At 56.3% G+C, this 54809-nt stretch carries 61 protein-coding genes (2 of these 61 cut by a window edge); 32 read left to right on the top strand and 29 right to left on the bottom strand.

Going from position 1 to position 54809, the window contains the following annotated elements; genetic code table 11:
• The 4 genes from trkA to def form a co-directional block, all read right to left on the bottom strand.
• On the bottom strand, nucleotides 1-150 hold the 5' end (the start) of the coding sequence (gene trkA, locus HNR64_RS01910) for a Trk system potassium transporter TrkA (protein ID WP_204994908.1). Its footprint begins 1224 nt before the window's first position; 150 of the gene's 1374 nt are visible here — the first part of the coding sequence; the start codon lies at nucleotides 148-150; the stop codon falls past the left edge of the window.
• 66 nt (nucleotides 151-216) lie between these two features.
• Complete coding sequence (gene rsmB, locus HNR64_RS01905; RefSeq protein WP_204994907.1) at nucleotides 217-1521, bottom strand: 16S rRNA (cytosine(967)-C(5))-methyltransferase RsmB; 1305 nt, start codon at nucleotides 1519-1521, stop codon at nucleotides 217-219.
• Nucleotides 1518-2471, bottom strand: a complete 954-nt coding sequence (gene fmt, locus HNR64_RS01900; RefSeq protein ID WP_204994906.1) for a methionyl-tRNA formyltransferase — start codon at nucleotides 2469-2471, stop codon at nucleotides 1518-1520. The genes rsmB and fmt overlap by 4 nt, the downstream gene beginning before the upstream one ends.
• 9 nt (nucleotides 2472-2480) lie before the next feature.
• Nucleotides 2481-2987, bottom strand: coding sequence for a peptide deformylase (gene def, locus HNR64_RS01895; protein WP_204994905.1), 507 nt, complete (start codon nucleotides 2985-2987; stop codon nucleotides 2481-2483).
• Nucleotides 2988-3224: 237 nt separating this feature from the next.
• Between def and HNR64_RS01890 the strand changes: the two genes are divergently transcribed.
• The 6 genes from HNR64_RS01890 to HNR64_RS01865 all read left to right on the top strand — a co-directional run bounded on the left by HNR64_RS01890 (nucleotide 3225) and on the right by HNR64_RS01865 (nucleotide 8824).
• On the top strand, nucleotides 3225-4250 hold the full coding sequence (locus HNR64_RS01890) for a LysM peptidoglycan-binding domain-containing protein (protein ID WP_204994904.1): 1026 nt from the start codon (nucleotides 3225-3227) through the stop codon (nucleotides 4248-4250).
• 56 nt (nucleotides 4251-4306) lie between these two features.
• Nucleotides 4307-5419, top strand: a complete 1113-nt coding sequence (gene dprA / locus HNR64_RS01885) for a DNA-processing protein DprA (RefSeq protein ID WP_204994903.1) — start codon at nucleotides 4307-4309, stop codon at nucleotides 5417-5419.
• A 93-nt stretch (nucleotides 5420-5512) separates the two neighbouring features.
• Nucleotides 5513-6079: an L-threonylcarbamoyladenylate synthase gene (locus HNR64_RS01880; RefSeq protein WP_204994902.1), complete on the top strand. Its 567-nt coding sequence runs from the start codon at nucleotides 5513-5515 to the stop codon at nucleotides 6077-6079.
• Nucleotides 6080-6088: 9 nt separating this feature from the next.
• On the top strand, nucleotides 6089-6988 hold the full coding sequence (gene hemF, locus HNR64_RS01875; protein ID WP_204994901.1) for an oxygen-dependent coproporphyrinogen oxidase: 900 nt from the start codon (nucleotides 6089-6091) through the stop codon (nucleotides 6986-6988).
• 2 nt (nucleotides 6989-6990) lie between these two features.
• Entirely contained in the window at nucleotides 6991-7824 is an 834-nt protein-coding gene (aroE, locus tag HNR64_RS01870; protein ID WP_204995031.1) for a shikimate dehydrogenase, read from the top strand.
• A 25-nt stretch (nucleotides 7825-7849) separates the two neighbouring features.
• Nucleotides 7850-8824 carry a calcium/sodium antiporter gene (locus HNR64_RS01865; protein ID WP_204994900.1) on the top strand — a complete coding sequence of 325 codons (975 nt, stop codon included), beginning with the start codon at nucleotides 7850-7852 and terminating at the stop codon, nucleotides 8822-8824.
• Here HNR64_RS01865 and HNR64_RS01860 read toward each other — a convergent pair.
• Entirely contained in the window at nucleotides 8792-9370 is a 579-nt protein-coding gene (locus HNR64_RS01860; protein WP_204994899.1) for a gamma carbonic anhydrase family protein, read from the bottom strand. The genes HNR64_RS01865 and HNR64_RS01860 overlap by 33 nt on opposite strands.
• A 141-nt stretch (nucleotides 9371-9511) precedes the next feature.
• On the opposite strand from HNR64_RS01860, the gene HNR64_RS01855 reads away from it, so the two are divergent.
• From HNR64_RS01855 to HNR64_RS01845, 3 genes are all read left to right on the top strand, one after another.
• A complete protein-coding gene (locus HNR64_RS01855) occupies nucleotides 9512-11566 on the top strand; it encodes a M3 family metallopeptidase (RefSeq protein ID WP_204994898.1) in 2055 nt (684 codons plus the stop codon).
• Entirely contained in the window at nucleotides 11550-11837 is a 288-nt protein-coding gene (locus tag HNR64_RS01850) for a YheV family putative zinc ribbon protein (protein WP_027873422.1), read from the top strand. Before HNR64_RS01855 ends, HNR64_RS01850 begins: the two co-directional genes overlap by 17 nt.
• 100 nt (nucleotides 11838-11937) lie before the next feature.
• Nucleotides 11938-12324 carry a SpoIIAA family protein gene (locus tag HNR64_RS01845; RefSeq protein ID WP_161624243.1) on the top strand — a complete coding sequence of 129 codons (387 nt, stop codon included), beginning with the start codon at nucleotides 11938-11940 and terminating at the stop codon, nucleotides 12322-12324.
• A 12-nt stretch (nucleotides 12325-12336) separates the two neighbouring features.
• Here the strand turns inward: HNR64_RS01845 and HNR64_RS01840 are convergent, their stop codons facing one another.
• The 6 genes from HNR64_RS01840 to HNR64_RS01815 all read right to left on the bottom strand — a co-directional run bounded on the left by HNR64_RS01840 (nucleotide 12337) and on the right by HNR64_RS01815 (nucleotide 16342).
• Nucleotides 12337-12756, bottom strand: a complete 420-nt coding sequence (locus HNR64_RS01840; protein ID WP_204994897.1) for a CBS domain-containing protein — start codon at nucleotides 12754-12756, stop codon at nucleotides 12337-12339.
• 26 nt (nucleotides 12757-12782) lie between these two features.
• Nucleotides 12783-14006: a saccharopine dehydrogenase NADP-binding domain-containing protein gene (locus HNR64_RS01835; protein WP_204994896.1), complete on the bottom strand. Its 1224-nt coding sequence runs from the start codon at nucleotides 14004-14006 to the stop codon at nucleotides 12783-12785.
• Between the two features lie 182 nt (nucleotides 14007-14188).
• On the bottom strand, nucleotides 14189-14359 hold the full coding sequence (locus HNR64_RS01830; RefSeq protein ID WP_204994895.1) for a hypothetical protein: 171 nt from the start codon (nucleotides 14357-14359) through the stop codon (nucleotides 14189-14191).
• Complete coding sequence (locus HNR64_RS01825) at nucleotides 14356-14769, bottom strand: CBS domain-containing protein (protein ID WP_036255781.1); 414 nt, start codon at nucleotides 14767-14769, stop codon at nucleotides 14356-14358. Before HNR64_RS01825 ends, HNR64_RS01830 begins: the two co-directional genes overlap by 4 nt.
• A gap of 91 nt (nucleotides 14770-14860) precedes the next feature.
• The gene (locus HNR64_RS01820; protein WP_204994894.1) at nucleotides 14861-15718 is read right to left on the bottom strand and encodes a pirin family protein; all 858 of its coding nucleotides are present in this window, start codon (nucleotides 15716-15718) and stop codon (nucleotides 14861-14863) included.
• A 21-nt stretch (nucleotides 15719-15739) separates the two neighbouring features.
• On the bottom strand, nucleotides 15740-16342 hold the full coding sequence (locus tag HNR64_RS01815) for an FMN-dependent NADH-azoreductase (RefSeq protein WP_204994893.1): 603 nt from the start codon (nucleotides 16340-16342) through the stop codon (nucleotides 15740-15742).
• Nucleotides 16343-16454: 112 nt separating this feature from the next.
• Here HNR64_RS01815 and HNR64_RS01810 point away from each other — a divergent pair, with 112 nt between their 5' ends.
• Nucleotides 16455-17363 carry a LysR family transcriptional regulator gene (locus HNR64_RS01810; RefSeq protein ID WP_204994892.1) on the top strand — a complete coding sequence of 303 codons (909 nt, stop codon included), beginning with the start codon at nucleotides 16455-16457 and terminating at the stop codon, nucleotides 17361-17363.
• Between the two features lie 7 nt (nucleotides 17364-17370).
• Here the strand turns inward: HNR64_RS01810 and HNR64_RS01805 are convergent, their stop codons facing one another.
• Both HNR64_RS01805 and HNR64_RS01800 read right to left on the bottom strand, forming a co-directional pair.
• Nucleotides 17371-17685, bottom strand: coding sequence for a hypothetical protein (locus HNR64_RS01805; RefSeq protein WP_204994891.1), 315 nt, complete (start codon nucleotides 17683-17685; stop codon nucleotides 17371-17373).
• 156 nt (nucleotides 17686-17841) lie between these two features.
• Entirely contained in the window at nucleotides 17842-19188 is a 1347-nt protein-coding gene (locus HNR64_RS01800) for an MATE family efflux transporter (protein ID WP_239547421.1), read from the bottom strand.
• Between the two features lie 466 nt (nucleotides 19189-19654).
• On the opposite strand from HNR64_RS01800, the gene coxB reads away from it, so the two are divergent.
• Genes coxB through HNR64_RS01780 form a run of 4 tightly spaced genes read left to right on the top strand, consistent with a single transcriptional unit; the run spans nucleotide 19655 to nucleotide 23987 of the window.
• The gene (gene coxB / locus HNR64_RS01795; RefSeq protein WP_204994890.1) at nucleotides 19655-20818 is read left to right on the top strand and encodes a cytochrome c oxidase subunit II; all 1164 of its coding nucleotides are present in this window, start codon (nucleotides 19655-19657) and stop codon (nucleotides 20816-20818) included.
• 11 nt (nucleotides 20819-20829) lie between these two features.
• Nucleotides 20830-22386, top strand: coding sequence for a cytochrome c oxidase subunit I (gene ctaD, locus HNR64_RS01790; RefSeq protein WP_027873389.1), 1557 nt, complete (start codon nucleotides 20830-20832; stop codon nucleotides 22384-22386).
• Between the two features lie 14 nt (nucleotides 22387-22400).
• A complete protein-coding gene (locus HNR64_RS01785; RefSeq protein WP_027873388.1) occupies nucleotides 22401-22967 on the top strand; it encodes a cytochrome c oxidase assembly protein in 567 nt (188 codons plus the stop codon).
• A 39-nt stretch (nucleotides 22968-23006) separates the two neighbouring features.
• The gene (locus tag HNR64_RS01780; RefSeq protein WP_204994889.1) at nucleotides 23007-23987 is read left to right on the top strand and encodes a cytochrome c oxidase subunit 3; all 981 of its coding nucleotides are present in this window, start codon (nucleotides 23007-23009) and stop codon (nucleotides 23985-23987) included.
• A gap of 84 nt (nucleotides 23988-24071) precedes the next feature.
• On the opposite strand, the gene HNR64_RS01775 is transcribed toward HNR64_RS01780, so the two are convergent.
• Nucleotides 24072-24314: a DUF2909 domain-containing protein gene (locus HNR64_RS01775; protein ID WP_027873386.1), complete on the bottom strand. Its 243-nt coding sequence runs from the start codon at nucleotides 24312-24314 to the stop codon at nucleotides 24072-24074.
• 50 nt (nucleotides 24315-24364) lie between these two features.
• Between HNR64_RS01775 and HNR64_RS01770 the strand changes: the two genes are divergently transcribed.
• Genes HNR64_RS01770 through HNR64_RS01750 form a run of 5 tightly spaced genes read left to right on the top strand, consistent with a single transcriptional unit; the run spans nucleotide 24365 to nucleotide 28403 of the window.
• Nucleotides 24365-25108: an SURF1 family protein gene (locus tag HNR64_RS01770; protein ID WP_204994888.1), complete on the top strand. Its 744-nt coding sequence runs from the start codon at nucleotides 24365-24367 to the stop codon at nucleotides 25106-25108.
• Complete coding sequence (locus HNR64_RS01765; RefSeq protein WP_204994887.1) at nucleotides 25105-25722, top strand: hypothetical protein; 618 nt, start codon at nucleotides 25105-25107, stop codon at nucleotides 25720-25722. Before HNR64_RS01770 ends, HNR64_RS01765 begins: the two co-directional genes overlap by 4 nt.
• A 41-nt stretch (nucleotides 25723-25763) precedes the next feature.
• Nucleotides 25764-26813, top strand: coding sequence for a COX15/CtaA family protein (locus HNR64_RS01760; RefSeq protein ID WP_204994886.1), 1050 nt, complete (start codon nucleotides 25764-25766; stop codon nucleotides 26811-26813).
• Nucleotides 26810-27748 (top strand): heme o synthase, encoded by a 939-nt coding sequence (gene cyoE / locus HNR64_RS01755; RefSeq protein WP_027873383.1) that lies wholly within the window; start codon nucleotides 26810-26812, stop codon nucleotides 27746-27748. The genes HNR64_RS01760 and cyoE overlap by 4 nt, the downstream gene beginning before the upstream one ends.
• Entirely contained in the window at nucleotides 27741-28403 is a 663-nt protein-coding gene (locus HNR64_RS01750) for an SCO family protein (RefSeq protein WP_204994885.1), read from the top strand. Before cyoE ends, HNR64_RS01750 begins: the two co-directional genes overlap by 8 nt.
• Nucleotides 28404-28446: 43 nt before the next feature.
• Here HNR64_RS01750 and HNR64_RS01745 read toward each other — a convergent pair whose 3' ends face one another.
• Genes HNR64_RS01745 through HNR64_RS01735 form a run of 3 tightly spaced genes read right to left on the bottom strand, consistent with a single transcriptional unit; the run spans nucleotide 28447 to nucleotide 30482 of the window.
• Complete coding sequence (locus HNR64_RS01745) at nucleotides 28447-29238, bottom strand: metal ABC transporter permease (RefSeq protein WP_027873381.1); 792 nt, start codon at nucleotides 29236-29238, stop codon at nucleotides 28447-28449.
• The gene (znuC, locus tag HNR64_RS01740; RefSeq protein WP_204994884.1) at nucleotides 29231-29998 is read right to left on the bottom strand and encodes a zinc ABC transporter ATP-binding protein ZnuC; all 768 of its coding nucleotides are present in this window, start codon (nucleotides 29996-29998) and stop codon (nucleotides 29231-29233) included. Before znuC ends, HNR64_RS01745 begins: the two co-directional genes overlap by 8 nt.
• Nucleotides 29991-30482, bottom strand: a complete 492-nt coding sequence (locus HNR64_RS01735; RefSeq protein ID WP_204994883.1) for a Fur family transcriptional regulator — start codon at nucleotides 30480-30482, stop codon at nucleotides 29991-29993. The genes znuC and HNR64_RS01735 overlap by 8 nt, the downstream gene beginning before the upstream one ends.
• A gap of 86 nt (nucleotides 30483-30568) precedes the next feature.
• Between HNR64_RS01735 and HNR64_RS01730 the strand changes: the two genes are divergently transcribed.
• Nucleotides 30569-31405: a metal ABC transporter solute-binding protein, Zn/Mn family gene (locus HNR64_RS01730; protein ID WP_204994882.1), complete on the top strand. Its 837-nt coding sequence runs from the start codon at nucleotides 30569-30571 to the stop codon at nucleotides 31403-31405.
• Between the two features lie 3 nt (nucleotides 31406-31408).
• Here the strand turns inward: HNR64_RS01730 and HNR64_RS01725 are convergent, their stop codons facing one another.
• Nucleotides 31409-31678, bottom strand: coding sequence for a hypothetical protein (locus HNR64_RS01725; RefSeq protein WP_204994881.1), 270 nt, complete (start codon nucleotides 31676-31678; stop codon nucleotides 31409-31411).
• A 259-nt stretch (nucleotides 31679-31937) separates the two neighbouring features.
• Between HNR64_RS01725 and polA the strand changes: the two genes are divergently transcribed.
• Nucleotides 31938-34673 (top strand): DNA polymerase I, encoded by a 2736-nt coding sequence (polA, locus tag HNR64_RS01720; protein WP_204994880.1) that lies wholly within the window; start codon nucleotides 31938-31940, stop codon nucleotides 34671-34673.
• 9 nt (nucleotides 34674-34682) lie between these two features.
• On the opposite strand, the gene yihA is transcribed toward polA, so the two are convergent.
• Complete coding sequence (yihA, locus tag HNR64_RS01715) at nucleotides 34683-35333, bottom strand: ribosome biogenesis GTP-binding protein YihA/YsxC (protein ID WP_204994879.1); 651 nt, start codon at nucleotides 35331-35333, stop codon at nucleotides 34683-34685.
• 162 nt (nucleotides 35334-35495) lie between these two features.
• Here yihA and HNR64_RS01710 point away from each other — a divergent pair, with 162 nt between their 5' ends.
• The 4 genes from HNR64_RS01710 to HNR64_RS01695 all read left to right on the top strand — a co-directional run bounded on the left by HNR64_RS01710 (nucleotide 35496) and on the right by HNR64_RS01695 (nucleotide 38361).
• Nucleotides 35496-35792: a c-type cytochrome gene (locus HNR64_RS01710; protein ID WP_204994878.1), complete on the top strand. Its 297-nt coding sequence runs from the start codon at nucleotides 35496-35498 to the stop codon at nucleotides 35790-35792.
• A 38-nt stretch (nucleotides 35793-35830) separates the two neighbouring features.
• Nucleotides 35831-36457 (top strand): c-type cytochrome, encoded by a 627-nt coding sequence (locus HNR64_RS01705; RefSeq protein WP_027873374.1) that lies wholly within the window; start codon nucleotides 35831-35833, stop codon nucleotides 36455-36457.
• A 146-nt stretch (nucleotides 36458-36603) separates the two neighbouring features.
• Nucleotides 36604-37311, top strand: coding sequence for a thiol:disulfide interchange protein DsbA/DsbL (locus tag HNR64_RS01700; protein ID WP_239547420.1), 708 nt, complete (start codon nucleotides 36604-36606; stop codon nucleotides 37309-37311).
• Between the two features lie 144 nt (nucleotides 37312-37455).
• Complete coding sequence (locus HNR64_RS01695; RefSeq protein ID WP_204994877.1) at nucleotides 37456-38361, top strand: DMT family transporter; 906 nt, start codon at nucleotides 37456-37458, stop codon at nucleotides 38359-38361.
• Between the two features lie 9 nt (nucleotides 38362-38370).
• Here the strand turns inward: HNR64_RS01695 and HNR64_RS01690 are convergent, their stop codons facing one another.
• On the bottom strand, nucleotides 38371-39258 hold the full coding sequence (locus tag HNR64_RS01690) for an AraC family transcriptional regulator (RefSeq protein ID WP_204994876.1): 888 nt from the start codon (nucleotides 39256-39258) through the stop codon (nucleotides 38371-38373).
• A gap of 155 nt (nucleotides 39259-39413) precedes the next feature.
• Here HNR64_RS01690 and HNR64_RS01685 point away from each other — a divergent pair, with 155 nt between their 5' ends.
• Nucleotides 39414-40562, top strand: a complete 1149-nt coding sequence (locus HNR64_RS01685; RefSeq protein ID WP_204994875.1) for an iron-containing alcohol dehydrogenase — start codon at nucleotides 39414-39416, stop codon at nucleotides 40560-40562.
• A 13-nt stretch (nucleotides 40563-40575) separates the two neighbouring features.
• Here HNR64_RS01685 and HNR64_RS01680 read toward each other — a convergent pair whose 3' ends face one another.
• From HNR64_RS01680 to HNR64_RS01650, 7 genes are all read right to left on the bottom strand, one after another.
• Entirely contained in the window at nucleotides 40576-41715 is a 1140-nt protein-coding gene (locus HNR64_RS01680) for an alpha-L-glutamate ligase-like protein (RefSeq protein WP_204994874.1), read from the bottom strand.
• Nucleotides 41712-43247, bottom strand: a complete 1536-nt coding sequence (locus HNR64_RS01675) for an inactive transglutaminase family protein (protein ID WP_204994873.1) — start codon at nucleotides 43245-43247, stop codon at nucleotides 41712-41714. The genes HNR64_RS01680 and HNR64_RS01675 overlap by 4 nt, the downstream gene beginning before the upstream one ends.
• A complete protein-coding gene (locus HNR64_RS01670) occupies nucleotides 43244-43822 on the bottom strand; it encodes an ATP-dependent zinc protease family protein (protein WP_204994872.1) in 579 nt (192 codons plus the stop codon). The genes HNR64_RS01675 and HNR64_RS01670 overlap by 4 nt, the downstream gene beginning before the upstream one ends.
• A 104-nt stretch (nucleotides 43823-43926) precedes the next feature.
• The gene (phrB, locus tag HNR64_RS01665; protein ID WP_204994871.1) at nucleotides 43927-45297 is read right to left on the bottom strand and encodes a deoxyribodipyrimidine photo-lyase; all 1371 of its coding nucleotides are present in this window, start codon (nucleotides 45295-45297) and stop codon (nucleotides 43927-43929) included.
• Nucleotides 45294-46253: a YbgA family protein gene (locus HNR64_RS01660; protein ID WP_204994870.1), complete on the bottom strand. Its 960-nt coding sequence runs from the start codon at nucleotides 46251-46253 to the stop codon at nucleotides 45294-45296. The genes phrB and HNR64_RS01660 overlap by 4 nt, the downstream gene beginning before the upstream one ends.
• Nucleotides 46254-46333: 80 nt before the next feature.
• Nucleotides 46334-46690, bottom strand: a complete 357-nt coding sequence (locus HNR64_RS01655) for a c-type cytochrome (protein ID WP_239547418.1) — start codon at nucleotides 46688-46690, stop codon at nucleotides 46334-46336.
• Nucleotides 46680-47201, bottom strand: coding sequence for a MarR family winged helix-turn-helix transcriptional regulator (locus tag HNR64_RS01650; protein WP_036255765.1), 522 nt, complete (start codon nucleotides 47199-47201; stop codon nucleotides 46680-46682). The genes HNR64_RS01655 and HNR64_RS01650 overlap by 11 nt, the downstream gene beginning before the upstream one ends.
• Nucleotides 47202-47432: 231 nt before the next feature.
• Here HNR64_RS01650 and ectA point away from each other — a divergent pair, with 231 nt between their 5' ends.
• From ectA to HNR64_RS01620, 6 genes are all read left to right on the top strand, one after another.
• A complete protein-coding gene (gene ectA, locus HNR64_RS01645; protein WP_204994869.1) occupies nucleotides 47433-47969 on the top strand; it encodes a diaminobutyrate acetyltransferase in 537 nt (178 codons plus the stop codon).
• Nucleotides 47970-48007: 38 nt separating this feature from the next.
• Complete coding sequence (gene ectB / locus HNR64_RS01640; RefSeq protein ID WP_204994868.1) at nucleotides 48008-49279, top strand: diaminobutyrate--2-oxoglutarate transaminase; 1272 nt, start codon at nucleotides 48008-48010, stop codon at nucleotides 49277-49279.
• A gap of 91 nt (nucleotides 49280-49370) precedes the next feature.
• Entirely contained in the window at nucleotides 49371-49754 is a 384-nt protein-coding gene (locus HNR64_RS01635) for an ectoine synthase (RefSeq protein WP_204994867.1), read from the top strand.
• A 53-nt stretch (nucleotides 49755-49807) separates the two neighbouring features.
• Nucleotides 49808-51247 carry an aspartate kinase gene (locus HNR64_RS01630; protein WP_204994866.1) on the top strand — a complete coding sequence of 480 codons (1440 nt, stop codon included), beginning with the start codon at nucleotides 49808-49810 and terminating at the stop codon, nucleotides 51245-51247.
• Nucleotides 51235-52125 (top strand): TPR end-of-group domain-containing protein, encoded by an 891-nt coding sequence (locus tag HNR64_RS01625; RefSeq protein WP_204994865.1) that lies wholly within the window; start codon nucleotides 51235-51237, stop codon nucleotides 52123-52125. The genes HNR64_RS01630 and HNR64_RS01625 overlap by 13 nt, the downstream gene beginning before the upstream one ends.
• A gap of 36 nt (nucleotides 52126-52161) precedes the next feature.
• Nucleotides 52162-53586, top strand: coding sequence for a sodium/proline symporter (locus HNR64_RS01620; protein WP_204994864.1), 1425 nt, complete (start codon nucleotides 52162-52164; stop codon nucleotides 53584-53586).
• Nucleotides 53587-53605: 19 nt separating this feature from the next.
• Here HNR64_RS01620 and HNR64_RS01615 read toward each other — a convergent pair whose 3' ends face one another.
• A complete protein-coding gene (locus HNR64_RS01615; protein WP_204994863.1) occupies nucleotides 53606-54379 on the bottom strand; it encodes a sulfite exporter TauE/SafE family protein in 774 nt (257 codons plus the stop codon).
• 82 nt (nucleotides 54380-54461) lie between these two features.
• A protein-coding gene (locus HNR64_RS01610) for a putative bifunctional diguanylate cyclase/phosphodiesterase (RefSeq protein ID WP_204994862.1) crosses the window boundary here: on the bottom strand, nucleotides 54462-54809 show its final stretch. 1470 nt of this gene lie beyond the right edge of the window; the window shows 348 of its 1818 coding nt (coding positions 1471-1818); its start codon lies beyond the right edge, outside the window; it ends in the stop codon at nucleotides 54462-54464.

Here is a 54809-nt window from a genome sequence, read left to right as displayed (position 1 = left end):
GCCACACACCGTGCCGATATCCAGCCGGTCTTGCAGCTCTCGCAAACGATCCTGATCTTGGTCGACAACGGTAATATCGTTGTGCTCACTGGCCAGGTTGGCAGCCAGTGTGCCGCCGACTTGGCCGGCACCGAGAATAATGATTTTCATGTCTGTTTTGTCGCCGCCGCAGAATATGCGCCAATTGTGCGTTGTTTAGCCGCTCGGGCTCAAGGGTTAATGCCCTGTTGCCGCTGCTTTTACTAGCTTAGCGTAGAAGAAGCCATCGGCACCCTCATTTGAAGGGAGTAGCTGGCGACCGACTTTTCTATCTATGCCCCACGCCACATCCAATGCTGCACTGTGGGCGTCGTCGTGGCGCTGCAAAAAGTCCGCGATCTGTTGCTCGTTTTCTTCTGGCAGTACCGAGCAGGTGGCGTAAACCAATATGCCACCCGGTGCCAGGCACTGCCACATGGCATCCAGAATGCGGCGCTGCAAGCTAACCAACTCGGGAATATCACTGGCGCGACGGTGCAAGCGAATATCGGGGTTGCGGCGCAACACACCGGTGGCGCTGCAGGGGGCATCAAGCAAAATGCGATCGAAGGCTTGGCCATCCCACCAGGCTTGGGGGTCTGCGGCATCCGCCACGTGGTAGTGGGCGCGAAGGCCCAGGCGCTGCAGATTGTCGGCCACGCGCTCTAAGCGCCCCTCATCAATATCCAGGGCTACCAGTTCCTGTAGCGCCGGTTCCGCTTCCAAAATGGCGCCGCTTTTACCGCCGGGGGCGGCGCAGGCATCGAGTACCCGTTGGCCCGGTTGCAGCTCTAGTAAGCGGGTACACAGCTGGGCGGCCTCATCTTGTACCGACACCGCGCCTGCAAAAAATTCGGGTAGGGCTTCCACACCACAGGGGCTGCTGAGGCGCAGGCCCATAGGCGCGTATTGGCAGGTGGTGGCGTCAATATCAGCGGCGCTTAGTTTCGCCAAATAGGCGTCACGGCTATGTTGCTGTTGGTTGACGCGCAGGCACATTGGCGGGTGGGTGTTATTAGCCTCGAACACGGCGTTGGCCTGCTCGGGCCAGGCGCGCGTTATCGCGTTATACAACCAGGTGGGGTGAGCGCTCGCCGCGTCGGCGGGGAGGTCTTTAAACAGTGCTTCGCCGTCGCGTTGGCAGCGGCGCAAAATGGCATTACACAGCCCGGCCGCCCATTTCTTTTTCAGTGCTTTACAGGCTTCCACGGCGCTGCTGATGGCGGCGTGTGGGGGAATGCGAGTAAAAAATAACTGATAGGCGCCGATGTAAATCAGCATTCGTATATCGCTGTCTTTGCGCTTTAAGCCCTTGCTAAAGCAGGGCTTCAGAGCGGCATCGAGCTGCCAGTAGCGCCGCAGCGTGCCGTAGCAAAGCTCGCGATAAAGTGGTCGCTGTTTTTCCGGCAGCGACTTTTCCTGCAGGGGAATTTGGCGGCTCAGTGACTGGCCATCGACGACGGCGACGAGGCAGCGCGCCGCGGCAACGCGAGGGCAGCTCATGCCGCACCCAAGACGGTGCCTACCGAGAAGCGTGCCGCGTGACCATTGAGCACATCGGCGACAGCCATTTGGCGCGCATTGGGCAGTTGCAGTGAGAGAAGTCGCAGGGCGCCCTCGCCACAGGCGACGACGATGCCATGCTTGTCACAGCTGAGTATTTCCCCCGGCGAACCCTCGCCACGGGTAGGCTCCGCCTGCCATACACGCAAACGGTCTTCACCGACGCTGGTGTAGCAAACGGGAAAGGGAATAAATGCGCGAATCTGACGATCTATATCAGCGGCACTGCACTGCCAGTTGATCTCGCCCTCTTGCTTGTCGATCTTGGCGGCGTAATTACTCAGTGCGTCATCCTGCACTTCAGGCTGAGCGGTGCCGCTGGCCAGCTGGTTAATGGCGTCTATCAGGGCCGGACCACCCATCTCAGCCAAGCGGTTGTGGAGGCTGGCGCTGGTGTCGTGGGGGCCAATCTCGCAGTGCACTTTGCGCAGCATGTCGCCGGTATCCAAGCCAGCTGCCATTTGCATAATGGTAACGCCGGTCTCGCTGTCGCCAGCTTCAATGGCCCGCTGGATGGGGGCGGCACCGCGCCAGCGTGGCAGCAGGGAGGCGTGAACATTTACGCAGCCCAGTCGCGGTATATCCAATACCGCTTGCGGTAGGATCAGGCCATAGGCGACCACTATCATTAGGTCGGCGCCGAGGGCGGCCAGTGCGTCGCGGTCGGCCTGGTCTTTAAAGTTGAGCGGCTGGTAAACGCTGATTCCGGCTTGCTCGGCAAGTTGTTTAACGGGGCTGGGGCGGGGCTTTTTACCGCGGCCCGCTGGGCGGTCAGGTTGGGTGTATACCGCAACGATGTCGTGGTGGCCGTCGTCCAGCAGTGCCTTCAAATGTTGCGCTGCAAATTCCGGGGTGCCGGCAAATACCAGCTTTTGTGAAGTGGCGGCCACTGCCGTCTCCTATGCCTTGCGTTTGTGTTGTTTTTCCAGTTTTCCGCGAATGCGGTTGCGCTTAAGCGGCGACAGGTAGTCGACAAATAACTTGCCCAACAGGTGGTCGTTCTCATGCTGAATACATACCGCCAGCAGTCCCTCGGGCTCAATTTCGAAAACGTCGCCGTTGCGATCCAGGGCCTTCACGCGAACGTGGCGGGGGCGCTCGACGGTCTCATAGAAGCCGGGTACAGACAGGCAGCCCTCGTCGTACTGGAAGATTTCTTCATCGAGAACGGTAATTTCGGGGTTGATGAACACCAGCGGTTCGCTGCGGTCTTCGCTCACGTCAATGACGACGATCTGCTCGTGTATGTCCACCTGGCTGGCAGCCAGACCGATGCCCGGCGCCTCGTACATGGTGTCGAACATATCGTCGATAATCTTGCGAATGCGGTCGTCGACGTTTTCCACGGGTTTGGCGACGGTGCGCAGGCGCGGATCGGGAAATTCGAGAATCTCTAGTACAGCCATAAATGATTGTGACCAAGTTGTCGTGTATGTTGCCCAACTATTGCTACTATAAAGAGTATTCGCAATTGCAGAGCCGTGTATCGGATAGGGTGGCAACGCCTTCTGCTTTTTACAACGATAACAATATGCAGTCGCCGCGACGGCCGACTATTATACCGTGAGAACGGCGGAAATGCCTGATTGTCGCGAACGACCGGGGTGCTACCCCCTTGCTGAGGTCGCTTGAAGGAAAGTGTTATGAGAAAAACTGTGCTGGGCTTGCTGTTTTGTGCGCTACTGAGCGCTGCCCATGCGGGTGATGTTTTGTCACTGAAAGCCGGTCACCCTCAAACCTACGTGGTAAAACGAGGGGATACCCTGTGGGATATCTCGGCGATGTTCCTCGATGACCCCTGGTTGTGGCCCGAGCTTTGGTACTACAACCCCCAGGTTGAAAACCCTCATCTTATTTACCCCGGCGACCTGCTTAAGTTGATGTGGGTGGACGGCAAGCCGGTACTGGTTCGCAACCCCGAGCCGCGCGACGCGGTGGTGAAATTGACGCCGCAGATGCGGATTTCCGATGTCAGCGATGCGATTCCCGCGATCCCCCTGGACGTGATTGCCCCCTTCTTAACGCGCAGCCGCGTTGTCGACGAGGGTGAGCTTGAGTCAGCGCCCTATGTGCTGGCGGGCAAGCGCGGCAATATCGTCGCGGGTGCAGGCGATGAAATTTTGGGTCGCGGCGATTTTGAGGATGCCAAAAATTTCGGTATTTACCGTCGGGGTAAAGTGTATGTGGATCCGCGCAGCCGCGAGCTGTTGGGGGTTGAGGCGATCGACATCGGCACCGCCCACCTACTGCATACCGAGGGAGATATCTCCACCCTGGCACTGAATCGCAGCACGCAAGAAATTCGCCGAGCCGACCGCTTTTTACCGCTGGAGTCGCGCCAGCTCACCGCGCGCTTTGAACCCCAGGCCCCAGACCAAGACACCCGCGGGTCAATCATTGCTGTCGAGGGTGGTTTAACTCAAATTGGCAGTATGGATGTCGTGACCTTGAACCTCGGTGAGCGAAATGCGATCGAGGCCGGCGATGTTATGGCGATTTACACCACGGGTGTGATGGTTCGCGATCCCCTGACGGGCGAGCGCCTGCAGGCACCAGGCGTGCGCGCAGGAATCCTAATGGTGTTCCGCGTGTTCGATAAAGTTAGCTATGCGCTGGTCCTGAAAGCCGAGCAAACCTTAAAGGTTGGCGACAAAGTTCGTAACCCCTAACTACTCCCCCGCGTAGCCTTGCGCTGCGCGGGCCATTGTCGGCAAGGATGCAGACCATGGACGCAGATGCCCTTCTTTGGCTGCTGATTCAGCAGCAGTTGACTATCCCCCCTGCGCAACTGCGCGCCTTAATGAGCCTGGCAGGACAACCTCGTCGCTTGGCGGAAATTTCTGCCGATGAGGTTCAGCAGTTTGTCGTGCAGCGCTACGGCGAAGAGGCCCGCAGTGAACAGCTGCTGAGCGCGCCGATGGGTGACCGTATCGCCGGGGTACTAAGCGATAGCAACGCCCTCGCCGCACTGGCGGAGCAGCACGCTCATTGCGAGTTGGTTTGCCTGACCGATGAAGACTACCCCTTGCTTCTAAGCGAGATTGTCGACCCACCACCAATCGTATTTATGAGGGGGCGGCGAGAGTTGCTGCAGAGCATTATGATTGCGGTGGTGGGGAGTCGTCGCCCCAGTCGCCGTGGCGAGCAAGATGCGCATGCCTTTGCCCAGGCCTTGTCTGCGCACGGCATTACGGTGGTTAGCGGTATGGCAATGGGGGTCGATGGCGCGGCCCACGCCGGCGCCATGCAGGAAGCCGCGGCGTCTGTAGCGGTGTTGGGTTGCGGAGTGGACATCTGCTATCCGCGACGCAACAAGGCGCTCTATGACGCGATGGTTGAGGGCGGGCTTGTGCTTTCCGAGTACCCTCTGGGCAGCCCGCCCCTGCCCCATCAATTCCCCCGTCGAAATCGCATTATCAGTGGGATGAGCCTCGGGGTTTTGGTCATTGAAGCGGCAATCAAAAGCGGTTCGCTAATCACTGCGCGCCAGGCCTTAGAGCAGAACCGCGAGGTATTTGCCCTGCCTGGCTCGATACATAGTCCGGCCAGTCGCGGCTGCAATGCCTTGATTCGCCAAGGGGCGAAGTTGGTCGAGACCTTAGAGGACATTGTCGAAGAACTCCCCTGCTTACCGCCGGGGCTCGCGGGTGCCGTACTGGAGAGCCCTGAGGCTGAGCCGCCTGCGTTGCTGGCGCTGTTGGAATTTGCGCCGCTTACACTCGATCAGCTGGCCGCGCGCAGTACCCTGCCGGTAACGGAGTTGCTCAGCGCGCTGGGCGAATTAGAGCTGGCGGGTTGGGTTGAGCAGTGTAGTGGTGGTTGGCAACGCTGCCGCTAAGTTGCAAAGCCGTTCGCCTTTGGGTACTTTTGCCGCGTCTTCCGCTGCCGGCGCCCCACTGCTGGCCTTTGCCTGTGCAGGGTCTTGCTTATCATGACAGAACTATCCCGTTATCGATTGCGCTATGCTGCCGACCTACTGCGTGCTGGTGGTATCGTTTGTCACCCCACCGAAGCTGTCTGGGGGCTGGCGTGTGTGCCAGAGGATGCCGCCGCGGTGGCGCGGATTTGCACCTTAAAGCGGCGCGACCCCGAAAAAGGTCTATTGCTGGTTACCGATAGCGTCGATCGCCTTCAGACATTGTTGGCGCCGCTGCCTGACTCGCGGCGCGAAGCCGTATTAGAGAGCTGGCCCGGCCCCTATACTTGGGTGATTCCCGATGAAGGCTTTGCTCCCAGTTGGGTGAGGGGGCGCTATAGCAGCGTCGCGGTAAGAGTGACTGACCACCCCCTCACCGCTGCCCTATGCAAGGCCGTGGGTGGATGTTTGGTGTCTACCTCTGCTAACCCGGCATCACTGGAGCCCGCGCGTAGCCAACAACAGGCCGAGCGGTATTTTGTCGGCGCCGTAAACTACTATTTGCCCGGTCGCCTCGGTGGCCGCCGTCAACCCAGCTGTATTCGCGATGCGCTTAGCGGCGACACGCTGCGTTCAGCCTAGGAGCATCATATGAGCACTATCGATATCGCCGCCGTTAAGCAGTATCTCCTGGACCTGCAAGACCAAATTTGCACCGCCATTGAGCAATGCGATGGCGGTGCCCGCTTTGTCGAAGACAAGTGGGAACGGGGTCGCAGCCGAGTAATGACCGACGGCGCCCTGATCGAAAAAGGCGGGGTAAACTTCTCGCACGTGCAAGGCGACTCAATGCCCGCCAGTGCAACGGCGCACCGGCCTGAACTGGCCGGCCGCAGCTACCAGGCGATGGGGGTGTCGCTGGTTATTCACCCCCTCAATCCCTATTTGCCTACCAGCCATGCCAATGTGCGATTTTTTGTGGCAGAAAAAGCCGGAGAAGAGCCGGTTTGGTGGTTTGGTGGCGGCTATGACTTAACGCCCTACTACGGTTTTGAAGAGGACTGCGTACATTGGCACCAAGTGGCCTTTGACGCTTGCAAGCCGTTTGGCGACGACGTTTATCCCCGCTATAAACAGTGGTGTGATGACTATTTTTACCTGAAGCACCGCGACGAGGCGCGCGGCGTCGGTGGCTTATTTTTCGACGACCTTAACGAGGGCGGCTTCGATCGCTGCTTCGCTTTTATGCAGGCCGTGGGGAATTCGTACACGGATGCCTATCTGCCCATTCTGGAGCGCCGCCGTGACACGCCCTGGGGCGAGCGCGAACGAGCGTTCCAGCTCTATCGTCGAGGCCGCTATGTAGAGTTCAATCTGGTTTTTGATCGCGGCACCTTATTTGGTTTGCAAAGTGGCGGCCGCACCGAGTCCATTCTGATGTCACTGCCACCGCTGGTGCGATGGGAGTACAATTGGCAGCCAGACGAAGGCAGCGCAGAGCAAGCGCTGTACACGCAGTTTTTGCCCCCTCGGGATTGGTTGGCCCAGTAATGATGGATGCAGTGGATCAATACGCCGTATTTGGTAACCCCATAAAACACAGTCGCTCCCCGCAAATTCACGCGGCGTTTGCCGAGCAAACCGGGCAGGCACTGCATTATCGGGCGCATAAGGTTGAGCTGGGGCGTTTCGCTGAAGTGGCGTCGGAGTTCTTTCGCAATGGTGGCCGCGGGCTAAATATCACCGTGCCCTTCAAGCTGGATGCCTTCGAATTTGCCGACGAACTCAGTGGTCGTGCGCGCCGCGCAGGGGCAGTGAATACGCTGGCGCGTGGCGAGGACGGCCGTATCTATGGCGACAATACCGACGGCGTGGGTATGGTGCGGGATATCAACGACAACCTCGGCTGGCCAGTGGCAGGTAAGCGAATTTTGGTGCTCGGCGCCGGCGGTGCTGTGCGGGGAATACTCGGCCCGCTGTTAAAACAGCGTCCCGAGGAATTGGTGGTTGCGAACCGCACCCTGGAAAAAGCCGAGGCCCTGGCCGAGTTGTTTGCTGAACTGGGGCCTGTGAGTGGGCAACCTTTCGAGGCCTTGCCGGGCCGCCAGTTCGATTTAATTATCAATGGTACCAGCGCCAGTTTGAGTGGCGATTTGCCGCCGCTGCCCTCCCACATACTCAGCAATGAAGGCAGTGCCTACGATATGATGTACGGCGCTGAGCCCACCCCGTTTATGCGCTGGGCGGCGGCTGAAGCTGCCTGGGCAGTATCAGACGGGCTGGGCATGTTGGTTGAGCAGGCCGCGGAGTCGTTCTGCATTTGGCGAGGCGTTCGCCCTGATACACGGCCAGTCATTGAGTTGATTCGCCAATCCCTTTCTCACTGAAAATCGCTTTGCGGGCCCTTGTTGTATGCTGTTGATCCTGACAACCCTCATTCTTGGTTTGGTTATTCTGGTGTGGAGTGCCGACAGGTTTGTTATCGGCGCGTCGGCGACGGCGTCGATTTTGGGTGTGTCGACCCTGGTGGTAGGTATTTTGGTGGTGGGGATTGGTACCTCTGCACCGGAAATGCTGGTCTCGGCAATGGCCGCCGCCGACGGTCAGTCGGGGCTGTCGGTAGGGAACGCGCTGGGATCGAATATCACAAATATTGCGCTGATTCTCGGCCTGACGGCGCTGTACATCCCGCTGCGCGTGCAAAGCAAGTTGATAACCCGAGAAATTCCCCTGCTGCTGCTGGTGATGCTGGGCGGCTATTTTTTGCTGCGCGATGGCGAGCTTGGTTTTACTGATGGCTGCATACTACTGGGCGGGTTTTTAGCGGTAGTGTTGCGGCAACTGTGGGAAGCCAAGCACAGCCGCGGCGATGCCTTGGAGGCCGAGTACGCCGAAGAAATTCCCAAGGATATGTCGCTGCCCGTTGCCCTGGGCTGGCTGTTAGTCGGCCTGATTTTACTGATGGCATCGGCGCGCATGCTGGTGTGGTCAGCGGTGGAGTTGGCGCAGATATTCGGTGTTAGCGATTTGGTGATCGGCCTAACGGTGGTGGCCATTGGTACCAGTTTGCCCGAGTTGGCGGCGTCGGTCGCCGCGGCGCGCAAGGGCGAGCACGACATTGCCATTGGCAATGTGATCGGCTCAAACCTATTTAACTTGCTGGGGGTGATGGCGCTGCCCGGCGTGATCGCGCCTGGCGCTATTGATATGGCGATCGTCGACCGCGATTACCCGCTGATGTTGATGCTAACAGCGGGCTTCTACCTCGTTGCCTTCGGTCCGCGTCGGGCCCCGGAAATCCGCCGCTATGAGGGCGGATTGCTGTTGACGGTATACCTTGGCTATCTGACTTATCTACTCGTCGACACCGGCGCTATCAGTTTCTAATTCAGCGATGTGGCGATCTTTTAGCTTGCTGTAGTTCGCCGAGCTGTAGCAGAAATAGCGCATTTCCTTTTCGCTCAGCGGCCGGGCAGCTTTAGCGGGGCTGCCGACATAGAGGTGACCACTGGCAAGCCGCTTACCAGGTGGTACCAGGCTGTTGGCCGCTACCACGACATCGTCTTCGATAATTGCGCCGTCCATGACGATGCTTCCCATACCGATCAATACTCGACTGCCAATTTCGCACCCGTGCAGCGTCACGCTGTGGGCAACGGTCACGTCGTCGCCAATGCGCAGAGGATATCCGTCGGGGTTGTAGGGGCCAGCATGGGTGATGTGTAACACGCTGTTGTCCTGAATGCTGCAGCGCTCACCGATATGAATGCTGTGCATATCGCCGCGAACGGTGCTTTGCGGCCAAATGGAACTGTCGCGACCAATGTGGACATCGCCGATGACAACGGCACTGGGGTCGATAAATACCCCCTCTTCCAACTGAGGTTGATGACCCTCAAAGCGGCGGGTGTAGTTCTCGGCGCGATAGCCCATTGCAATGATCCTCAAAGCACTGACGAAAGATCTATTGTAGCGAGACAGGTGGTCGGCGAACATGCTTTCCGGCCCAGCCTGGGCCTGCGATCTGTTAAGCTAGGGCCTGTTCATTTTTTTTGATCATGTGAGTGCTTATTCATGTATGCAGAGCAATCTCTTCCAGAATTTTCTCAATTGCGGCCGGCCGATTATCCCGCCCAGTGCGAGGAACTGCTTAATCGCAGCCGCGCCGATGTTGCAGGCCTGTTAGCCAGCGATACGCCGCCCAGCTGGCAATCGCTAATGCAGCCGCTGGAAGAGATCAACGATCGCATTGAGCAATTCTGGGCACCCTTGAGCCACCTTCATGCGGTGATCAGCGGTGATGCCTGGCGCGATGCCTACAATAAGTGCTTGCCGCTGTTGACGGCTTACAGCAGTGAGATGGGTCAGAATCGCCCCCTTTATGAGCGCGTGAAAGCGCTGTCTGAGAGTGACGAGTTTCAGCAGCTACCATTTGCTCGCCAGAAGGCGGTGGAAAATATGCTGCGCGACTTCACCCTGTCCGGGGTTGCTCTGGATGGTGACGACGCCACTCGCTTTAGTGAAATACAGCAGCGACTCAGTGAGCTGTCGACCGCCTACTCCAACCATGTACTGGATGCCACAGACGGTTGGGAAAAGTTTGTCGCTGATGCGGAGTCGCTCGCCGGTGTGCCGGAGTCGGTGCTGGATAACCTCGCCGCTGCCGCAACGGCGGCGGGCCAAAAAGGTTATCGCTTGAGTTTGGACATACCGAGTTATTTGCCGGTAATGCAGTACTGCGATAATCGGGAGATCCGCCGTGAGCTCTACGAGGCCTACGTGACCCGCGCTTCTGCGCAGTCACCCAGCGGCGCCCAGTGGGACAACGGCCCGCTGATGGTGGAGATATTGCAATTGCGTGCCGAGCAAGCGCGCCTGTTGGGTTTTGGTAGTTACGCTGAAAAGTCATTGGCGAGCAAAATGGCGCCGTCTTGTGATGCGGTGCTGGATTTTCTGTCTGAGTTGGCGGCTGCCAGTAAACCCGTGGCCGAGCAGGAGCTGAAAGCATTGCAGGCCTTTGCCGCCGAACAGGGTCAGCACGAGCTCGAGGCGTGGGATGTACCCTACTTTAGCGAAAAGCTGCGGGAGGCCCGCTATGCCGTGTCTCAGGAAGAGCTGCGTCCCTATTTCCCGGTGGAGCGTGTGCTCGAAGGCTTATTCAAGGTAACGGGCGAGTTGTTCGATCTGGATATTGTCGAGCAAGAGGCACCACTCTGGCACGACGATGCGCAGTGTTTCGCGCTGCGTCGCGGCGGCGATACCATTGCGGAGTTCTATCTCGACCTATACGCCCGCGCCAATAAGCGTGGCGGTGCGTGGATGGCAGACTGCCGGGGGCGGCGGATGCTTGGCGATGGCAACGTGCAGCGCCCCGTTGCCTTTTTGGTGTGCAACTTTACGCCGCCGAGTGCCGACCGCCCTTCGTTATTGACCCACAATGAGGTGACGACGCTTTTCCACGAGTTTGGTCACGGTCTTCACCACATGTTAAGCCAGATAGACTGTCTCGCCGTATCCGGAATAAACGGAGTGGCTTGGGATGCCGTAGAACTACCCAGTCAGTTCTTGGAAAACTGGTGCTGGGAAAAATCCGTGATTCCCGATATCTCCGGTCACTACCAAACCGGTGAGCCGCTGCCCGAGGCCTTGCTGCAAAAGCTGCTGGCGGCAAAAAACTTTCAGTCGGGTATGCAGATGCTGCGACAGATAGAGTTTGCACTGTTTGATTTCTGTCTGCATATGCAGGCGGATATTGCCAGTGAGTCGCAAATCGATGCCCTGATGGCTGAGGTGCGCGACCAGGTTGCCGTGTTGCGGCCACCGGCGTTTAACCGTTTTCAAAACAGTTTTTCGCATATCTTTGCCGGTGGATACGCCGCGGGTTATTACAGCTACAAGTGGGCCGAGGTGTTGTCTGCGGACGCCTTTTCGCTGTTTGAAGAGCGCGGCGTGATGGACAGAGATACCGGTTTGCGGTTCCGCAAGGTGATATTGGAACAAGGCGGTGCGCGTGATGCGGCGCTGCTATTTACTGAGTTTCGTGGGCGAGAGCCTGCCAATGACGCGCTACTGCGGCACAGCGGCATCGCGGTAAATACAGGAGGGGCCACGCATGGCAACGGAGTTTAAACCCAGGCGTTTTATTGCGGGGGCGGTGTGCCCCAAGTGCGCTGAGATGGATAAAACCGTGATGTACCGCGTCTCAGAGGTTGAGCAAGTGCGCGAGTGTATTCGCTGTGGTTTTAAAGAGTCGATCCGCGACGATGATGTTGCGGTCAACGAGCCGCCGACCCGTGTTAATCAACCCCGGGCTGGCGAAGCACCGCTCGCTCATGAAGATGAAGTAAGAGTCGTTTCTATCCTCGACCCCAAGGCCAAGCCTGAGCGCCGCGATCACTGAGACTGGTAATATCCACGCTTCGCGGAACGCATTTCAGTAATGCTTATCTATACTGTTATGTAAGCGGTCTAGGCCGCCTGAAATGGTTCGCGGAGGTAACATGATGTTGGAGCTGCTGCCAATACCTTCTTCCCATGTAATTGGGGTAAAGGTGTCTGGCAAGGTAAATCACGACGACATGGCGGAAATCTATGACGCCGTTGAACACAAGCTGGAAAACGAGGAATACCTCGGCATTTATATCGAGTTAGAGCATTTCAAAGGCTTCACCTTGCGTGGCCTGCTAAAAGAAATGCGATTGCTCGCGCGCTTTTTCAAACATATTACCCGCACAGCATTGGTCGGTGAGCCGCGCTGGTACAGCCGTGGCGCGCAGCTGATTACCCACTGGATGCCCAATGCAGAGATTGAACACTTCACGGAAATTCAGCGTGATGAAGCGTTGATCTGGGTAAGTGAGCGCGATGCCGGTGCGTTCTCTGGCTGATGCGGCGACGCATTAGTCGCCGTTAAAGCCGCATTCCTCAGCGCGACGTAATATGTCTCTCCAGCTGACAATGCCGACGGTTAGCTGCGCGCTATCCACAATGGGGATGCAGGCAATATCGTTGCGGTTAAAGGCGGCAATGGCGGCGTGAACATCGTCGTCAGGTGCCAGGCATAGCAGCTGCCTGCGCATGATCTGGTGGGCGTGCTTATTGAGGGTTGCCTGGTCTTTAGGCAGTTCCGCCATGGTGCCGATGTTTGGACTGATGGCGGCGGCAAGATCCCGTTGAGAAATACTCCCCCTAAGCTTTCCGCCCTCCACCACCAGCAGGTGGTGGAACCGGGTCTTCATAAACAACTCTCGCACGGTGCTCAAACGGTCGTCACTTTCAACGGTAACGACCGGTGAGGCCATAATATCGCGCAGTTTCATATTCGCCCTCCCTGTATGGAATGGCGTTAGCCATCCACAACATCAAAGCGTAATCCAGCGTAGCTTTCTAAGCGACCCTGCAGTGTGGTGCCCATGCTGCTCGCCGGTGTCCAGATGCCGCCATCGCATTGCTTGGCATCGATGTCGCGCGCCAAACACAGTGCAGCTTGAGAGATCATTTTGGCGGTTGAGCCATAGCCGGGGTCGCGGTCACCGGTCACCTTGCACTGCAGTTTGCTGCTGCCGTCTTCAAGGGCGTAGAAGCGCATATCAAAGAAGCCATTCAGTTGGTCTTCAGGGCTGGGGCCTTCGCCCGGCGCGGGAAGAAGCTTTTCCAGCAGCCAGCGGCTGGGTTTTATCGCTGCGCCAACCATGAATGCGGCCAGGCCGCTACCAATACCGTAGGCGCTGAGGCGGCCGGACAGCCCCTTGCCCGTGAGCATGGTTTCTTCATAGCGAAAATTTTCGCCATATTTGGAGGCCAGTAAGGCATTGCTGCGGTGAACCACGCGGGTGTTGATTGCCGCCATGATGAAGGGTGACATCCATCGCCCGGTAACGGGGTCGTGTTCGGCCAGGCCTGGGTTGCGTTGACGAGCGCTGTAGGACGCGTCGGTAGCAATTAGATAGGGGTCGGCCATTTGCTTGCGCAGCGCTGGGTCCTTGGAGGCTTCTTTCATTACGTTGAGTAAGCTGGCGAAGGTGCCGCCAGACAAGCCACCCTTGGCAGCTTTCACGCGCATACGAATGTCGCTGCTCGGTTTGCCGTGGCGTTGCTCGAATTGCTGCTGCGTGAAGAGGACGCCGAGGTCGGAGGGGATGGAGTCAAAGCCGCAGCAATGTACGATGCGCGCGCCGGATTGTTGGGCGGTGGTTTGGTAGCGATCCACCATTTGACGAATCCAGTGCACCTCGCCGGTCAGGTCGCAGTAGTCGGTGCCAGTCTCGGCGCAGACCTTTACCAGAGGCTCGCCGTAAAGCGCGTAGGGGCCAACGGTGCTGAGAACAACACGGGTTTTTTCAACGAGCTGGCGCAGTGATGCCTCGTCGTTTGAGTCTGCCAATATAATGTCCGGCTTCTCGCCGCTCAGCGCATCGCGGGTTGCCTGCAGTTTACTCTCGCTCCGCCCCGCCATTGCCCAGCGTAAGGGCGTGTCTTCGCTTTGGTAGGTGCTCAAGTATTCGCAGATAATCTGACCAACGAAACTGCTGGCGCCAAAGACGATGATTTCATATTGGGTTTCGCTCACGTAGCACTCCTTATCAAGATGCATGTGTCCACCGCGGAACGGCAGTGTTGTTATATAGCTTGTGTTTGACTCGGTGCAGAGCTGCTGCCGAGGACTGTAACTATCAAACGGTAATGAATAGGCACTAGTGTAGCTGGGGCGATGCGACTTACCATGATCTCCGATGTCTGGTTGCGAAGTCGTTAGCGCAGGTAGTGAGGGGTGTCTTGCCGGCAGTGGTGGCGATCATCGGGGTCGAGTATTTTGTCGCACTCTTGCAGGGCCCACTCTCGTTGTTGATCGTACTGACCGCTGCCACAGGCGCCGAGTATGGCGCACAGGGTGGCGGTGGTGAGCGCTTGAGCGGCGGTCATTGAGAGTCGCAGTGTGCGCGGTTTTCCCAAAGCGCACTCAAGATGGCACTGCGGGTAATCAAGCCGAGAAGTTTGCCGTCTTCAATCACTGGGTAGAGTTTGGGTTTGTTCTTACCCATATTTTGCGCGAGGTCGACAATATTCTGTTCGGCTTCGACGGCAAGCACCTCGTTGTGCATGACATCGTCAACGTTCGGCACGCCTTCACAGTGGTAGCTGCTGACCAGCATAGAATGGATGCAATCCTGTTCAGAGACGAAGCCGACAACGCGGTCGTTATCGTCTAATACGGGCAGGCCCATAACCCGGCTGCGCAATAGGGTGTCGACGACTTCCCCCAGTGGTGTGTGCATGCGCACAAAGGGTGCGGGGCTGGTCATGATGTCACGGACGCGAATACTGTTGCTCATTGTACTTCCTCCATTTGTGAATACTATACGCCCCTAGCTAAGCTGCTGTCAGTGTTTAGATGGGGACAAAGAGCGACGATTCAACGCCGCCCTAGTCAGTGAGGGTGCCGTCGCGATAGTCGCGCAGCGCTTGCTCAATTTCCGTGTTGCTGTTCATCACAAAGGGGCCGTATTGCACCACCGGTTCGCCAATGGGTTTACCGGCTATCAATAGCGCGCCGCTACCTGGCTCGCCATCAAGTATTACGCTGTCGCCTGGGCTGAGTAGCGCTGCGGTTCCAGCACAAATACGCTCCCCGCCGATTTCCAGGCTGCCGTCATAGCAGTACACCGCGGCGTTGTGACCAGCAGGCAGACCAAGCTTAAGTGCCTGCGTCGACGTAAAGCGGATGTCGGCGTAGACCGGTTGGGTACTGTATTGCTGCCCATCTACGCCGTTAACGTAGCCCAGGCTGTGCCCGCTGGGCAGCGCAAGTTCTCCGGCGATATGATGGAGAGAGAAACCTTCACCGTGATACACCGGAATGCGCGCTGAGTTGATGTCTTGATACACAGCCGGTCGCATTTTCTCATCAGCCGGTAAGTTTACCCATAGCTGAAAGCCGCGCAGCAAACCCTCGCGCTGCTGAGGCATTTCCGAGTGAATCACTCCCCGCCCGGCCGTCATCCACTGCACATCTCCCGGCCCGAGGTTGCCTTCATTTCCCATATGGTCGCGGTGTTGCATGTTTCCGGCGAGCATGTAGGTCACAGTTTCAAAGCCGCGATGAGGGTGGGCGGGAAAACCGGCTATGTAGTCCTCTGCGCGGTCGGAGTAGAACTCATCGAGCATTAGAAAGGGGTCTATGCGATCTCCGGGGGTGCTGCCCAGGCTACGCTTGAGGCTGACCCCCGCGCCATCGCGGGTGTCGCGAGCGGTAATACGGCGAGTAACGGTTCGCTGTGTCATACCTAACTCCTCACTCTAAATTTAAGAGGCGTGTTTAAACATCGCCTCGCGGGCGTGCTGCCTGGCTTGGTCGGCGGTTTCTGGTCCCATGTTTAGCCCTTCGGCGTAAATGAAGTGGATAGACTCAATGCCCATAAGGCCGAAAATATGGCGCAGATAGGGGCTCTGGGTATCCATTGCGGTGCCGACATACTGGCCACCGCGGGCCGCAAAAATGTGCACGGGGCGGTCATGGAGCAAACCCTGCGGGCCATTTTCTGTATAGAGGAAGGTCTCCCCTGCCCGGGCAATATGGTCGATCCACGCCTTAAATGTTGACGGTACACCCAAGTTGTACAGGGGCATTGCAATGACAATTTCGTCGGCGCTGCGGACTTCTGCAATGAGTGCGTCGGATTGATCCGCGATGGCAGACTGCTCTGCTGAACGGTTTTCTGGCGCAGTGGTCAGTGCGGCGAAGCGCTGTGCGTCCAGGTGAGGCAATGCCTGTGCGTGCAGGTCGCGGTGGATCACGTTGATTGACTCGCCTTGGGCGCGCCGGCCCGCGATGAACTCTTGTGCCATTTGGCTGGAATGTCCCTGTTCGCCTGACAGGCTGCTGCTGATGTAGAGAATATTAGGCATGGTGCCTCCCGTTGCTACGTGTGGTGAGTTGCGATGGGAGTAGTTAACTATTGATTTAATTGTTTAAAAAGCGCAATTTTAGCGGCTAAACAATCGAATAAGTTGATGTATTATGCGCGGACCTCGAACGAATCTCGACCAGTGGCACTGTTTTATGGCGGTAGTGGATGAGGGGAGCTACTCCAAAGCGGCGGAAAAATTACACAAGAGTCAGTCGGCCGTTACGTATGCGATTCAAAAGCTTGAAGAGCAACTGGCGGTCGCCCTGTTTGAAATAAAGGGTCGTAAAGCCGAGTTGACCGACGCCGGACAGCTTTTTTACCGCCGCGGTCGCGCCCTGCTCGATGAGGCGTTGCGGGTGGAGGCGTCTGCAGTAACCCTCGCCCAGGGTTGGGAGCCGCAGCTGCGGATTGTCAGCGACGCGTTATTTCCGCAATCCGCCATGTTGGATTGCCTTGAGCAGCTGGCTGTCGAATGCCCGGAAACGCGCCTGGAGTGCGTGGAAACGGTGCTCAGTGGCGCCGAGGAAGCATTGCTGGAACAGCGATGTGACCTCGCGATCACGGGCATTGTTCCGCCGGGCTTTTTGGGGGACCCGCTGTTGAGAGTCCGGTTCATTGCTGTCGCACACCGCGACCATGCCCTGCACCAGCTTGACCGAGCGCTGAGTTACCAGGACCTGCGTGCCCATCGTCAGGTTGTGGTGCGCGACTCCGGGGCGCGACGTCGCAGGGACTCCGGGTGGCTCGAGGCCGCGCAGCGCTTGACGGTGAGTCGAATCGATTTTTCAGTGCAAGCCGTGTGCCGGGGGGTGGGCTTTGCTTGGTTGCCTGAAGTTGTGATTCAAGAACCGCTCAACAGCGGGTTACTCAAGCCGCTGCCGCTGAACGAGGGTCGCGAACGTTTCGCCGAACTCTTCATTGTATTGCCAGAGCGGGAGCTGGCAGGCCCCGCAGCGCGGCGGGCCGAAGCGTTGATAAAAAACGCCGCGGCCGCGTTGACCTGCGATCGCCAACGCTGATGCGCAATTAGTTCGATGCGATGATCTGCGTGTTGTGGCGTTGGGCTAAAGCATTGAAGGCGCTGGCGTAATCCTCTAGGCGATCAACGGCGTAGTTATACACGAACGGATCAGAGCCTGTGCAAGACTCCAGGCGCGCGCTGGCGCTAGTCAAATAACTATCAACGCTGTCGCGCAAGTCTTCCAGGCGCTCCAGGTTGTTGGTATCGCTAGCGGGCAGCGCTGGCGCACCCATTATCGCGGCCAGGGCGCAGGCCGCTTGGCTTCCCGCTGAAAAAGTCGCCAAGCTAGTGAAAAGAGCAACGAGAGGGAAAACTTTCATTTTAAAAACCTCAGAGTACGGGCATGTCTGTTGGAAGGCATGCTACCAAGCGAAACAAATTTTGTAACAGTGGTTACGCTCGGTTTTTCTGTTTGGATGAGGTTTTGTTGATTTATCATAAAAAGTTAGTGAAATTCAGCAAATGTGCTTGCATCTTTATCGAGAAGAAGTGTTACCGATGGGTGTGCTGTGCTTCCAGCGTTTTTCTGAGAATAACCAGAAGAAACACGCGGCCAGTGTGATGCCGCGTGTGGCATTGAAGGCTGCAAAGGCCAGCCAGAGGCCGTGGTTGCCCCAGGCCGTGCATGCCCACCACAGTGGCAGGTACACAACAAATACGCTGAACAGCATGCAGTACTGCATGGCGCCGGTGCGCAGCGCCCCGATAAAAATGCCGTCGTAACAATAACTGGCCACGCTTAGCAGTGGCAGCGCGATCAGCCAGGGGTAGTAGTGGTTGGCGGTGGCCTGAACATCAGCGATGCTGGTCATCAGTGACAGGATGAGTGGTTTGCCGGTGGCGAGGATCAGGCTCGCCGACAAGGCAGAATACAATGACCAGCGGCCACAGGTTTTACAAACCTCCAGAAAGGCGCCCCTGTCGGCCTGTTTGTAAGCGCGGCCGGCTAGCGCTTCTGCCGCATGGGCGAAGCCGTCCATACCGTAGGCGGCGGCCAGTGCGAGCTGCATTAAAATTGTGTTGGCCGCCAAAATCACTTCGCCGTGTTTGGCTCCCTGTGCGGTAAAGAAGCTGAAACTGAATAATAGTGCGGCGGTGCGAACAAGAATTTGTGCATTGGCGCTCAGCAGGCGCCGCATCGGCATGCCTCTTTTCAGACTATTGAGCAGGCCCCGTCGTATGGCGCTACCAAGGGGCTGTCGAACGGCATAGAGGCCGAGGGTGAAACCAGCGTATTCGCTGATAGCGCTGGCGATTGCGGCGCCCTCACTGGCCATGTTCAGGCCGACAATCAGCAACAAATCCAAAAAGATGTTCAGGATGTTGGTAAACAGGGCAATTGCCAGTGGCCAGCGTGCCTGCTGTTGCCCGAGTAGCCAGCCGGTGATTGCGTAACTGGCAAGCGCGGCCGGCGCGCTGATTAGGCGGATCTGCAAATAGCTGTCGGCCAGTGGCCGTAAATGGCCCTCTGCATTCATTAAGGTCAGGCCGGGCGACCGCAATGCTGGCGATATCAGCCAAACTACGCTGCCGAGCGCCAGGCCGAGTAGTACGGCTTTGATTAGTAGGCTGTCGCTATGCTCAAGGCTTTGGGCGCTGGCGCCGGTGGTACCCATGCGCAGGAAGCCGAAGGTCCAGTAACACAGTGACAGAATGCTTGCGCCGATCGCCACGGCGCTGAGGTGACGGCTGTCAGCAAGGTGGCCGAGCACGGCGGTGTCGACCAAGCCGAGTAGTGGCACTGATAAGTTGGCGAGAATCATTGGCCAGGCTAGCGACCAAATTTTCGCATTCAAGGGTGTGGTTGTGGGGGTGTTGGGCATGTTTCTGGCATCTCGGCGTTGCCGCAAGTGTAATCGGCTGGCGCGGATGTGCACAGCTGCGGTGCATCTCACCGTCTATTTTTTAAACGGTGCGGCTTTTCTCATTGCCTATATCTAGTGGTGTGCGCTGGGTAATAATGCTCTAACTGGTATATTTTCACGGACTGCGCGTTAATTTGGCGCCCCGGTGAGCGCGCCCTTCGGTGTTTCGGAGTAGCCTTGCTGGTTTCTTCAGGTTTATAATTGCGGCGTTTTGTCGCACCCAAAGCTATTTCGGTGTGGGCAAGCGCGCAATTTCGGGGGGAGTGACGTTGCTTGGCGGTGGGCCAGGGCAGCGTTTTTGCGTCCGTATAGCTGTTCTGACCGTGAGTTCGCAACTGCGTTCCATATATAAGAAAGCGTCTAGCGTGTCTGCCTGTCGTCGATCGGCGAAGGGATTCTTATAACTTATACGGAGACACGGGAGATGTATCAACAAGCGAAACGGCTGTATAAGCTGGCGCTTTGTCCTGTGCTGATGCTGCTTAGCCTGCTTAGTACTGGCGCATGGGCGACGGAGGGTAACCCCCAGCGTTGGCAAACAAATATGACGCCGGGCGTAACGGAAGTTGGTGCCAAAATCTACGACCTGCACATGTTTGTGTTTTGGGTGTGTGTGGTAGTAGGCATTATCGTCTTTGGCGTGATGTTCTACTCGGTTTTTGCCTATCGCAAAGAGCGTCACGAAGAACCAGCCACTTTCCACGAAAACACTAAGTTGGAAATCGCATGGACCGTCGTGCCATTCCTGCTGTTGATCGTTATGGCTGTGCCTGCGACCAGCACCCTGATTGAAATTTATGACACCGATGATGCAGAGCTTGACGTTCTGATCACCGGCTATCAGTGGAAGTGGAAGTACGAGTACATTAATCCCGAAGGCGACAATGTCAGCTTCTTCTCTAACCTGCTGACTGACAAAGCTGAAATCGGTAACACCGAAGCCAAGGGTTCGAACTACTTGATCGAAGTAGATGAGCCGCTGGTGATTCCGGTTGATACCAAAGTTCGCTTCCTCGTCACTGCAAACGACGTGCTGCATGCGTGGTGGGTACCTGCACTGGCCGTTAAGCGTGATGCGATTCCGGGCTTCATCAACGAGGCGTGGACCAAGCCGACTGAAACCGGTGTATACCGCGGCCAGTGTGCCGAGCTGTGTGGTCGCGATCACGGCTTTATGCCGATCGTTGTCAACGTTGTTGAAGAGCCTGAATACAAAGCGTGGATGGCGACTAAGCAAGCTGAGGCCGCTGAGATCAAAAAGCTGATGGCGCAAACCTTCTCTATGGATGAGCTGGTTGAGCGCGGCAAGGGCATTTACAACCGCTCTTGTATGGCTTGTCACGGTGCCAACGGTGAAGGCGGTGTGGGTAAACCCATTGCCAATAGCCCTATTGCTACCGGCGAAGTTACTGCGCACATCGATGTGCTGGTTAACGGCGTCCCAGGTTCTGCGATGCAGGCCTTTGGTGGTCAGCTGAACGACGTCGACTTGGCGGCAGTCGTTACCTATACCCGTAATGCCTTTGGCAACAATATGGGTGACAAGGTACAGCCGATCGATGTGTATAACTTCAAGAAAGGTCAGTAGGAGGATTCACCATGGGTGCTCACGGACCTGCTAAAGGTTTGACCCGGTGGTTAACCACCACCAACCACAAAGACATCGGCTCGATGTACTTGTGGTTCAGTTTCGCTATGTTCCTGCTTGGCGGCTCGTTCGCCATGATTATTCGAGCAGAGCTGTTCCAACCCGGTTTGCAAATTGTTGAGCCGGAGTTCTTCAACCAGATGACCACCATGCACGGCCTGGTCATGGTATTCGGCGCCATTATGCCGGCCTTCGTCGGTTTGGCGAACTGGATGATTCCAATGATGATCGGCGCGCCAGATATGGCACTGCCGCGTATGAACAACTGGTCCTTCTGGATCCTGCCGCCCACATTCCTGTTGTTGGCGTCTACCTTGTTCATGGAAGGTGGCGGTCCTAACTTCGGTTGGACATTCTACGCGCCGCTGTCGACGACCTATGCGCCACCGAGCGTGACCTTCTTCATTTTCGCCGTACACGCGATGGGTATCTCGTCCATTATGGGCTCGATCAACATTATCGCTACGGTTGTGAACATGCGCGCGCCTGGCATGACCTACATGAAAATGCCGATGTTCGTGTGGACGTGGTTGATCACTGCTTTCTTGCTGGTTGCGGTAATGCCCGTACTGGCTGGCGCAGTTACCATGATGTTGATGGATATTCACTTCGGTACCAGCTTCTTCTCAGCAGCGGGTGGCGGTGACCCTGTTCTGTTCCAGCACGTGTTCTGGTTCTTCGGTCACCCCGAGGTATACATCATCATTCTGCCTGCCTTTGGTGTGGTGTCTGAGGTTATCCCAACCTTCTCGCGCAAACCTCTGTTCGGCTATGCTTCGATGGTTTACGCGACGGCTTCTATCGCTTTCCTATCGTTCATCGTGTGGGCTCACCACATGTACACAGTAGGTCTGCCGATCGCTGGTGAGCTATTCTTTATGTACGCCACTATGCTGATCGCAGTACCAACGGCGGCGAAGGTGTTCAACTGGATTACCACGATGTTCAAGGGGTCTATTACCCTTGAAACGCCGATGCTGTTTGCTATCGCCAAGGTATTCCTGTTCACCGTGGGTGGTTTCTCGGGTCTGATGTTGGCGATTGCGCCGGCTGACTTCCAATACCACGACAGCTACTTCGTTGTTGCTCACTTCCACTACACCATGGTGGCGGGTGCGATCTTTGCTCTGTCTTCTGCCGTGTACTACTGGCTGCCTAAGTGGACAGGCAAAATGTACAACGAAACCATGGGTAAAGTGCACTTCTGGGTTTCATTCATAGGTTTCAACCTGACCTTCTTCCCGCAGCATTTCGTGGGCTTGGCAGGTATGCCGCGTCGTATCCCTGACTACAACCTGATGTTTGCTGACTTCAACATGATGTCGTCTATCGGTGCATTCATCTATGGCTCTAGCCAGCTGTTGTTCCTGTTCAACATTGTTCGGACCATCACGCACGGCAAGCCGGTCAACGACGACAAAGTTTGGGATGGTGCAACCACTCTGGAGTGGACCGTACCTAGCCCGGCGCCTTACCATACTTTCAGCACACCACCGGAAGTTAAGTAAGAGGAGTCGGAAACATGGCAAATGCAACGCAGCGTAACGTTATTCAAACCACTGGTAAGTTACTGGTGCTTGTTGTCGCAATGTTTGCCTTTGCCATGTGGGTGATGCCACCACTTTACAATGCACTTTGTGAGGTGTTGGGTATCAACGGTAAGACAGGTGGCCGCTATGAAGTGGTTGACAGTGCGGTTGACGAAAGCCGCACGGTAAAAGTGCAGTTTGTCGCGCAAAATAACGAGCTGATGCCCTGGGAGTTTGGCCCGAATACCAGTCAGGTAGAGGTTCATCCCGGTGAGCCTGCGATGGTGACGTTCTACGCCAAGAACACCCAGAGCCACTATATGGTATCGCAGACCATTCCCAGCATCGTTCCCTCGCGTGCGGCAGAGTACTTTCACAAGACCGAGTGCTTCTGTTTTAACCAGCAACCGCTGGATGCCGGCAAAGAAGCCGATATGCCGTTGCGTTTTATTGTCGACCGGGATCTGCCCAAAGACATACACGTAATCACCCTTTCCTACACGATTTTTGACGTAACCGAGATGGCCGCAAAGCAGGATTCTGTTGCGGCGTCTAAATAGAAAGAGATTTTTCTCAAGCGAGAAAACGGAGAATTAATCATGGCGGGTCAAAGCAATGCCGGGCACGAAACCTATTACGTGCCGGAGAAAAGTAGCCTTGCTATCAACGCAACTATCGGTTTGGTAGCTTCGGTTTATGGCGCGGCCAGCGTAATTAACGACGCCAGCTATCGCCCCGGTGAAGAAACCAACTCTAGTTTTATCCTGTTTGCAGGTTTGGCGTACTTCGCCGCCACCCTGTGGGTATGGTTCGCAACCACTATTCGTGAAAACCGCCAGGGCATGAACAGTGCTCAGCTCAAGCACTCTTACGTGATTGGCATGCAGTGGTTTATCTTCTCGGAAGTGATGTTCTTTGCAGCCTTCTTTGGCGCACTGTTCTACATTCGTAACCTGGCTGGCCCATGGCTGGCGGGCGAAGGCGATGGTGCGATGAACACGCTGCTATGGCCGGGCTTTGAGTACAGCTGGCCGTTGATGGAAACGCCTCAGGACGCCATTGGTGGTGTTTCCGGTCAGGCGGCTGCGGGGCATCTGGCGAACAATGGTGAATTTACCGGTGCAGAGAAGCACTTGTCTTTCCCTGGTTTTGCTAACATCGGCCACTGGCTGCCGCTGTACAACACCATCATCCTGCTGACCTCCAGCTTCACTTGCCACATTGCTCACATGGGCATCAAGGAAAACAACCGCAAGAAGTTTAACCTGTGGTTGTTCATTACTGTGGCGCTGGGTGCGATCTTCCTGTACCTGCAGTACATGGAATACCACGAAGCCTTGTTTGAATATGGCATCAAGCTGAACAGCGGTGTTTACGGCACAACGTTCTTCATGTTGACCGGCTTCCACGGCTTCCACGTGGCGATGGGTACCGTCATGCTGCTGATCCAGTGGCTGCGTTCAACAAGCAAGGGGCATTTCACCGCCGATGATCAGTTTGGCTTTGAAGCGTCGTCTTGGTACTGGCACTTTGTAGACGTGGTATGGGTATTCCTGTTCCTGTTTGTCTATATCTTGTAAGTAGCGTTTAGTGACGCCGAAAACGGCCGGATACGTGAGTTTGCATGGCAAATAGGCGTTTCCGGCCGTTTTTTTATGTGGTGCTTAGCGTGTGGCGCGGCCGTCATCCAGGTAGCGCTGATCCCAGGGAGCCTTTGAGCCAAGCTGGCCGGTATAGACCCCATAAAACAGAAAGCCCATCAGCAGCGTCGCAATCGCTAGGCGCACGCTCAGTGACTGCCAGGTGCGCATCGTTGTGCCGCGATCTTTAAATAGAAAAAACAGGCCGCTGAACAGGCTGAAACACAGTGCAATAAATAGCACTACAATGACGACTTTTAACCACATTAGAACTCTCCCATAGCGTTTGCCGCAGTATACACAATCGGAATCTCGACATGCCTTACACGCGCACGCCTTTGCAATGGTCGCTCGACTGGAAGTCTTTGATCGTTATCTTGTTGGCTCTGCCCCTGACGATACGGTTGGGCTTTTGGCAGCTGCAGCGTGCTGACGAGAAGCAGCAGCTATTAACGGCCGCTCAGGAGCGTCGGCAACAAGCCGCCGTGGATATCGCCGCGCTTAACGACTACCCGAATTACCGCCCGGTTTTCGCCCTGGGACAATTTGACACCCAACGATACTGGTTATTGGACAATCGGATCAGGCAGGGGCAATTCGGTTATGAGATAATCGCGCTCCTGAATTTGGCTGATGGACGTAAAGTGCTTGTCGAACGCGGCTGGATTGCTGCTGATCCGAGCCGCCAAACCTTGCCGCAGATTACGTGGCCTGAGGGCAAGCTTCGTCTACAGGGTGAGCTATATAAATCGCTGGAAGAGCCGTTCAGCTTAGGAGAAGAGTCGCCGACAAACTGGCCACGGCGTCAGCAGTGGTTCGATGCCGACGAGGTCGCGCGGGAAATAGATGGGGTATTACCGACGGTAATGCGCCTGAGTGAACGCAGCCCGGCTGCGCTACGTACAGATCGTGTGCTGATCAACGTTTCGCCACAAAAGCACCACGGCTATGCCGTTCAGTGGTTTGCGATGGCGGCGATGTTGGCGGTGATATTTTTAATTCGCAACAGCAATGTGCTGGCGGTAATTAAACAGCGTTTAAAACAAGAGGGAAAATCATGACGTCGGAGCTGCCTTCAGGTAGTAAAAAGCAGGTTGCGCTAATTCTTGCCATTCCGGTGCTGGTTATTGCCGTGTCCAGCGTAATGTTTTTGTTGGCGCAAAAGCGAGTATTGGATTTTGGCACGGTCAATCGCGGTAGCTTAATTCAACCGCCGGTGCAGCTTAGTGAATTATCGCCGACCCGTGTTGATGGCAGCGAATACCTGTTTGACACCGCCGAGTCGCGTTGGGTGTTTATGGTTGTCGGTGGTCGCGAGTGCCAGGGCGCTTGCGAGCGCATGCTGTATTTAACGCGGCAGACACATGTGGCCTTGGGCAAGAAAACGGACCGGGTCGAGCGCGTCTACCTTGCTACTGAAGGCCCGTTGTCGCCACAGCTTCGCGATTTTATCGAGCAAGAGCACAGTGACATTACGGTAGTAAATGTTGATGGCAGTCGCTTCCTCAGGGCCTTTTCGGCATTGCCGACTTCGCCACTGGACAAGCACAGCTTCTACGTTGTCGATCCGCTGGGGTGGGTGATGATGGTCTACCGTGCAGAGGATACCACCACGGAAACGTTAACAACCCTGGGCAAGGACGTGCTCAAAGACATGCGCCGCTTGCTTAAGTAGTGCGGTGCTGGCGAATACAAAACAGATTGGTAGAGAGATAGATGACGCTGTTTAATAGTCCCGATTTGCGTAAGCCCGGATTTCGTCTGGCATTCAGTGCCTGCTTGGTTGCCATTATTGTGTTGGGCATGGGGGTGTTTACCCGTTTGGCTGACGCCGGCTTGGGTTGCCCCGATTGGCCGGGCTGCTATGGTCACGTGTTATGGCCGACCGAAGACCACGAGGTTGCTCGCGCGAATGAAGCCTATCCGGAAATGCCAGTGGAGCACGACAAGACCTGGCCGGAGATGGTGCACCGTTATTTAGCGACGAGCCTAGGATTGTTCACCATTGGCATCCTGGTGTTTGCGCTGCGCAACCGTGGCCCAGAGCAGCCCCTGAAACTGCCGGTTTTTCTGCTGGCCTTCATCATTTTGCAGGGCATGTTCGGCATGTGGACGGTGACGCTGAAACTGTGGCCGCAAGTGGTCACTGCCCACCTGTTGGGCGGCTTCACAACCATCAGTTTATTGTGGCTGCTTACCCTGCGATTAAATAATCAGCGCTGGCAATTGCCTGCTATTGTTGAGCCAAAGCTGACCGCACTGCGGCCTTTGGTTGTTGTCGGGCTGCTGATTGTTGTCGGCCAAATCGCGCTCGGTGGCTGGACCACTTCCAATTACGCCGACATTGCCTGCCCCGACTTTCCGCGCTGCCAGGGCGCGTGGTTGCCGCCGATGGACTTTGCCAACGGCTTTAATATCGCTCAGCAGGTTGGGCCGAACTACCTTGGTGGCGTGCTGGACAACGACGCGCGGGTGGCCATCCATGTCAGCCATCGCATCGGCGCGATCATAACGAGCCTGTACTTGCTGTTTTTGTTTGTGAAACTGCGCGGCTTGGCGACGGCGCCTGCGAAACGTCTGTCGGTGGTCATGCTTGCCGTGCTCGTAGCCCAGGTGCTTTTGGGTATTAGCAATATAGTATTTAACTTCCCCATTGCTGTGGCGGTGACGCATAACCTGGTTGGCGCGCTACTGCTATTGGTAATGGTGACAATGAATTATTGCGTGTTTACCGCAACGGTAAACCGTGGGGGTGTACGAGTATGAGTCGGGAAAATGTCGCCGAGGCCGAGCCGCAATCGTCGGCGGTGAGTTGGCGCGATTACTACGAGCTGTGTAAGCCGAATGTCGTCTTTCTCATGCTGCTGACATCGATCATCGGTATGTTTATGGCGGTCCCCGGCATGGTGCCATGGCGGGTGTTGGTGTTTGGCAACCTGGGTATTGGCTTGTGCGCGGCGGCCGCGGCGGCGGTCAATCACTTGGTGGATCGCCGTATCGATCTCATTATGGCGCGTACCCACAACCGGCCGATTGCGCAGGGGCGTTTGAAAACGGTTAATGCGGCGATCTTTGCTGCAGTTCTTGGGGTTGCAGGAATGGCGATCCTGTTAGTTGAAATCAATGCCCTGACGGCTTGGTTGACCCTCGCCTCGCTGCTCGGTTACGCCGTGGTGTATACCCTGTACTTAAAGCGCGCGACACCACAGAATATTGTCATCGGTGGTATTGCTGGTGCGGCGCCGCCGCTACTGGGCTGGACGGCGGTTACGGGTGAGATTCACGGCCATGCTCTGCTGCTGGTGCTGATTATCTTTGTGTGGACGCCGCCACACTTCTGGGCGCTAGCGATCCACCGGCGCGATGACTACGCCAAGGTCGATATCCCCATGCTGCCGGTGACCCACGGCATTGGTTACACCAAATTGCATACCCTGCTCTACACCCTGTTGTTGTTCGTGGTCACGCTGCTACCTTTCGCCACTGGAATGAGCGGCATGTTGTACCTGTTGGGGGCGATCTGTTTGGGGGCGGGCTTCATTTACTGGGCTATCGTGCTGCTGCGCGGCAATGACCCGAAAGCGCCGATGGCGACCTTCAAGTACTCCATTATTTACTTGATGGCCCTGTTTATTGTTATGTTGTTGGATCATTATATGCTGCCCGCAACGATCATTTACGAGGTGTCTGGCTATGAGTGAGGCCACGGAAGCGACAAATAAGCAGCGGCGCGGCATACGTCTAACAGTTTTAGTTATTCTGCTGATTGCCGGCAGCTTGGTTGCGGGTTTCTTTTACGCCTTCACCAAAGCACGGGTGATGACCAAGGACGAACTGCGTGATCAGGGGGCCTACCTCTATGAGAACCCGCGCATGATTCCCGGGTTTAGTTTGCTCGATGAACAGGGGAAAACGCTGACCCCGGAGGCCCTCAAAGGCCAGTGGAATCTGATTTTCTTCGGTTTTACTTACTGCCCTGATATCTGCCCCACCACCCTGGCCCAGCTCAAGCTGCTGTATCAGGAGCTGGAGCCGGACGTTCAGGCGAACACTCAAATTTGGCTGGCCAGTGTTGATCCGGCCCGGGATACGCCCGAGCAGATGCGCAGCTACTTAGCGTTTTTTCATCCGTCATTTCGCGGGATCACGGGGGATTTTCTCGAGATCCACCGTTTTGCCACGGCGTTGAATATCCCCTTCGCCAAAGTGCCGGGCGGCGGTGACGATTACATGGTGGATCACAGCGCCAACGTTGCCTTAGTCAATCCTCAGGGGCATTCCCTTGGCTTTTTCAGGGCGCCGCTAGACATCAGTAAGATGAAGCGCAGCTTCCTGACGATCCGCGAGCATTATTAGGGTAGAAGCAAAAGCGCTAAAAACGCCGCGAGTCGGCGTTTTTTTATGCCTGACGAAAGCCGCGGCTAAACTGCGCCGCAACGAAGATCAGTGCTGCGCACAAGACAACGCTTGGCCCGCCTGGGCTGTCCCACGTCCAGGCGGCTGCCAGCCCTGAGGCCACCGCTGCGACGCCGCATAAAATCGCAATTACCGCACACTGCTCAGGGCTGCGGGATAATCTGCCTGCCGCCGACGCGGGAATAATGAGCATCGCGGTGATCAGCAGCACACCGACAACCTTCATCGCGACCGCGACGGTTGCGGCAATCAGCAGCATCAACAAAAGGCGCAGGGCGTTCACATTGCGGCCTTCTACGGCCGCTAACTCGGCGTGAGCGATTACCGCCACCAGGCCGCGCCAGTAGCAGCCCAGTAATAGCAATACAACGGTGGCGATGCCCGCCAGTAAGCGCAAATCTTCTGGCATTACCGCCAGCAAGTCGCCGAATAAAAAGCTATTGAGGTCAAATGCCGGGCCATCCATAAATGACAGCGCTACCAAGCCCAGTGCCAGGCTGGTGTGGGAGAGAATGCCCAGTAAGCTGTCCAGGGCGGTGTCGCGCCATAACTGCAGGGCGAACAGCAGCACGGCGATGCCGGTGCAGGCGAGTAACACCGCCCACTCCAAGCGTATTTGCCAGCTTAAGCCGAGCGCGAGCCCCAATAGTGCCGAGTGCGCAAGAGTGTCACCAAAGTAGGCCATGCGCTGCCAGGTGACCAGCGTGCCAAGGGGGCCGCACACCAGCGCCAATATCAGTCCGGCCGCCAGTGCGTTGAGTAAAATATCAGTCATGATGGCAGGGGCCGCCGCCCTTCTCCCTTACAACTTCGCCATGCATGTCATGGCGGTGATCGTGGTCGTGTTGATAGAGGGCAATGGCCTCCGCATGACGACGGCCGAAAAGTGATAAATAAGCCGGATCATTGCTGACCGTCTCTGGGTGTCCGTGGCAGCAAACGTGCTGATTGAGGCAAATAACAGTGTCGGTCTGCGCCATTACCCAGTGAAGGTCGTGAGAGACCATCAACACCGCGCAGCCCAGCTGATCTCGCAGCTCGCCAATCAACTCGTAGAGTTCGGTTTGGCCGGTGATGTCCACCCCTTGAGCCGGCTCGTCGAGTACCAATAGCTCGGGCTCGGCGAGCAGTGCGCGGCTAAGTAGCACCCGCTGAGTTTCACCGCCGGAGATATCGTGGAGTGGCCGGTCAGCCAGGTGGGCAATGCCCGTGCGGGACAGCGCCTGCTTGATGCTGCAGCGCCGCTGCTGCGACATGCGTAAAAAGCGACTAACGCTGATCGGCATCAGTGGATTGATGCTCAGGCGCTGCGGCATATAGCCAATGCGCAGGCCTGGGGCGCGCGTCACGGTGCCACTATCGGGGCGCTGCAGACCCAGGGCAATGCGCAGTAGGGTGCTTTTACCGGCGCCATTCGGGCCGATAATTGTCATGATTTCTCGCCTCGCCAGGTTCAGGTCAATCTCTGACAGCAGGGTTTGCTGGCGGAGGCTAAGGGACACCTTTTCAAGCTGCAGAAGTTGGCCGTCACGCACTCTCGGGTTGCTCCTGGCAGCGCTGGCAGCTGCCAACAACCTCTACGCACTGCTCTTCTGCGTGGAAGCCGCGCCCCTCGGCGGCTTGGCGGATGGCGCTATCGATCGCCTCAGCGTCGAGTTCAATGGCGGTATTGCAGTGCCGGCAAATGAGGAAGTGCCCGGAGTGCCGGTGGCTTGGGTCCGCGCAGCCGACAAAGGCGTTGAGCGACGCAATGCGGTGAACCAGCCCCTGCTCCAGTAAAAAATCCAAGGCGCGATAGACGGTGGGGGGTGTGCTGCGACGCTCGCTTTGTGCATCGAGCGACTCCAGCAAGCTATAGGCACCCACCGGTTTGTGGCTCTCCCAGATCAGGCTGAGAACATGCTCGCGAATCGGCGTGAGTCGTGCACCGCGGGCGGCACATATCTGACGCGCACGCTGCAGGGCTTCATCAATGCAATGTTGATGGTTGTGATGTTGCTCGGGTGCCTCGGTAGGCATTGGTCAGCACCTAGTAGAAATAATAATGTTATAATATTTCAATTTTCTTTCTGTTACACCACCTGACGTTGAGGTTACTGTCGATCATGCGCCGCTGCTGGCTGATATTGCTGTGTTTTTGCTGTATTTCTGTGCCGGCTTACGCGTCGTCCTTGCAACTGATTACTACCGTTAAGCCGCTGCAGTTGTTGGTGGTCGACATTGCCGGCGATGCCGCCGAGGTAGCGTTGCTGCAGTCTGCCACGACGTCACCTCACGATTTTCAGTTGCGCAGCTCTGACCTCGGTCGTTTGGCTAAAGCGGATATGGTGCTGTGGTTTGGGCCCGCGCTGGAGCACTACCTCAGCAAGCCCATCCGCCGCTTTGACCATGCGGTTGCTCTGTATCCGGATGACCAGCCCGGCGATGTTGATGCCCACTACTGGCTGGGTGTTGAGCAAATTCACTATATGGCGCGGCGCATCGCTAAGCTGCTGTCAGATCGGGTGCCCAGTCGCAGTGCATACTTCCATGCCAACGCGGCGCGCCTCACTTCTGCCCTGCGCCTGTATGACAAATCATTAGCGTCCCGCTTGCAGCGAGCAAGTGATCAGCGCTATCTGTTTTTGCATGACGGCTTTTCCCGTTTTGAGGCTCGCTATAATTTGCGTGGCGGGCTGGTGCTGTCGGGTGGTGAGGGTCGTATGGCGGGAGCGCGGCACCTGGCCGAGTTGCGCGAGCAATTGCAGGCGGGTGAGATACAGTGTGTATTTCGCGAGCCGCAATATCCTGCCGCAATGTTGAGGGTGTTGACGCAGGGACTGGACGTGCCGGTTGTCGAGCTGGATCCGATGGCGGGTGAGACCACGACAGCTGGCGGCTTTATGGGCTTTTACCGCCAGCTTGGTGAGGCATTTGCGAGCTGTTTGGTCGCAAGTCCTTAGCGTTTACTGGTCGAGGTTTTTGGCGCCAGGCAGTGACGGCGCTTCGAAGTTGTCCAGTGCTACGCTCAGTGAGGCTGAGACCACATCCAGTGTGTTTGCCAGTACGCGTTCGGCATTAACGGTGTTGTTAACAGCCGTATTCTCCGGTGCATAACTTGCGGTGGCTTCACTGTAGGCTAATACCAGCGGCGCGCCCGACGCCGTGTCCTCGTCAGCGGCAAACGCTGCGGTGCTGGCAATCAAAAGTAGTACTGCGCTGCTTAGCTTTTTCATCTCTCTTTCTCCTCTGTGGGGCGTTTGTGCCCCGAACAAGATAGCTTTGTTACCTTGTGTTACGTAAGGTAACACAATATTGATGGTTGTCGATGCTTAATTTTTGTTCATTTTCGTGTAATGCAGTGTTCATGGGCTTTTTGGTGTGTTACTTGGGGTGATTTTGGGTAACAGGTTGTAGGGGCTCGAGCTTGCCGCCCGTCAGCAGCCTTCGTGGTACACTCGCGGCTTCCCCAATTGGCAATGAATATTCTTAAAAATGACTGCGACAACCCCTCTTGTACTGGTAGACGGCTCTTCTTATTTATACCGGGCCTTCCATGCCTTGCCCCCGCTGACCAATTCCAAAGGGCAGCCCACCGGTGCGGTGAAAGGGGTTATCAGCATGTTGCGCCGCCTGCAGAAGGATTACCCCGATAGCCCCATTGCCGTGGTATTTGACGCCAAGGGCAAAACCTTTCGCGACGACATGTACAGTGACTACAAGGCGAACCGCCCACCGATGCCGGACGACCTGCGGGCGCAAATTCAGCCTATTCACGACATTGTCGACGCCATGGGTTTGCCGAGACTGGTGATCGACGGTGTGGAAGCCGACGATGTGATTGGCACCCTGGCGGCCCAGGCGGGCGCGGAGCGGCCGGTGGTGGTGTCGACCGGAGATAAGGATATGGCGCAGCTAGTGAATGCCCATGTCACGTTGGTGAATACCATGACCGATACCAAAATGGATGAGGCTGCCGTCGCCGAAAAATTTGGTATCCCACCCTCGCTGATTATCGACTACCTCGCGCTAATGGGGGACAAAGTCGACAATATTCCGGGCGTGGCTGGCGTTGGCGAAAAAACCGCCCTGGCCCTGCTGCAGGCCCTGGGTGGCATAAAAGATATCTATGCCCGGCTAGATGAGGTTGCGGACCTATCCATTCGCGGCGCCAAGAGCCTGGCGAAAAAGTTAGAGGCCTCGCGCGAGGCGGCTGAGTTGTCCTACGAGTTGGCCACGATTAAGTGCGATGTGGCGCTCGATGTTGCGGTGGCGGATCTTCAGCCGGGTAGCGTCGACAATGAGCAGTTATTGGCGCTGTTTCGCGACATGGAGTTTAAAGGTTGGGTCGACGAGCTGCAGCGCAATGAGGGGGCAGCTGCAGCCGAGGTAGGCGACGATCAGCCTGGTAACCCCTCCTCGGAGAAGCAGTACAGCGTTATTCTCGACGAGGAGAGTTTTCAGCAGTGGCTGGATCGACTGAGCGCAGCGGCATTGTTCGCCTTCGATACCGAGACAACCAGTCTGAATTATATGCAGGCCCGGGTTGTTGGGGTGTCTTTTGCCATTGAGCCCGGCGAGGCGGCCTATGTGCCCTTTGGCCACGACTATATCGACGCGCCAACGCAGCTCAGTGAGGAGCGCGTGCTCGGCGCGTTAAAGCCCTTGTTGGAAGATGCCAAGGTCGCCAAGCTGGGGCAAAACCTTAAGTACGATGCGAATGTTTTGGCGAACCACGGCATTACCCTGCGGGGTATCGCCGAAGACACCATGCTTGAGTCGTATGTGCTGGATTCCACGGGCAGTCGTCACGATATGGATAGCCTGGCGTTGAAATACCTGGGCCAATCAACCATTCACTTTGAAGACATTGCGGGCAAAGGCGCTAAGCAGCTTAGTTTTAATCAAATCGCACTCGAGCAAGCCGGCCCCTACGCCGCTGAGGATGCCGACATCACCCTATGCTTGCATCAGGCCCTGGCGCCCAAGCTTAGCGAGGCGCCATCCCTTGTTTCCGTGTACCGGGATATTGAATTGCCCTTGGTGGGAGTGCTGTCACGGATCGAGCGCAACGGCGCCCTGATTAGCCGAGACATGTTGGCGGTGCAGAGCATGGAGATTGCCGACAAGCTCAAGCAGCTGGAGCAGCAGGCCTACGACATTGCCGGTGGCGAGTTTAATTTGTCCTCGCCCAAGCAGCTGGGTGAAATTCTGTTTGACCGACTGGAAATCCCCGTCATCCGCAAAACGCCCAAGGGCGCGCCGTCTACGGCCGAAGAAGTGCTCGTTGAGCTGGCTCACGACTACCCCCTGCCGCAAGTTATTCTCGATTACCGCGGGTTGGCGAAACTGAAGTCGACGTATACCGACAAGTTACCGCAGTTGATCGACCCGCAAACCGGGCGCGTGCATACCTCCTACCATCAGGCTGTTGCCGCTACCGGGCGCTTGTCGTCGTCTGACCCTAACCTGCAGAACATTCCCATTCGCAGTGCCGAAGGCCGCCGCATACGAAAGGCCTTCGTTGCGCCGCAGGGTTACAAAATACTGGCGGCGGACTATTCGCAAATCGAGCTTCGCATAATGGCCCACCTCTCTGGTGACGAGGGCCTGATCAACGCCTTTAAAAATGGCGAGGACATTCACCGCGCCACGGCTGCTGAGGTATTCGGTGTGGAGTTAGACGCCGTGAGCGATGAGCAGCGCCGCAACGCCAAAGCCATTAACTTTGGGCTGATCTACGGCATGTCGGCCTTTGGCTTGGGGCGCCAGCTCCATATCGGGCGCAACGAGGCCCAGCAATATATCGACCTCTACTTTGAGCGCTACCCGGGCGTCAGAGAGTATATGGACAATACCCGCGCGCGCGCGGCGGAAAAGGGCTATGTGGAAACCCTGTTCGGCCGCCGCCTGCACCTGCCGGAAATTAATGCGCGCAATGGCCAGCGGCGTCAGGCTGCCGAGCGCACGGCAATCAATGCCCCTATGCAAGGCACGGCTGCCGATATTATCAAGCGGGCAATGATCGCCGTGGATGACTATCTGAGCGAGCAGCAGCCCGACGCGAAAATGATTATGCAGGTTCACGACGAACTGATTCTTGAGGTTGCCGAGGATCAGCTCGATAGCGTTCAAGAGCGTGTTGTCGCGTTGATGGAGAGCGCTGCCGAGCTGGCTATACCGTTAGAGGTAGGAGTGGGCAGTGGCGATAACTGGGACGAGGCGCACTAGCGCGGGGTCTCAGTGGAGGTCGTCGAGCTCCTCGTCTCCTTCAAAGCGAGCGGTTAGCCACACGTCGAGCTGTTCGCGAAGGTCATCCAGACCGTCGCCACGCGGTGCTGAAAACAGCTGCGCGTTTACCAGCCCGCCGTAGGGCTGAAGGGCTTTTCGCACTTGTAGTAGGGTCGACATCGCCGGCCCGCGCTTGAGTTTGTCGGCCTTTGTCAGCAGGATGCGAACCGGCATCCCCGCCTGGTGAGCCCAATTCAGCATGGTGGTGTCGAAGCCGGTGAGCGGGTGGCGAATATCCATCATTAGCACCAGGCCGCGCAGTGATTGGCGGTGCTGCAGGTAATACTCCAGATTGCGTTCCCATTCTTGCTTCACCTTCAGCGGCACTTTGGCGAAACCGTAGCCGGGTAGGTCAACAAGTCGCATGCTGTCTTGTTCGTTCACAGAGAAAAAGTTGATAAGCTGGGTACGACCTGGTGTTTTACTGGTCTTGGCCATCTTGCTGTTTTCCGTCAAGCGATTAATGGCACTCGACTTGCCTGCGTTCGAACGGCCGGCAAATGCGACCTCCGCGCCGCTGTCTTCGGGGCATTGGGCAAGTTTGGGTGCACTTTTCATGTAGACGGCACGGCGGTAATTAACAGAATTGGCCTTGGGCATAAAATATCCGGGGGAGTATTGCGGTGCATAGCAAGTCTGGGGGAGCCAAAAAATGGCCCAGACTCGGGCTTGTTGTGTATAATGCCGCAGTTTTTACTGGGGGTCATCACCCAGCGTGTCGCAGCTTTCATCGCGGGCGCCGGTCAGAAGAGAGGGTAAACCATGAAAAAATGCTTATTCGCAGTACTTCTTGCCATTACCAGCGTAGCCGCTAGTGCCAACGCCGATGTCGAGGCGCGTTACAAGAAGTCGTGTTACGCCTGTCACGGTTTTGGTGCCAATGGCGCGCCGAAAACTGGTGATGTTGCCGCCTGGACTCCGCGTTTGGAAAAGGGAATGGAAACGCTCGTAAAACACGCTCGTGAAGGCTTGAACGCTATGCCGCCAATGGGTTTGTGCTTTGATTGCAGCGATGCCGACTTCCAAGCGCTGATTGAGTATATGGCGACGGCCAAGTAAGGCGCGCTAGAACTTCTGTTTTTAAAGAGTAAGTGATCATGAACAAACCTTTGCTAGTTTTTCTTGCTTCCCTGCTGCTGAGTAATGTTGCGGTGGCTGTGGAAGGTAACGCTGCTGCCGGCAAGTCAAAATCTGCCTCATGCGCCGCCTGTCACGGTCAAGACGGCAACAGCCCGGCACCCACCTTTCCGAAATTGGCTGGCCAGGGTGAGCGCTACCTGATCAAGCAAATTCATGACATCAAGTCGGGTGCGCGTCCTGTGCCAATGATGGCCGGCCAGACCGACAACCTGAGCGATCAGGACATTGCCGATATCGCCGCTTACTACGCGAGCCAGACAGGCTCTGTTGGCCAAGCGGATCCGGCGCTGGTTAAAAAAGGCGAAGCGATATACCGTGGCGGCATTGCCGAGCGCGGTATTCCAGCGTGCTCTGCTTGTCACTCTCCTACGGGTGCAGGGATGGCAGCAGCAGGCTTCCCCAAATTAAGCGGCCAATACGCTGACTACACCGCAGCGCAGCTTAAGGCTTTCCGTGCAGCAATGGATGGACGCGAAGGTCGCGACAATGACGGCGAAGCGAAGACCATGCGCATGATCGCTTTCAAAATGAGCGATGCCGAGATTGAAGCGGTCTCAAACTTCATTCAAGGTCTGCATAACTAAGGCGTGCAGAGTTTGTGAAAGGCGGCAATAGCCGCCTTTTTTTTCGCCGTTGAATTGTTGAGCTGTAGGAACCGCACAGCCGTCGGCGTGTCTGATACACTCTATCGGCATCGCGCACTCGACTCGCATAAGTAACTAGGATGGGAATGATGAAGAAACACATCTCAATGTATCTGTTTGGCCTGATGGCGCTGTTGGTATCGGCCTGTAGCAATGGTGATGCGACAGGTGGGCAGACCGCCCAGGTTGCTGCTAAAACGACCGCTGAAACGCGCACCGCGCCACCAGCCACAGCGGTTAACGGCGAAGGCTTTGTTCGTATTGCCCAGCCGGTACGCACATCCGATGCGAATAAAATCGAAGTCGTGGAAGTTTTTTGGTACGGCTGTAGCCACTGTTTTGACTTCGAGCCTATGGTGAGCGCGTGGGCGAAACAGTTGCCCGAGGATGTGGCGTTTGTGCAGTCACCGGCAATGTGGAACGACTTAATGGTGCTGCACGCTCAGGCCTTTTATACCGCCAAAGCGCTGAACATTCTCGACCAAGTGCACGAGCCGCTGTTTGACGAGATCAACCTCAAGAAAAACCCGCTGCGAAATCGCGATGCGATTGAAAAACTGTTTCTTGAGCACAGCAATATTGATGCCGAGACCTTTCGTAAAACCTTTGACTCCTTTGGTGTGAAGAGCCAGGTACGACAAGCCGATTCCCGTGCGCGTAGTTACGGTATCGCGGGTACCCCGGAGTTGATCGTCAATGGCAAATACCGGGTTACTGGCCGCGCAGCAGGCAGCAAAGCCAATATGTTGAAGGTGGCTGAGCAGCTTATTGAGCAAGAGCGCGCCGCCCGCTAAGCGCTTCCGCCAGTTAGTTTGACCCCGCCAGCGCGGCCCAGTCGCGCTGGCTTAGCGACGCGGCTATGTGGCGACTAAAGTAGCCTATGCATCAGCGAAAAGCCCCTTCATACTCTTTCTTTCCCGCGCTTTGTGGACCGTTTTATGTCGCCACTTCGTATCGCTGTTTTCACCGCCCTGTCGATGTTAGCCTTCACCGGCAATGCGCTTATTTGTCGTGCAGCGCTGTTGGGCGGCACGATAGATGCGGCCAGTTTTACAGCGCTGCGCCTGCTGTCGGGAGCCGCTATGTTGTGGGCGATTATTGCGGTACGCAACATTCCCCATCGCGACGTCTCTCCCCCGGTATCCGCGCGCGTTATCTCCGGTTTTGTATTGTTTGCGTATGCCGCGGCGTTTTCCTATGCCTACGCTCGAGTATCCGCTGGCGCGGGGGCACTGATTCTATTTGCCGCGGTGCAAACGGTGATGATCGGCTACGGCTTCTACCGCGGGGAACGCTTTAACGGCTTGCAATGGCTGGGTCTGCTCCTCGCCTACGGTGGCCTGTTGGCACTCATGCTGCCCAGTGCCACGGGCGCATTAGAGGGCGCCCCCTCGCTGTTGGCTTACCTCATTATGTTGATCTCGGGCGCGGCGTGGGGAGTCTACTCTTTGCTGGGGCGAAGGGTGGGCGATCCGCGCGTGATCTCTGCGCACAACTTCCTCTACTCCCTGCCTTTTGCCGCGCTTCTTAGCCTGGCGATGTGGGCCGTTGAGCCGCCCCGGTTAGGCGCAGAGGGTGTTGTATACGCCCTGCTATCCGGCGCGGGCGCTTCGGCGCTGGGCTATATCGTATGGTATTCCGCACTGCCGGCGCTCCGGGCGACAACGGCGGCAAGTGTGCAGCTGAGCGTGCCACTAATGACGGCACTTGGCGGTATTTTGCTACTTGCCGAGCCTTTCACCCTGCACTTTTTGCTGGTGTCGGCGGCAATTATTGGTGGCTTGGCACTGGTGATATTCAGTAAATCACAGCGCGTCGAAAAAACCGGGCTGCGCCCTCAATAGCGGGTATCGCTACGCCGAACGTTGGCTGAGCATACGCGCCGGTGCCTGCTGAAAATGGCGTCTGAATTCGCGGCTGAATTGCGAGGGGCTGCGGTAGCCGACCAGTATTGCGGCTTCATTTGCGCGCCGTCCCTCGTTGGCCATTAGTTCTTTCGCCTTGCTCAGGCGCAGTTTCTTTAAGTATTGCAGGGGTGTTTCTCGGGTCACCTGGCGAAAGGCGCGATGAAAACTCGAGGGACTCATTCCCGCATAGTCAGACAGGGCATCGACATTCAGGTCTTCGGCATAATGCCGGTGCATATGCACCAATACCCGCGCTACGCGTGCGTAGTGGCCATCGTGTTGAGCAAGCTCGGTGAGTACATGCCCCTTCGGGCCAATCAGTATTCGGTAGATAAACTCTCGAACAATTGCCGGCCCCAGAACCTGTGCGTCCTGGGGGCTAAGCAGGGCCTCGAGCAAGCGTTTGAGCGTGTCGCTCATATTCGGGCTCAAGCGGTCGGAGCTTAGGCCGCAGTCGCCACTATCGCCGCGCTTTTGGCCGAGGCTGGGTGTGGCGTCAATGAGCTCCTGGAGCAATGCGGGATTAATGCTGATGGATATGCCCAGCAAGGGTAAGTTGCCGTCGCTATGTGCTTCGCACTCGAGTGGCAGCGGTACACCTTGCACCAAGTAGCGGCCGGGGCCGTAGTCTACTTGCTGGCCGTTGAGATAAATGCGTTTGCGGCCCTGGGCCATCACGATAATGCCAGACTGATACACAAAGGGCTGGCGGGCGCTGCCGCGGCTTGCCCGGTAGATGTGAACACCGGGAATTATCGTGCTACGGCTGCCTTCCAATGTATCCAGCGATTGGCTGCTGATATAGCGCTGAAGCAGCTCACTAATCGTATTCATAGAATTATTGCTTGTGGGTGTTTTTTGCATTTTGGCAGGAATAGGCAAATAAAATCCAGTAATTGCGGTTTTTATTCCCATTAATAGCTCGTATTGTACATCGCATGGTGGCGCTGCTGTTGGCGCGACTCCCTGTGTTAGCAATGAGGTTTAGTATGAAATTTTCGTTTGTGAACCCAACTCAAATTCATTTTGGCCAGGGCCAGATTGCCCGTATCGCCGACGCTATTCCCGCTGATCGCAAGGTTTTGCTGCTCTATGGCGGTGGCTCGATAAAGACCAACGGTGTGTATGAGCAGGTGGTTAGCGCCTTAGCCGAGCATCAGTGGCAGGAGTTCGCCGGGGTCGAACCCAACCCGACGGTTGAGACCCTGGACAAAGCGGTTGCTCAAGTAAAAGACAGTGGTCTGGATTATATTCTGGCGGTCGGTGGAGGCTCGGTTATTGACGGCGCCAAATATGTTGCCGCCGCCGCCCTGTATGACGGCGAGGGCTGGGATATCTTGCTGGGCAAACACCGGGTAAAACAAGCGCTGCCGATTGGCGCCGTGCTGACCCTGCCCGCGACGGGCTCAGAGTCTAACGGTGGCTCGGTGATTACGAAGAAGGCGACCCGCGATAAGTTGAATTTCATGTCGCCAGCGGTTCAGCCCGGTTTTGCCGTGCTCGACCCAGATGTGATGAAGACGCTCCCCGAGCGCCAGCTTGCCAATGGCCTGGTCGATGCCTGGGTGCATACGTGTGAGCAATATCTGACCCTGCCCACGGAGGCAATGGTTCAGGAAGGCTATGCGGAAGCACTGCTCAGAACGCTTAAAAACCTGGGCGAGCAGTACGCCGAGCGCGATGCTGACAGTTGGCGAGCGAACTTGATGCTGGCTGCCAACCAAGCGTTGAATGGTTTTATTGGCAGCGGTGTCCCGCAGGACTGGGCAACCCATATGATTGGCCATGAACTCACCGCACTCTATGGGGTGGATCACGGTCGTTCACTGGCCATTGTTCAACCCTCATTGTTGCGCCATCAAATTGCCGTCAAGCGCGACAAACTGGAGCAAATGGCGCGCAATGTCTTTGGCTTGTCAGATTCTGAAGATCTCGCTGAACGCTGTATCGACGCGATTGAGCACTTTTATCACAGTCTGGGTGTTGCCACGCAGCTCACTGAGCACGGCGCTGACAAAGCGGCAGCGATCGATGCAATTGTTGCGCAGCTGGAAGCGCACGGCATGGTCAAGCTGGGTGAAAATCGCGCGATAACGCCAAAGGAAAGTCGCGAGATTCTGGAGCAGGCGGTTGCATAGGGGCCGATGGCCCCTACTGTTGGGCCGGCGGTGGATTGCCTGACTGGGGCACGCGAATGCCGGCATCGACCGAGGGATCGTCTGCGCCCGGTTTGCTGGCCGCGCGTATCGCCGCTTCTTCATCGGCCGCCTCTTGCGCAGCGCGCTGCTCGGCGAGTTCTTTCGCCAGGGCGGCGCACTCGGCATTGGCAAAGGTGTTTTGGCAGAACGCCAGGCGCTGGTCGGGTGTTGGCGCGTTAACTCCCTGTTTCTCCAGGCGCTCTATCTCGGCTTCGACGGCTTGGCAGCGAGCCGACAGGCCGGTGTCGTTGGCGATTTGAATGTTGAGCCCCGGCCGCGCGTTGAGCTCTAACATCATAGGGCCCAGGTCCTTATCCAGTACCATATCAACACCGATATAACCCAGGCCGGTCAGCTCATAGCAGCGCGTTGCCAGGGAAATAAAGCCCTCCCAAAACGGCAGTTCAACACCGCGAACGGGGTTGGTGGTGTCGGGGTGGGTTTGAATCTTTTTGTTCAGCCAGGTGCCGTCGAGGGTGATGCCGGTGGCCAGATCAACGCCGACGCCAATGGCGCCTTGGTGGAGGTTGGCCTTGCCGCCAGACTGGCGGGTGGGCAGGCGCAGCATCGCCAGAACGGGATAGCCCTTTAGCACGATGATGCGAATATCGGGCACGCCCTCGTAGCTGATAGCGCTGAAGATAGGGTCGGGGATCACGCGGTACTCGATTAGCGCGCGATCGCGATGACCCCCGAGGGAATAGATTCCCGAGAGTATGCCCGACAGGTGGAATTCAATATCCTCAAGGCTGAGTAAGCGGCCCCCGGCGCTGCGGTAATAGCCCTCGAATTGATCGGCGATCACCATAATGCCATCACCGCCAGCACCCTGAGACGGCTTGATGACGAAGTCACGGTGGCTGCCGATAATGTCGCGAATCCGGCTAATTTGTTTCTCGGAATCAATGATGCCGTACATGGGCGGCACATGAATTCCGTTGTCTATCGCCTTTTGCTTGGTGAGAATTTTGTCGTCGACCAAGGGGTAAAGGTGGCGAGCGTTATAGCGCAACACATAGTCTGAGTTGCGCTCGTTGATACCCATAATCCCCTTCTCGCGAAGGGTCTTCCAGGTTTTGAATAGCGAGGTCATTGGCCGTCCTTAAGCATTGCTTTAAAGCGGAATAACTCGCTGATGCGATAGCCTCGGTAGTGGCCCATGGCCAGCATAATCGCCATTAGCATCAATAACACGCCGGGGAAGGTAAACACGAAATAAATCCACGGTGCGTAGCTCATCATCAAGTGGGCCAGCGTAGCGGCAATTAAGGTGCCGATGCCCACTTTTAGACTGTGCAGCCCGCCCCGCTCTTCCCAGACGATCGACAGTCGCTCAATCGACATGGTCAGAATCACCATTGGGAACAGCGCAATCGACAGGCCACGGTCGAGCCCCAGTTGGTGGCCGAGCACACTGATCAGCGCCATCACAATGACGACGAAGGTCAGCACGACCGAAAGCCGCGACAGTAACTGCAGGTGCAAGTGCTCCAAGTAGGAGCGCAGCCCCAGGCCGAGGGCAGAAATGGTGGTGAAGAGGATGATCCCCCACACCACCTGCGTTTCCCTGAAGGCCAAGCCGATTAACACGGGGGTGAAGGTGCCCAGTGTTTCAATGCCGACAATGTTGCGCAGGAACAGGATCAACATCACCCCAATGGGAATCATCAGAATAATTTCAAAGGTCTGCTGAGACTGCAGTGGCAGGCTGTACATCGACAGCGCCCAGCTGTTTTCCTGGCGGCTTTCATTAATGCTCTGCGCCAGCATGATGGAGTTCATGGTTTGCCGGGTTGAATTGATTTCCACCTTAACCTGTCGGCCGCCATCCACTTTCACCAGTGGGTCGCGTCCCGTCCACCACACAATGCGGTCATCGGGCAGGCCAAAGACGCCGGTTTCGGTATTGAAGTACAGCCAGCGCTGGCCATTGTAGCTGCGCATCCACAGCTCGGGCTGTTGGGTGCCGCTGCTCAACAGGCGCAGGGTGTGCACCTGCTCAACGGGAATGTGGGCCGAAGACAGCAACAGCTCAAGTACGCGGGACTTGCTCAGCTGAGAATAGTCGTTGCGCAGCAACAGCCGCGCATTGTCGTTGCTGCTGTCATTAATCAGCTTAATGGCTTCGCGAATAAAGGTCTCAATATCGGCGGAATGTTCGCGAATGGGTTTTAGCAGGGCCTCAACGGCCACTTTTTCAACACCTTTGAGATTGGGGCTCTCGCGAAACTGGGGGCCGGGTTCTTCATTCGACAGGCGCGTATTGCTGCGCTGGGTCAGCATCAGCCGGTAGAACAGTTGCTGCTGACCTTCGGCGCGGCGTGCCGACCACACAGCACGCCGGTTCTGTTCTAGTTCATCGATGTTCACCCCGTAGTTGCGAGCGATGAAGCTTTCATCAAGGGTGATGAATTTACTCCAGCTTGGTGGCAGATACATCTGCACCTTCACTGGCGTTTTTTCCCGTGCGTTAAAGCTGATTTTGGTGTCGATAACCCAGACCGGCTCGGTGGTCTCCGCGCTGACCGGAATGTTCAACGCAAAAATCTGCCAGGCCGTGGCCGCCGCACCGAGTAACAGCAAGGCTGCGGCAAGCACTTTAACGTGCAGTTTGACGCCTTTCATTCGGCGCTCTCCTTATCGAGTTTTTTTGCCTTTTTTGCGCAGGCATTTTTGTCTTGAAGGTATTTTTCGCTGGGGTCGACAATCGCGTTGAAGGCTATCAATGGGTCAGAGCCGACCAGCATGGCCTTTGAAAATTGTCGGCGATCGGCCAGGTTCACTTCAACTTTACGAGAGGTGCCGCCGATACAAAGGGTCAATTCAAGCACTGGGCGGCGGTGGTAGTATTTGTCGTCTTCATCCATGTCGCCAGCCCGACGAATAATACGGATGTGTTTCTCCAATGGCTGCGAAACGGATTTGAGCTCGCCACTGGGCAGTACCAAGTCGAAGTGCACCATGTCGGGCTCGTCGCCGCGCCCCTTCTTCACTTTTGGGTTAATGGCGTTGATGGAGGCGCTCTCTGCACCAGTGTCAATTTTGGCTTTGTAGCGGACACCCAGTTCTTCGATATAGACATACTCACTGATGCCGAAGACGGTTTTCGCCTCGCTCACGGTTTGCGCATTGGACATCGCTGCTGCCGACAGGCTCATGGCGGCGCTAACGATCAATAGACTGTGTCGAAGTAGTTTCACATCTTCTCCCGGTAATCGATGGTGGCGTCGTCGTTGGTTCTCTAGCATAGAACACCGCGCTGTGACGGCGCCAGCGTTAAAGTCTCAACAGGGCTTGCCGGGCTTTAGTCTCTAATTTCCTGAAAAAGTGCTAAACAGGTTTCGCGACTTTCCTTGTGGTCGACAATCGCCTGGGGGTAGCCGGCGACATTTTTGGGTTGGTGCAGCGCCTTGCCGGAGAGCTCGCGCAGTTCGGGAATAAACTGCTTGATGAACTCGCCATCGGCGTCGAAGCGCTGACTCTGCGTGGTGGGATTAAAAATGCGGAAGTAAGGCACGGCATCGGTGCCGGTGGAGGCCGCCCACTGCCAGCCGCCATTGTTTGATGCGAAATCGGCGTCGATAAGCTGCTCGAGAAAATGCCGCTCACCCCAGCGCCAGTCAATGTGGAGGTGTTTGCACAGGAACGACGCGGTGACCATGCGCAAGCGGTTGTGCATCCAGCCGGTCTGGGCGAGCTGGCGCATGCCGGCATCGACGATCGGGTAGCCTGTCTCCCCGGCTTGCCAGGCGGCGAAGTGTTCGCGCTTGTTGCGCCAGCGTAGTCTTTCGGTATCGGCTTGAAAGGCGCGGCCCTTAACCACTTGGGGAAAGTGGAAGGCCACTTGCCGGTAAAACTCGCGCCACAGTAATTCATTAAACCAGTTTCCGGCACTGGACTTGGCGTCCCACATGGCCTCGCCGCACTCCAGTTGCAGGCGCGCCAAGCATTGCCTGGGGCTGATAACGCCCAGCGCTAAGGCCGCCGATAAGCGCGAGGTGCCGTCGACAGCGGGAAAATTGCGCTGGTCGCTGTATTTGACGGCGCGCTGGGCACAGAATTCGCGAAGTTGATCAAGCACCGCCTTTTCTGTCACCGGCCAGGGGTCGGAGTCGCGCTCTTCGCCAAAGGCCTCAATGCGGGCGGTCGCCGTAGCGGCCGCTTGCGCTTGGGGGCGTGGCAATACGCGTGGGAAGTGCTCGCGCAAGCTCTGGCGGGCACGGCGCGAATACGGCGTAAACACTTTATAGGCGCTGCCGTCGTCTTTGGTACCAAGGCTGGGATGAATCAGGCAATCATCAAGCAGCGTCAAAGGAATTGAAAGCGCCCGCTTGCAGGCGGCATCGCGCTGCATTTCATCAACCAGGAGCTCTTCATGCGCGAATACTTGTGCGATGCCGTATTGCTGGCAGTAGTCCGCCAGCATCTTTGGAATATGGCGAAAATGCGCCGCATCGATAATGTCGAAGGGTATTCCCAATTCGGCGAGCTGTTCCGCCAAGGCCTGCAATGCGCGGCGCAAATAGTGGCGACGTATCGGTGCAATGCCGTGTTCGTCGAGCTGCGCCGGGCACAGGAAGTAGACGGCCCGGCAGGGGCCGGCTGCCACTGCGGCGCTGAGAGCGGCGTGGTCGAGGCTGCGAAGGTCGTTGCGAAACCAGACCAGTGCTGTCACAGGCCCACCCGCAATTTAAGGTCGCGCGGATACGGATCGAAATAGTATTGATCCAATAAGTAGTCGACTTGGTACTTTTTCAAAAACATGGAGAGCATCTCCAGTGGCACCAGCAGTGGCAGCAGGCCGTTGGAGTAGTCCTCAATCACCTTGGTTAGTTGTGCTCGGTCCTCTTTTTCCAAGTGGTCTTTGAAAAAGCCCTGAATATGCATCAGCGTGTTGCGATGGTTTTTGGGGTTCGCGGGTTTCTTCAGAGCGTCCATAAAGCGTCGGATGTACTCGTCGGCACTTTTCTCTAGGTTGTCACTAAGGGTGTCGGCGACCAGTGGCCCCAACTGCCGATAGATAGACTGGTTGTGTGCGAGCAATAGAAACTTATGCCGGCGATGGAATTCCTGCAGTGCGGCCACCGTCAGCCCCTCTGCTTGTATGGCTTGCCAACGCGAGTAAGCGATAACGCGCAGTACAAAATTCTCTCGCAGGGGCAGGTCGTTCAAGCGGCCATTTTCCTCTACGGGAAGTAGCGGCAAGGCTTCCATCAGCTTGCGAGCATAAATGCCCACGCCGACCTTGCCTAAGCCCTGACCCGTTTCAGAGACAACGGGAACGCGCTCCATGCCGCAGCTGGGTGACTTGGCGCAAAAAATATAGCCACTGATATGTCCGAGCTTTACGGCAGTGTCGCTGGCGAAAACCTGCATTTTCTCGGTGACATCCAGATCCGGGCCTTCCTTGCTGCCCTGTAAGCGCGGATTCTCTGGGTCGCCGACCAGGCGGATGGTTGGGCGCGGTACGCCCATACCGATGGCCTGCTCGGGACAGACTTTTACAAAGTCGAAGTGTCGGCTGAGCTCATCGGTAGCAAAAGGGAGGCGCTTGTGGCCGCCATCATAACGAACTTGGTCGCCGAGCAGGCAAGCACTGATACCAATTTGAATCGGGTGGGGGAGTTCCATAGCAGCGTCCTCTGCGCACGTTCTTATGAGTAAAAATACGTGTTTGCATTGGCGCTAGATCAGCGCCACGAGGTTCTAGCTTAGTCGTTTTCGGCTGCTTTAGGCGAGGTTTGGTGCGGCGTGGCCATAAACGTGATCAGCGCACGATAGTCTTCGCGGCTGCAGCTACCGCACATCCCTTTTGCTGGCATGGCCTTAAAGCCACCTGCGGTGTGCTGCAGAAGGATATCCATGCCCTTTTCGAGTCGCGGCCGCCAGTCTTCGGCATTGCCGCTGCGAGGGGCTCCTTTAGTGCCGCGACTATGGCAGCTATAGCAACTCTGAATATAGAGCGTCTTTAAGTCAGGGGATGATGGCATCACCGCCTTGTTGCCGGGCTTGCCGCAAGCGGCCAGCAGCAAGGCTGAAAGAACAACGGCCGTGCGACTATTTTTCATTGAAGCCAAAGCTCGGTTGCTCATGTTCACTCTGGCGGTCGATGGCGCCCACATCCAGCAGCGGTGCAGCATCAATATGTTGTGCGTCCATCATCTGTGCAACGCGCTGTAGCGAGCTGATGATCTGCATTTGTTCCCAGTCCTGCAGGTCGCGGAACTGCCGCTTGAAGTATTCCTGGAGCGGTGTTGGCGCGTTGCGAATAATCTCTGCGCCCTGCTCCGTCAGGCAGGCAAACACCTTGCGCTTATCCTGGCTGGAGCGCTCCCGTACCACCAGCTGGCGCTTTTCCAGCCGGTCTATGATGCTGGTAACGGTCGCCTGGCTCAGGCTCACCTGCTTGGCGATATCGGAAATGATGGCGTCGCCCTGGTCGCGCAGAGTTTGCAGAATCAGCATCTGTGGCGCTGTCAGGCCGGAGGTCTTCATCAGGTGTTTGGAGTGCAAATCAACGGCGCGGGTAACGCGCCGCAAAGCAATCAAAACCTCTTCGATATTGTCGTCATCTTTCATGTTGGATGTCCTCGCAATCGGCCCATTTTAGTGCGCTTGCGGCAAAAATGCATCGCTATAATGCATCGCTCTCTAAGCCTTTGTTTGAAAAATGCTCAGCGCCGAGGTTATAATGCTTCGTGTACTAAGTAATTATTTGGGAGGTTGAGTTCATAAACAGGCCGAAAACGGTAAATATTGTCTAATTTTTGCCCATTATTGCGCCCTGTTTACAATGAACACAAATAAATTGTGTTGAAATCAAATGAAGCGACGTCAGCGGACGCTTTTGAGCTAAATTTTCGCCAACCAACGGCGGAAGATGGCTATCCACTCAATCAATTGGTGGCGAACAGCCCCCCCCTCGATCCGAATTCGGTCTACTGCAATTTACTGCAGTGCACCCACTTTGCAGAAACCTCGGTTGCCGTCGAAGAAAACGGCCAACTGGTTGGCTTTATTTCCGCTTACATCCCACCGGCAAAGCCCGACTCGGTATTCGTGTGGCAGGTTGTGGTTGATAAGAGTCAACGTGGCCGGGGATTGGCGAAGAAAATGATGCAGGAAATTGTGCAGCGGCCAGCCTGCGCCAATGTGCGATTTTTAGAAACGACGATCACGCCAGACAACGAGGCGTCATGGGCACTGTTCCGCAGCTTTGCTCGGGATATGAACACCGAGCTGAACCACGACATCTGGTTCGAGCGCGAGGCCCACTTCCACGGAAAACACGACAGCGAGGCGTTGCTTCGCATCGGACCCTTCCCTCGACCCCCTTTAGAACAATAGCGGTCGACAACATTAAAGGATGCTAAGAGGACATTATTATGACTATTTTTGATCAGCTTGAATCAGAAGTGCAGTGTTATGCACGTTCATTCCCGGTAACGTTTAATAAGGCGCAGGGTGAATACCTGTACGACGTTGACGGCAACAAATACCTGGATTTTCTTGCCGGGGCGGGCACGCTGAACTATGGCCATAACCACCCAGTGCTCAAAGAAGCGCTGGTTGAGTACATCATGCGCGACGGCATTACCCATGGTCTGGATATGCACACCGACGCCAAGGCCGACTTCCTCGACGCGTTTAACGAGAACATCCTCAAGCCGCGCGATATGGAGTACACCTTCCAGTTTACTGGCCCCACTGGCACCAACGCCGTCGAAGCGGCGATGAAGCTGGCGCGCAAAGTGACCGGTCGCAATACCATTGTATCGTTCACCAACGGCTTTCACGGCGTGACTCTGGGCAGTGTTGCGGCAACGGGTAACAGCCATCACCGCGGCGGTGCGGGTGTGGCGCTGGGCGACATCTCGCGTATGCCGTTCTGCGGTTACCACGGTCGCGATGCCGACACCATCAAGATGATGGACAAGCTGCTTAGCGATCCGTCGTCGGGTATCGATCTGCCGGCGGCGATGCTGGTGGAGTGTGTGCAAGGTGAAGGCGGTTTGAATGTCGCCAATAGCGATTGGTTGCGCGGCTTGGAAAAACTGTGCCGCAAGCACGATATCCTGTTGATTGTGGATGATATCCAGGCCGGCTGTGGCCGCACGGGTACCTTCTTCAGCTTTGAGCCCAGCGGTATTAAGCCCGACATTGTGACTATGTCGAAGTCACTGAGTGGCTACGGCCTGCCCTGCGCAATTGTATTGTTGCGCCCGGACCTGGACGTGTGGGCACCGGGTGAGCACAACGGTACTTTCCGTGGTAATAACCACGCTTTTGTTACCGCAGCGGCTGCCATCCGCCATTTCTGGAAAGATGAAAGCTTCTCTAACGAGATCATTGAAAAGTCGGCGATTGTGCGCGACCGCTTTAAGAAAATTTCTGACCGCTACGGCGTTACGCGCGCGGCGGTTAAAGGTCGCGGCATGATGCAGGGCATTGCCCTTGCCGATGGCGATACTGCCGATGCAGTTGCCCGCGCCTGTTTTGAGCGAGGCCTGGTAATTGAAACCTGTGGTAACCGTGGGCACATCGTAAAATGTTTCTGCCCGCTGACCATCGACAAAGACGAGCTGATTCGCGGCATGGACATCGTCGCCGATGCCGTTTCGGAAGTGTTGTTGAAAGACGTTAAGAAAGCGTCTTAATCCCGCCTTGTGTTCGGGCCCGCCCGGGCTCGATTTGGGTCCGCCGTAATGGCGGACCGTTGTATCGACTAAAGAAATTGGAAACCGAGTAATGATCGTAAGAACATTAGAAGAGTGTGAAAATTCAGAACGCAAAGTTGACGGTGGCAATTGGCAAAGTGTGCGCATGCTGCTGAAAGACGACAATATGGGTTTTTCTTTCCATATCACTACCATTCTTGCAGGTACCGAAACGCCGATTCACTACCAGAATCACCTTGAGTCCGTGTACTGCATGTCGGGCAATGGCGAGATTGAAACGGTTGAAGACGGCAAAATCTACAAAATTGAACCCGGTACGCTGTATATCCTCGACAAGCACGACAAGCACCTGCTTCGCGGCGGCAGCGAAGACATGAAAATGGCCTGTGTATTTAATCCGCCACTGAGTGGCAAGGAAGTTCACGATGAAAATGGCGTTTACCCCATTGACTGATTGTTAAAAAGCACGCGGATAACGTCCTTTTTAATGACCGAATGGAGAATACGATGTCACACAGTGTAGAAAAAATTGGCGGCACGTCGATGAGCGATTACGCCGCGGTGCGCGACAATATCATCCTGGCGGGAGCCGAGGGCGACCACCTGTACGGCAGAATTTTTGTTGTGTCTGCCTACGGTGGTGTAACCGACATGCTGCTGGAGAACAAGCGCAACGGTAACCCCGGTGTCTACGGTTTATTTGCCGACGACGAAGGCAGCGAAGCATTGTGGCGGGAAGCGCTGCGCAATGTGGCCAAAGCCCTGCACCAAATTAATGAGGAGTTGTTCGACGACGCCGAGCAGCTCAATGAGGCCAATGCGTTTATTGATGGCCGCTTATTCGAGGCCGAGCGCTGCATGGACAACTTGCACCGCCTGTGCCAGCACGGCCACTTTGGTTTGGAAGACCACCTGCTAACGGTGCGTGAAATGCTGGCCAGCATTGGCGAAGTTCACAGTGCCTGGAATACCGCCAAGCTGCTGCAGCGCGACGGTATTAACGCGCGCTTTGTTGACCTTTCCGGTTGGAGAATGGAGTCGGCAATCCCCTTGGATGCACACATTCTGCGCGAGCTGGATAAAATTGATGTGCAAAAAGAGCTGCCCATCGTCACCGGTTACGCCTACTGCAGCGAAGGCTTGATGGCGACTTTTGACCGCGGCTACAGCGAGATGACCTTTAGCCGTTTGGCGGTGATGAGTAAGGCCGACGAAGCGATTATTCACAAGGAGTATCACCTCAGTAGTGCTGATCCGCGTTTAGTGGGTGCCGAGAAGGTCGTGCCGATCGGCCGCACTAACTACGATGTTGCCGATCAGCTGGCCAACCTTGGCATGGAGGCGATTCACCCGCGCGCAGCCAAGGGCCTGCGCCAGGACAATATTCCGTTGCGGGTGAAAAACACCTTTGAACCCGAGCACAGCGGCACCTTAATCGATGGTGAATACACCAGTGAGCGACCCTGTGTAGAAATTATTGCGGGCCGCAAGCAAGTGTACGCGCTGGAAGTTTTCGACCAAGACATGGTTGGCTCGCTGTGGGATTACGAGCAGAAAATACTCAGTGCGATCTCTCGCTTTAAAGCGACGGTGATCACCAAAGATATCAACGCCAACACCATCACCCACTACTTGGGCACCAACCTGAAAACGGTTAAGCGCATTGTTAAAGCGGTCAGTGATGAGTTTACGACGGCAGAGGTCAGTACGCGCAAGGTGGCTATTGTGTCCGCCATCGGCAGCGATATGAAAGTGCCTGGCATGCTGGCAAAAACGGTCTCGGCATTGGCGTCGGCAGATATCAGTGTGCTGGCTATGCACCAGTCTATGCGTCAAGTGGACATGCAGTTCGTGATCAATGAAGATGACTACGAGGCAGCGGTCGCCAACCTGCACCGTTGTTTAGTAGAAGTCCATGATCACGGAGAGGCAATATGCGTGGCTTGACCCTGTGCTGGATAGTGGCAGCGCTACTTCCCTTAATGGCGTTTGCCGACTCGGAGCAAGAGGTCAGCGACACACAAGTTGATCAGCATATTGATCAACTTCAAGAGCCGCTCTACTCGCCCTTCATCGAGCGCTATATCCTCGATGAAGTGCGTTCGCTGCGGGTGGATATGGAGCGCAAGCACCGCGAACTCACTCAGGAAGTGGTGGATCGCGAGCTTGGCGCTGCAGATAAAGCGGTGTCTTACGCCACCAATACCGTTACCTACTTCTTCTATCTGATCGCCGGTGTCAGTTCGGCGCTGGTGTTGATCGGCTGGAATTCCCTGCGTGATATTCGCGACAAGGTTCACAGCGTTGCCAATGAGCAGGTTGCGGACATCGTTGAAGAATACGAAAAGCGCCTACGCGTGATAGAGCGACAACTCAAACAAGAAACTGAGCACATCGAGTCCAACCGCGAGGAAATCAACCGTACGCAGGAGATCCATTCGCTGTGGTTGCGCGCCAGTCAGGAGGCCAGTCCGGCGGGTAAAATTGGCATCTACGATCAAATACTTGCCATTCGCCCCAGCGATATTGAAGCCATTACCTATAAGGCCGATGCCGCGCTGGACCAGGGTGAGCCCCAGTGGGCGGTTAACCTGTGTAACCAGGCGCTGAGTCTCGACGAAACCAACGGTCATGCGTTTTACCAGTTGGCCTGTGCACACTCGGCAATGGGCAACCTCGACGATGCCGCTCGCTACTTTGCCAAGGCGGTTGCTCAGGCCGAGGCCTATCGCGAAGAGCTGGAGCGGGACCCCGCACTGGAATCACTGCGTGAGCACCCGCTGGTACACGAGCTGCTAGAGCCAACGGTTAACGATAATATTTAACGCTGCTCGGCACCGGGCAGTAATAATAGGAAGCCTATGCTTACTGCCTGGAGTTTTATTGCTTTTTTAAGCCTATTCGTCCTTATTGGCCTCTCTTCCCTTTTCTTTAGTAGTCACCAGAGCAAGGATTACTACCTTGCCAGCAATAGCGTTAAGCCCTGGCTCGTCGGCCTTTCTGCCGTGGCCACGAATAACAGTGGCTATATGTTTATCGGCGTTATCGGCTATACCTACACCGTCGGCTTATCCGCTTTTTGGGTTATGTTGGGCTGGATTGGTGGCGACTTTATCGCGTCCCACTTTGTGCACCGTCGCCTGCGGACGATGACGGAAAAACGCAGCGAGGTCAGTTATATCGGCGTGTTGTCGTCCTGGTCCGGTGGCACAAAACCCGCCTACCAACGGCTGGCTGCAAGCATTTGTTTGTTGCTGTTAGTCGCTTACGCCGCCGCGCAACTGCTTGCCGGTAGTAAGGCCTTGCACGTCTTGTTTGATTGGCCAATTTGGGCGGGGGCGGTCAGTGGTGCCGTACTGGTGTTGATGTACTGCCTGGCGGGCGGTATCCGCGCATCAATCTGGACTGATGCCGCGCAGTCGATGGTGATGATCTCTGCGATGGGACTGCTGCTGTGGGTGGCGGTCGATGGCCTGGGCGGGGCTCAAGCGACACTGTCTCAGTTGCGCGACGTGCCCGATTATATGAACTGGTTTCCTCAGGATCTTGCCTTTCCCGGTGTCGCTGGGGCGGTGTTATTCGCATTGGGCTGGTTATTTGCCGGCCTGTCCGTGGTTGGTCAGCCCCATGTGATGGTGCGGTTTATGACGCTGCGAGATGGTGGGGATATGAACCGCGCACGCCAGTGGTATTACCTGTGGTTTACCGCTTTTTACTTAATGGCCACGTCTGTTGGTTTGCTGTCGCGGCTCTACTTGCCCGAGGCCGGTAGCTTCGACGCTGAGCTCGCTCTGCCAACTATGGCGCAACAGCTTTTACCGCCGGTGCTGGTCGGCCTGATTCTCGCCGGGGTGTTTGCCGCGACGCTATCCACTGCCGATTCGTTAATTCTCAGCTCATCGGCGGCGCTAACTCACGACCTGTTGCCGCAAAATATTGAAAAGCCCTGGCTGTTAAAACTGTCTACGTTTGGTATTACCGCCACGGCTCTGGCCTGGGCGCTACTCAGTGCGCAAAGCGTTTTCGCCATGGTGGTTATGGCGTGGTCCGGATTAGCCAGTGCGTTTGTGCCGCTGTTGCTGGTGCTTATTTTTGGCGGCCGCCCCGGCCAGGGCGTCAGTATTGCGATGAGTGTGGTTGGGATCAGCACGGCACTACTGTGGCGTTATTTCGACCTTCACAACATGGTCTATGAAGGCCTGCCCGGTATTCTTGCCGGGGTGGCGGTGTATGGGGTCAGTCGTATTTACCGGCGCGGGCAGCCAGTGACGGAAGCGATCTCCTGAATGGAGGTAGCGCGTCGCCCTAGCGAAACGCTGAAAATAAACCAACCACACTAATGGCCAACAGCACGCTACCGACTACCCGGAAAAATATCGGCGTTTCGGCCTGTAGCAAGCGGTCGTGTACCCGCAGGCCGATAACATGGCCAACGGCAGCACAGGGGAGCAACCAGAGGTGGTGAATGAGCTGCAGGTCTACACCGGCCCAGACGAAAGCAGCCATTTTGATCGTCACCAGAATAAACCATAGCGCAAACAGTGTGTCGCGCAGGCGCTCCTTGGCGACGTGTTGGGCGACCACCGCTATGATCAGCGGCGCGCCGATGAGTGAGGTACCGCTGATATAGCCCCCGGCCATTAGAAACACGGCATCGACCAGGCGGTTGTTGCTGCGAAATGGCTTATTAAAAATATAACTCAGTGAATACAGCATCACGATACTAAAAATAATACCGCTGAGTACGCCGCTGGGCAGGGTAATCAAACCGAAGACGCCGAGTAATTTGGGGCCGATCATCACTGCCAGCGCCTTCCATAAATACTGCCAGTCCACCGTGCTCTGGGCGCTGCTGCTGCCCCCGAGGCGCTGACGATTATTCAGGGCGATGGTTAACGATGAAAACACCAGTAAGTGAACGGAGATCAGCGGCAGGTACACGAGCGGCGCGTTGTGTACCAGCAACAAAAAGGGCAGCGAGAGCACCGCGCCACCGAAGCCAAGGCCGGAGCGAACAAAGCCACTCCAGACAAAAATCAGCCCAATCAGGATATATTGCAGGGGTGCGAGTTCGGTCATTACAGCTCTTTAAATTACGGCGCAGCGCAAGGATGTGACGGCGCATGATACCGACTGCACAGCCTACTCGGCCAGCGCAGGATTAGCGCAGTGCGGCAACAAGCGAGCTAAATGGCGCCGGCCGGGCAATGTGGTAACCCTGGACTTCGTCGCAGTGATACTCTTCGAGAACAGTCAGTTGCCCGGCACTCTCCACGCCTTCGGCAACAACGTTAATACCCAGTGCATGGGCCATTTCAATAATGACCTTAATCACAGCTCGGTGTTTATCCTGAGTCAGGTCAGAGACAAAACTGCGATCGATTTTCAGCGTATGAATGGGCAGTGTTGCCAAGTACTGCAGCGACGAGTAGCCCGTGCCAAAGTCGTCAAGGGCGACCTTGACACCGAGGCTGGCGAGGGTTGCCAGCGTATCGTTAACCAGCGAAGG

It is taken from the genome of Spongiibacter marinus (assembly GCF_016906995.1).
GTDB classification, from domain to species: Bacteria; Pseudomonadota; Gammaproteobacteria; order Pseudomonadales; family Spongiibacteraceae; genus Spongiibacter; species Spongiibacter marinus.
This window is presented reverse-complemented; position numbering and strand designations above follow the sequence as displayed.

Bases quoted from the DNA above. Each gene is read 5' to 3' on its own strand.
- HNR64_RS01865 (WP_204994900.1), top strand. From the start codon at position 7,850: ATGCTGTTGATCCTGACAACCCTCATTCTTGGTTTGGTTATTCTGGTG.
- HNR64_RS01735 (WP_204994883.1), bottom strand. From the start codon at position 30,482: ATGCCTACCGAGGCACCCGAGCAACATCACAACCATCAACATTGCATT.
- polA (WP_204994880.1), top strand. From the start codon at position 31,938: ATGACTGCGACAACCCCTCTTGTACTGGTAGACGGCTCTTCTTATTTA.
- HNR64_RS01770 (WP_204994888.1), top strand. From the start codon at position 24,365: ATGCCTTACACGCGCACGCCTTTGCAATGGTCGCTCGACTGGAAGTCT.
- HNR64_RS01680 (WP_204994874.1), bottom strand. From the start codon at position 41,715: ATGACCTCGCTATTCAAAACCTGGAAGACCCTTCGCGAGAAGGGGATT.
- HNR64_RS01655 (WP_239547418.1), bottom strand. From the start codon at position 46,690: ATGAAAAATAGTCGCACGGCCGTTGTTCTTTCAGCCTTGCTGCTGGCC.
- HNR64_RS01780 (WP_204994889.1), top strand. From the start codon at position 23,007: ATGGCGGGTCAAAGCAATGCCGGGCACGAAACCTATTACGTGCCGGAG.
- HNR64_RS01830 (WP_204994895.1), bottom strand. From the start codon at position 14,359: ATGACCGCCGCTCAAGCGCTCACCACCGCCACCCTGTGCGCCATACTC.
- HNR64_RS01690 (WP_204994876.1), bottom strand. From the start codon at position 39,258: ATGAATACGATTAGTGAGCTGCTTCAGCGCTATATCAGCAGCCAATCG.
- HNR64_RS01725 (WP_204994881.1), bottom strand. From the start codon at position 31,678: ATGAAAAAGCTAAGCAGCGCAGTACTACTTTTGATTGCCAGCACCGCA.
- HNR64_RS01750 (WP_204994885.1), top strand. From the start codon at position 27,741: ATGAGTGAGGCCACGGAAGCGACAAATAAGCAGCGGCGCGGCATACGT.
- HNR64_RS01820 (WP_204994894.1), bottom strand. From the start codon at position 15,718: ATGACACAGCGAACCGTTACTCGCCGTATTACCGCTCGCGACACCCGC.
- dprA (WP_204994903.1), top strand. From the start codon at position 4,307: ATGGACGCAGATGCCCTTCTTTGGCTGCTGATTCAGCAGCAGTTGACT.
- aroE (WP_204995031.1), top strand. From the start codon at position 6,991: ATGGATGCAGTGGATCAATACGCCGTATTTGGTAACCCCATAAAACAC.
- HNR64_RS01700 (WP_239547420.1), top strand. From the start codon at position 36,604: ATGATGAAGAAACACATCTCAATGTATCTGTTTGGCCTGATGGCGCTG.
- hemF (WP_204994901.1), top strand. From the start codon at position 6,089: ATGAGCACTATCGATATCGCCGCCGTTAAGCAGTATCTCCTGGACCTG.
- HNR64_RS01615 (WP_204994863.1), bottom strand. From the start codon at position 54,379: ATGACCGAACTCGCACCCCTGCAATATATCCTGATTGGGCTGATTTTT.
- HNR64_RS01850 (WP_027873422.1), top strand. From the start codon at position 11,550: ATGGCAACGGAGTTTAAACCCAGGCGTTTTATTGCGGGGGCGGTGTGC.
- HNR64_RS01620 (WP_204994864.1), top strand. From the start codon at position 52,162: ATGCTTACTGCCTGGAGTTTTATTGCTTTTTTAAGCCTATTCGTCCTT.
- HNR64_RS01625 (WP_204994865.1), top strand. From the start codon at position 51,235: ATGCGTGGCTTGACCCTGTGCTGGATAGTGGCAGCGCTACTTCCCTTA.
- ectB (WP_204994868.1), top strand. From the start codon at position 48,008: ATGACTATTTTTGATCAGCTTGAATCAGAAGTGCAGTGTTATGCACGT.
- cyoE (WP_027873383.1), top strand. From the start codon at position 26,810: ATGAGTCGGGAAAATGTCGCCGAGGCCGAGCCGCAATCGTCGGCGGTG.
- coxB (WP_204994890.1), top strand. From the start codon at position 19,655: ATGTATCAACAAGCGAAACGGCTGTATAAGCTGGCGCTTTGTCCTGTG.
- HNR64_RS01630 (WP_204994866.1), top strand. From the start codon at position 49,808: ATGTCACACAGTGTAGAAAAAATTGGCGGCACGTCGATGAGCGATTAC.
- HNR64_RS01855 (WP_204994898.1), top strand. From the start codon at position 9,512: ATGTATGCAGAGCAATCTCTTCCAGAATTTTCTCAATTGCGGCCGGCC.
- HNR64_RS01890 (WP_204994904.1), top strand. From the start codon at position 3,225: ATGAGAAAAACTGTGCTGGGCTTGCTGTTTTGTGCGCTACTGAGCGCT.
- HNR64_RS01710 (WP_204994878.1), top strand. From the start codon at position 35,496: ATGAAAAAATGCTTATTCGCAGTACTTCTTGCCATTACCAGCGTAGCC.
- def (WP_204994905.1), bottom strand. From the start codon at position 2,987: ATGGCTGTACTAGAGATTCTCGAATTTCCCGATCCGCGCCTGCGCACC.
- HNR64_RS01760 (WP_204994886.1), top strand. From the start codon at position 25,764: ATGACGCTGTTTAATAGTCCCGATTTGCGTAAGCCCGGATTTCGTCTG.
- HNR64_RS01650 (WP_036255765.1), bottom strand. From the start codon at position 47,201: ATGAAAGATGACGACAATATCGAAGAGGTTTTGATTGCTTTGCGGCGC.
- HNR64_RS01860 (WP_204994899.1), bottom strand. From the start codon at position 9,370: ATGGGCTATCGCGCCGAGAACTACACCCGCCGCTTTGAGGGTCATCAA.
- ctaD (WP_027873389.1), top strand. From the start codon at position 20,830: ATGGGTGCTCACGGACCTGCTAAAGGTTTGACCCGGTGGTTAACCACC.
- HNR64_RS01675 (WP_204994873.1), bottom strand. From the start codon at position 43,247: ATGAAAGGCGTCAAACTGCACGTTAAAGTGCTTGCCGCAGCCTTGCTG.
- HNR64_RS01730 (WP_204994882.1), top strand. From the start codon at position 30,569: ATGCGCCGCTGCTGGCTGATATTGCTGTGTTTTTGCTGTATTTCTGTG.
- rsmB (WP_204994907.1), bottom strand. From the start codon at position 1,521: ATGAGCTGCCCTCGCGTTGCCGCGGCGCGCTGCCTCGTCGCCGTCGTC.
- HNR64_RS01775 (WP_027873386.1), bottom strand. From the start codon at position 24,314: ATGTGGTTAAAAGTCGTCATTGTAGTGCTATTTATTGCACTGTGTTTC.
- HNR64_RS01765 (WP_204994887.1), top strand. From the start codon at position 25,105: ATGACGTCGGAGCTGCCTTCAGGTAGTAAAAAGCAGGTTGCGCTAATT.
- HNR64_RS01880 (WP_204994902.1), top strand. From the start codon at position 5,513: ATGACAGAACTATCCCGTTATCGATTGCGCTATGCTGCCGACCTACTG.
- HNR64_RS01635 (WP_204994867.1), top strand. From the start codon at position 49,371: ATGATCGTAAGAACATTAGAAGAGTGTGAAAATTCAGAACGCAAAGTT.
- HNR64_RS01685 (WP_204994875.1), top strand. From the start codon at position 39,414: ATGAAATTTTCGTTTGTGAACCCAACTCAAATTCATTTTGGCCAGGGC.
- HNR64_RS01695 (WP_204994877.1), top strand. From the start codon at position 37,456: ATGTCGCCACTTCGTATCGCTGTTTTCACCGCCCTGTCGATGTTAGCC.
- HNR64_RS01840 (WP_204994897.1), bottom strand. From the start codon at position 12,756: ATGAAACTGCGCGATATTATGGCCTCACCGGTCGTTACCGTTGAAAGT.
- HNR64_RS01810 (WP_204994892.1), top strand. From the start codon at position 16,455: ATGCGCGGACCTCGAACGAATCTCGACCAGTGGCACTGTTTTATGGCG.
- HNR64_RS01800 (WP_239547421.1), bottom strand. From the start codon at position 19,188: ATGCCCAACACCCCCACAACCACACCCTTGAATGCGAAAATTTGGTCG.
- HNR64_RS01805 (WP_204994891.1), bottom strand. From the start codon at position 17,685: ATGAAAGTTTTCCCTCTCGTTGCTCTTTTCACTAGCTTGGCGACTTTT.
- yihA (WP_204994879.1), bottom strand. From the start codon at position 35,333: ATGCCCAAGGCCAATTCTGTTAATTACCGCCGTGCCGTCTACATGAAA.
- HNR64_RS01845 (WP_161624243.1), top strand. From the start codon at position 11,938: ATGATGTTGGAGCTGCTGCCAATACCTTCTTCCCATGTAATTGGGGTA.
- HNR64_RS01660 (WP_204994870.1), bottom strand. From the start codon at position 46,253: ATGGAACTCCCCCACCCGATTCAAATTGGTATCAGTGCTTGCCTGCTC.
- HNR64_RS01815 (WP_204994893.1), bottom strand. From the start codon at position 16,342: ATGCCTAATATTCTCTACATCAGCAGCAGCCTGTCAGGCGAACAGGGA.
- HNR64_RS01785 (WP_027873388.1), top strand. From the start codon at position 22,401: ATGGCAAATGCAACGCAGCGTAACGTTATTCAAACCACTGGTAAGTTA.
- HNR64_RS01745 (WP_027873381.1), bottom strand. From the start codon at position 29,238: ATGACTGATATTTTACTCAACGCACTGGCGGCCGGACTGATATTGGCG.
- HNR64_RS01705 (WP_027873374.1), top strand. From the start codon at position 35,831: ATGAACAAACCTTTGCTAGTTTTTCTTGCTTCCCTGCTGCTGAGTAAT.
- HNR64_RS01825 (WP_036255781.1), bottom strand. From the start codon at position 14,769: ATGAGCAACAGTATTCGCGTCCGTGACATCATGACCAGCCCCGCACCC.